Source organism: Bradyrhizobium sp. 141, from assembly GCF_023074055.1.
Taxonomy (GTDB): domain Bacteria; phylum Pseudomonadota; class Alphaproteobacteria; order Rhizobiales; family Xanthobacteraceae; genus Bradyrhizobium.
The window spans coordinates 1-54,288 of record NZ_JADPKR010000027.1; the positions used below are offsets into that span (position 1 = coordinate 1).

Annotated in this window: 58 protein-coding genes and 5 pseudogenes; 38 read left to right on the forward strand and 25 right to left on the reverse strand. The window is 62.2% G+C overall.

Annotated elements, in window-relative coordinates; genetic code table 11:
• The first annotated feature begins 111 nt into the window (after window positions 1-111).
• The gene (locus IVA81_RS40640) at window positions 112-567 is read left to right on the forward strand and encodes a hypothetical protein (protein ID WP_346659383.1); all 456 of its coding nucleotides are present in this window, start codon (window positions 112-114) and stop codon (window positions 565-567) included.
• Window positions 568-795: 228 nt separating this feature from the next.
• Here the strand turns inward: IVA81_RS40640 and IVA81_RS40645 are convergent, their stop codons facing one another.
• Window positions 796-1,062 carry a hypothetical protein gene (locus tag IVA81_RS40645; protein ID WP_346659384.1) on the reverse strand — a complete coding sequence of 89 codons (267 nt, stop codon included), beginning with the start codon at window positions 1,060-1,062 and terminating at the stop codon, window positions 796-798.
• 724 nt (window positions 1,063-1,786) lie between these two features.
• Here IVA81_RS40645 and IVA81_RS10180 point away from each other — a divergent pair.
• Complete coding sequence (locus IVA81_RS10180; RefSeq protein ID WP_247315497.1) at window positions 1,787-2,644, forward strand: SIR2 family protein; 858 nt, start codon at window positions 1,787-1,789, stop codon at window positions 2,642-2,644.
• On the opposite strand, the gene IVA81_RS10185 is transcribed toward IVA81_RS10180, so the two are convergent.
• The 8 genes and pseudogenes from IVA81_RS10185 to IVA81_RS10220 all read right to left on the reverse strand — a co-directional run bounded on the left by IVA81_RS10185 (window position 2,641) and on the right by IVA81_RS10220 (window position 6,448).
• Window positions 2,641-2,874, reverse strand: coding sequence for a hypothetical protein (locus IVA81_RS10185; protein ID WP_247315500.1), 234 nt, complete (start codon window positions 2,872-2,874; stop codon window positions 2,641-2,643). The genes IVA81_RS10180 and IVA81_RS10185 overlap by 4 nt on opposite strands.
• A 309-nt stretch (window positions 2,875-3,183) precedes the next feature.
• A complete protein-coding gene (locus IVA81_RS10190) occupies window positions 3,184-3,330 on the reverse strand; it encodes a hypothetical protein (protein ID WP_247315518.1) in 147 nt (48 codons plus the stop codon).
• 82 nt (window positions 3,331-3,412) lie between these two features.
• The gene (locus IVA81_RS10195) at window positions 3,413-3,919 is read right to left on the reverse strand and encodes a hypothetical protein (protein WP_247315520.1); all 507 of its coding nucleotides are present in this window, start codon (window positions 3,917-3,919) and stop codon (window positions 3,413-3,415) included.
• Window positions 3,916-4,112, reverse strand: a pseudogene (locus IVA81_RS10200) (hypothetical protein). Before IVA81_RS10200 ends, IVA81_RS10195 begins: the two are co-directional and overlap by 4 nt.
• Before the next feature lie 15 nt (window positions 4,113-4,127).
• On the reverse strand, window positions 4,128-4,307 hold the full coding sequence (locus tag IVA81_RS10205; protein WP_247315523.1) for a hypothetical protein: 180 nt from the start codon (window positions 4,305-4,307) through the stop codon (window positions 4,128-4,130).
• Between the two features lie 1,159 nt (window positions 4,308-5,466).
• Window positions 5,467-6,024 carry a hypothetical protein gene (locus tag IVA81_RS10210; RefSeq protein ID WP_247315525.1) on the reverse strand — a complete coding sequence of 186 codons (558 nt, stop codon included), beginning with the start codon at window positions 6,022-6,024 and terminating at the stop codon, window positions 5,467-5,469.
• The gene (locus IVA81_RS10215; RefSeq protein WP_247315528.1) at window positions 6,011-6,238 is read right to left on the reverse strand and encodes a hypothetical protein; all 228 of its coding nucleotides are present in this window, start codon (window positions 6,236-6,238) and stop codon (window positions 6,011-6,013) included. The genes IVA81_RS10210 and IVA81_RS10215 overlap by 14 nt, the downstream gene beginning before the upstream one ends.
• Before the next feature lie 3 nt (window positions 6,239-6,241).
• On the reverse strand, window positions 6,242-6,448 hold the full coding sequence (locus tag IVA81_RS10220; protein ID WP_247315544.1) for an FAD-dependent oxidoreductase: 207 nt from the start codon (window positions 6,446-6,448) through the stop codon (window positions 6,242-6,244).
• Between the two features lie 159 nt (window positions 6,449-6,607).
• Here IVA81_RS10220 and IVA81_RS10225 point away from each other — a divergent pair, with 159 nt between their 5' ends.
• Window positions 6,608-7,144: a DUF1003 domain-containing protein gene (locus IVA81_RS10225; protein WP_247315547.1), complete on the forward strand. Its 537-nt coding sequence runs from the start codon at window positions 6,608-6,610 to the stop codon at window positions 7,142-7,144.
• 31 nt (window positions 7,145-7,175) lie between these two features.
• On the opposite strand, the gene IVA81_RS10230 is transcribed toward IVA81_RS10225, so the two are convergent.
• Window positions 7,176-7,376, reverse strand: coding sequence for a hypothetical protein (locus tag IVA81_RS10230; protein ID WP_247315550.1), 201 nt, complete (start codon window positions 7,374-7,376; stop codon window positions 7,176-7,178).
• Between the two features lie 484 nt (window positions 7,377-7,860).
• On the opposite strand from IVA81_RS10230, the gene IVA81_RS10235 reads away from it, so the two are divergent.
• The 3 genes from IVA81_RS10235 (at window position 7,861) to IVA81_RS10245 (ending at window position 10,038) form a co-directional block, all read left to right on the forward strand.
• A complete protein-coding gene (locus IVA81_RS10235) occupies window positions 7,861-8,037 on the forward strand; it encodes a hypothetical protein (RefSeq protein WP_247315553.1) in 177 nt (58 codons plus the stop codon).
• Window positions 8,038-8,040: 3 nt separating this feature from the next.
• Window positions 8,041-8,544: a PAS domain-containing protein gene (locus tag IVA81_RS10240; protein ID WP_247315555.1), complete on the forward strand. Its 504-nt coding sequence runs from the start codon at window positions 8,041-8,043 to the stop codon at window positions 8,542-8,544.
• 1,182 nt (window positions 8,545-9,726) lie between these two features.
• Entirely contained in the window at window positions 9,727-10,038 is a 312-nt protein-coding gene (locus IVA81_RS10245; RefSeq protein ID WP_247315558.1) for a hypothetical protein, read from the forward strand.
• A 354-nt stretch (window positions 10,039-10,392) separates the two neighbouring features.
• Here IVA81_RS10245 and IVA81_RS10250 read toward each other — a convergent pair whose 3' ends face one another.
• Together IVA81_RS10250 and IVA81_RS10255 are read right to left on the reverse strand one after the other, a co-directional pair.
• Window positions 10,393-11,310 carry a hypothetical protein gene (locus IVA81_RS10250; protein ID WP_247315561.1) on the reverse strand — a complete coding sequence of 306 codons (918 nt, stop codon included), beginning with the start codon at window positions 11,308-11,310 and terminating at the stop codon, window positions 10,393-10,395.
• A gap of 25 nt (window positions 11,311-11,335) precedes the next feature.
• Complete coding sequence (locus tag IVA81_RS10255) at window positions 11,336-11,632, reverse strand: hypothetical protein (RefSeq protein ID WP_247315576.1); 297 nt, start codon at window positions 11,630-11,632, stop codon at window positions 11,336-11,338.
• Window positions 11,633-11,962: 330 nt separating this feature from the next.
• On the opposite strand from IVA81_RS10255, the gene IVA81_RS10260 reads away from it, so the two are divergent.
• From IVA81_RS10260 to IVA81_RS10330, 15 genes are all read left to right on the forward strand, one after another.
• Window positions 11,963-13,063, forward strand: coding sequence for an inositol-3-phosphate synthase (locus IVA81_RS10260; protein ID WP_247315579.1), 1,101 nt, complete (start codon window positions 11,963-11,965; stop codon window positions 13,061-13,063).
• The gene (locus IVA81_RS10265) at window positions 13,063-13,659 is read left to right on the forward strand and encodes a histidine phosphatase family protein (RefSeq protein ID WP_247315582.1); all 597 of its coding nucleotides are present in this window, start codon (window positions 13,063-13,065) and stop codon (window positions 13,657-13,659) included. Before IVA81_RS10260 ends, IVA81_RS10265 begins: the two co-directional genes overlap by 1 nt.
• The gene (locus tag IVA81_RS10270; RefSeq protein ID WP_247315585.1) at window positions 13,656-14,759 is read left to right on the forward strand and encodes a glycosyltransferase; all 1,104 of its coding nucleotides are present in this window, start codon (window positions 13,656-13,658) and stop codon (window positions 14,757-14,759) included. Before IVA81_RS10265 ends, IVA81_RS10270 begins: the two co-directional genes overlap by 4 nt.
• Window positions 14,760-14,762: 3 nt before the next feature.
• Window positions 14,763-15,572: a nucleotidyltransferase family protein gene (locus tag IVA81_RS10275; protein ID WP_247315587.1), complete on the forward strand. Its 810-nt coding sequence runs from the start codon at window positions 14,763-14,765 to the stop codon at window positions 15,570-15,572.
• Entirely contained in the window at window positions 15,569-16,333 is a 765-nt protein-coding gene (locus tag IVA81_RS10280) for a TIGR04290 family methyltransferase (RefSeq protein WP_247315590.1), read from the forward strand. Before IVA81_RS10275 ends, IVA81_RS10280 begins: the two co-directional genes overlap by 4 nt.
• A complete protein-coding gene (locus tag IVA81_RS10285) occupies window positions 16,333-17,283 on the forward strand; it encodes a beta-xylosidase (RefSeq protein WP_247315593.1) in 951 nt (316 codons plus the stop codon). Before IVA81_RS10280 ends, IVA81_RS10285 begins: the two co-directional genes overlap by 1 nt.
• Window positions 17,271-18,476, forward strand: coding sequence for a phosphopentomutase (locus IVA81_RS10290; protein WP_247315596.1), 1,206 nt, complete (start codon window positions 17,271-17,273; stop codon window positions 18,474-18,476). Before IVA81_RS10285 ends, IVA81_RS10290 begins: the two co-directional genes overlap by 13 nt.
• 202 nt (window positions 18,477-18,678) lie before the next feature.
• The gene (locus IVA81_RS10295) at window positions 18,679-19,791 is read left to right on the forward strand and encodes an NAD-dependent epimerase/dehydratase family protein (RefSeq protein ID WP_247315614.1); all 1,113 of its coding nucleotides are present in this window, start codon (window positions 18,679-18,681) and stop codon (window positions 19,789-19,791) included.
• Complete coding sequence (locus IVA81_RS10300) at window positions 19,791-20,849, forward strand: NAD-dependent epimerase/dehydratase family protein (RefSeq protein WP_247315616.1); 1,059 nt, start codon at window positions 19,791-19,793, stop codon at window positions 20,847-20,849. The genes IVA81_RS10295 and IVA81_RS10300 overlap by 1 nt, the downstream gene beginning before the upstream one ends.
• Window positions 20,846-22,132 carry a TIGR04295 family B12-binding domain-containing radical SAM protein gene (locus IVA81_RS10305; protein ID WP_247315619.1) on the forward strand — a complete coding sequence of 429 codons (1,287 nt, stop codon included), beginning with the start codon at window positions 20,846-20,848 and terminating at the stop codon, window positions 22,130-22,132. The genes IVA81_RS10300 and IVA81_RS10305 overlap by 4 nt, the downstream gene beginning before the upstream one ends.
• Window positions 22,129-23,241, forward strand: coding sequence for a glycosyltransferase family 4 protein (locus IVA81_RS10310; protein WP_247315622.1), 1,113 nt, complete (start codon window positions 22,129-22,131; stop codon window positions 23,239-23,241). The genes IVA81_RS10305 and IVA81_RS10310 overlap by 4 nt, the downstream gene beginning before the upstream one ends.
• Window positions 23,238-24,365, forward strand: coding sequence for a glycosyltransferase (locus IVA81_RS10315; protein ID WP_247315623.1), 1,128 nt, complete (start codon window positions 23,238-23,240; stop codon window positions 24,363-24,365). The genes IVA81_RS10310 and IVA81_RS10315 overlap by 4 nt, the downstream gene beginning before the upstream one ends.
• Window positions 24,362-25,450, forward strand: a complete 1,089-nt coding sequence (locus IVA81_RS10320) for a glycosyltransferase (protein WP_247315626.1) — start codon at window positions 24,362-24,364, stop codon at window positions 25,448-25,450. The genes IVA81_RS10315 and IVA81_RS10320 overlap by 4 nt, the downstream gene beginning before the upstream one ends.
• The gene (locus IVA81_RS10325) at window positions 25,447-26,571 is read left to right on the forward strand and encodes a glycosyltransferase (RefSeq protein WP_247315629.1); all 1,125 of its coding nucleotides are present in this window, start codon (window positions 25,447-25,449) and stop codon (window positions 26,569-26,571) included. Before IVA81_RS10320 ends, IVA81_RS10325 begins: the two co-directional genes overlap by 4 nt.
• A gap of 13 nt (window positions 26,572-26,584) precedes the next feature.
• Window positions 26,585-27,649, forward strand: a complete 1,065-nt coding sequence (locus tag IVA81_RS10330) for a UDP-glucuronic acid decarboxylase family protein (RefSeq protein ID WP_247315632.1) — start codon at window positions 26,585-26,587, stop codon at window positions 27,647-27,649.
• 200 nt (window positions 27,650-27,849) lie between these two features.
• On the opposite strand, the gene IVA81_RS10335 is transcribed toward IVA81_RS10330, so the two are convergent.
• Window positions 27,850-28,320 (reverse strand): metallophosphoesterase family protein, encoded by a 471-nt coding sequence (locus IVA81_RS10335; RefSeq protein ID WP_247315635.1) that lies wholly within the window; start codon window positions 28,318-28,320, stop codon window positions 27,850-27,852.
• A gap of 78 nt (window positions 28,321-28,398) precedes the next feature.
• Window positions 28,399-28,620, reverse strand: coding sequence for a hypothetical protein (locus IVA81_RS10340; RefSeq protein WP_247315637.1), 222 nt, complete (start codon window positions 28,618-28,620; stop codon window positions 28,399-28,401).
• On the opposite strand from IVA81_RS10340, the gene IVA81_RS10345 reads away from it, so the two are divergent.
• The 12 genes and pseudogenes from IVA81_RS10345 to IVA81_RS10400 all read left to right on the forward strand — a co-directional run bounded on the left by IVA81_RS10345 (window position 28,619) and on the right by IVA81_RS10400 (window position 40,755).
• On the forward strand, window positions 28,619-28,852 hold the full coding sequence (locus IVA81_RS10345) for a hypothetical protein (RefSeq protein ID WP_247315639.1): 234 nt from the start codon (window positions 28,619-28,621) through the stop codon (window positions 28,850-28,852). The two genes, IVA81_RS10340 and IVA81_RS10345, sit on opposite strands and share 2 nt — an antisense overlap.
• Window positions 28,853-28,919: 67 nt before the next feature.
• Window positions 28,920-29,930 (forward strand): cytochrome c oxidase subunit II, encoded by a 1,011-nt coding sequence (gene coxB, locus IVA81_RS10350; RefSeq protein ID WP_247315644.1) that lies wholly within the window; start codon window positions 28,920-28,922, stop codon window positions 29,928-29,930.
• 2 nt (window positions 29,931-29,932) lie between these two features.
• Window positions 29,933-31,840 carry a cytochrome c oxidase subunit I gene (ctaD, locus tag IVA81_RS10355; RefSeq protein WP_247315645.1) on the forward strand — a complete coding sequence of 636 codons (1,908 nt, stop codon included), beginning with the start codon at window positions 29,933-29,935 and terminating at the stop codon, window positions 31,838-31,840.
• Window positions 31,837-32,436 carry a cytochrome c oxidase subunit 3 gene (locus IVA81_RS10360; RefSeq protein WP_247315646.1) on the forward strand — a complete coding sequence of 200 codons (600 nt, stop codon included), beginning with the start codon at window positions 31,837-31,839 and terminating at the stop codon, window positions 32,434-32,436. Before ctaD ends, IVA81_RS10360 begins: the two co-directional genes overlap by 4 nt.
• Entirely contained in the window at window positions 32,433-32,786 is a 354-nt protein-coding gene (locus tag IVA81_RS10365; RefSeq protein ID WP_247315648.1) for a hypothetical protein, read from the forward strand. Before IVA81_RS10360 ends, IVA81_RS10365 begins: the two co-directional genes overlap by 4 nt.
• Window positions 32,774-33,697 (forward strand): cytochrome c oxidase assembly protein, encoded by a 924-nt coding sequence (locus tag IVA81_RS10370; RefSeq protein WP_247315660.1) that lies wholly within the window; start codon window positions 32,774-32,776, stop codon window positions 33,695-33,697. Before IVA81_RS10365 ends, IVA81_RS10370 begins: the two co-directional genes overlap by 13 nt.
• 131 nt (window positions 33,698-33,828) lie before the next feature.
• Window positions 33,829-34,566, forward strand: a complete 738-nt coding sequence (locus IVA81_RS10375; RefSeq protein WP_247315815.1) for a heme-binding protein — start codon at window positions 33,829-33,831, stop codon at window positions 34,564-34,566.
• A 103-nt stretch (window positions 34,567-34,669) separates the two neighbouring features.
• Window positions 34,670-36,517: a methanol/ethanol family PQQ-dependent dehydrogenase gene (locus tag IVA81_RS10380; protein WP_256469323.1), complete on the forward strand. Its 1,848-nt coding sequence runs from the start codon at window positions 34,670-34,672 to the stop codon at window positions 36,515-36,517.
• Entirely contained in the window at window positions 36,501-37,340 is an 840-nt protein-coding gene (locus IVA81_RS10385; protein WP_247315671.1) for a substrate-binding domain-containing protein, read from the forward strand. The genes IVA81_RS10380 and IVA81_RS10385 overlap by 17 nt, the downstream gene beginning before the upstream one ends.
• Window positions 37,340-37,966 carry a cytochrome c gene (locus IVA81_RS10390; protein ID WP_247315818.1) on the forward strand — a complete coding sequence of 209 codons (627 nt, stop codon included), beginning with the start codon at window positions 37,340-37,342 and terminating at the stop codon, window positions 37,964-37,966. The genes IVA81_RS10385 and IVA81_RS10390 overlap by 1 nt, the downstream gene beginning before the upstream one ends.
• A 16-nt stretch (window positions 37,967-37,982) precedes the next feature.
• Complete coding sequence (locus IVA81_RS10395; protein WP_247315672.1) at window positions 37,983-38,360, forward strand: c-type cytochrome; 378 nt, start codon at window positions 37,983-37,985, stop codon at window positions 38,358-38,360.
• Window positions 38,361-38,443: 83 nt separating this feature from the next.
• Window positions 38,444-40,755, forward strand: a pseudogene (locus tag IVA81_RS10400) (membrane-bound PQQ-dependent dehydrogenase, glucose/quinate/shikimate family).
• On the opposite strand, the gene IVA81_RS10405 reads toward IVA81_RS10400, so the two are convergent.
• Both IVA81_RS10405 and IVA81_RS10410 read right to left on the reverse strand, forming a co-directional pair.
• The gene (locus IVA81_RS10405) at window positions 40,756-42,525 is read right to left on the reverse strand and encodes an SDR family oxidoreductase (RefSeq protein WP_247315678.1); all 1,770 of its coding nucleotides are present in this window, start codon (window positions 42,523-42,525) and stop codon (window positions 40,756-40,758) included. It abuts the pseudogene before it with no gap.
• Window positions 42,526-42,643: 118 nt separating this feature from the next.
• Window positions 42,644-42,853 (reverse strand): hypothetical protein, encoded by a 210-nt coding sequence (locus IVA81_RS10410; RefSeq protein ID WP_247315679.1) that lies wholly within the window; start codon window positions 42,851-42,853, stop codon window positions 42,644-42,646.
• Between the two features lie 298 nt (window positions 42,854-43,151).
• On the opposite strand from IVA81_RS10410, the pseudogene IVA81_RS10415 reads away from it, so the two are divergent.
• Window positions 43,152-43,443, forward strand: a pseudogene (locus IVA81_RS10415) (transposase); the annotation flags it as partial.
• Between the two features lie 215 nt (window positions 43,444-43,658).
• Here IVA81_RS10415 and IVA81_RS10420 read toward each other — a convergent pair.
• The 3 genes from IVA81_RS10420 to IVA81_RS10430 form a co-directional block, all read right to left on the reverse strand.
• On the reverse strand, window positions 43,659-43,829 hold the full coding sequence (locus IVA81_RS10420; protein WP_247315680.1) for a hypothetical protein: 171 nt from the start codon (window positions 43,827-43,829) through the stop codon (window positions 43,659-43,661).
• Window positions 43,830-43,873: 44 nt separating this feature from the next.
• Entirely contained in the window at window positions 43,874-44,047 is a 174-nt protein-coding gene (locus IVA81_RS10425) for a site-specific integrase (RefSeq protein WP_247315681.1), read from the reverse strand.
• A 175-nt stretch (window positions 44,048-44,222) separates the two neighbouring features.
• Window positions 44,223-44,642: an HWE histidine kinase domain-containing protein gene (locus IVA81_RS10430; RefSeq protein WP_247315684.1), complete on the reverse strand. Its 420-nt coding sequence runs from the start codon at window positions 44,640-44,642 to the stop codon at window positions 44,223-44,225.
• A gap of 557 nt (window positions 44,643-45,199) precedes the next feature.
• Here IVA81_RS10430 and IVA81_RS10435 point away from each other — a divergent pair.
• Window positions 45,200-45,472: pseudogene (locus IVA81_RS10435) on the forward strand (transposase); the annotation flags it as partial.
• A 67-nt stretch (window positions 45,473-45,539) separates the two neighbouring features.
• Here IVA81_RS10435 and IVA81_RS10440 read toward each other — a convergent pair.
• The 6 genes and pseudogenes from IVA81_RS10440 to IVA81_RS10465 form a co-directional block, all read right to left on the reverse strand.
• Entirely contained in the window at window positions 45,540-46,097 is a 558-nt protein-coding gene (locus tag IVA81_RS10440; RefSeq protein ID WP_247315685.1) for a DUF305 domain-containing protein, read from the reverse strand.
• Window positions 46,098-46,356: 259 nt separating this feature from the next.
• The gene (locus IVA81_RS10445; protein ID WP_247315686.1) at window positions 46,357-47,763 is read right to left on the reverse strand and encodes a sodium:proton antiporter; all 1,407 of its coding nucleotides are present in this window, start codon (window positions 47,761-47,763) and stop codon (window positions 46,357-46,359) included.
• A gap of 125 nt (window positions 47,764-47,888) precedes the next feature.
• Window positions 47,889-48,170 carry a hypothetical protein gene (locus IVA81_RS10450; protein WP_247315693.1) on the reverse strand — a complete coding sequence of 94 codons (282 nt, stop codon included), beginning with the start codon at window positions 48,168-48,170 and terminating at the stop codon, window positions 47,889-47,891.
• Window positions 48,171-48,980: 810 nt separating this feature from the next.
• The gene (locus IVA81_RS10455; RefSeq protein WP_247315694.1) at window positions 48,981-49,268 is read right to left on the reverse strand and encodes a hypothetical protein; all 288 of its coding nucleotides are present in this window, start codon (window positions 49,266-49,268) and stop codon (window positions 48,981-48,983) included.
• Between the two features lie 5 nt (window positions 49,269-49,273).
• Window positions 49,274-49,546, reverse strand: coding sequence for a hypothetical protein (locus IVA81_RS10460; protein WP_247315695.1), 273 nt, complete (start codon window positions 49,544-49,546; stop codon window positions 49,274-49,276).
• 229 nt (window positions 49,547-49,775) lie between these two features.
• A pseudogene (locus IVA81_RS10465) lies at window positions 49,776-50,240 on the reverse strand (DNA ligase D); the annotation flags it as partial.
• A gap of 1,255 nt (window positions 50,241-51,495) precedes the next feature.
• Here IVA81_RS10465 and IVA81_RS10470 point away from each other — a divergent pair.
• The 3 genes from IVA81_RS10470 to IVA81_RS10480 all read left to right on the forward strand — a co-directional run bounded on the left by IVA81_RS10470 (window position 51,496) and on the right by IVA81_RS10480 (window position 54,258).
• Complete coding sequence (locus IVA81_RS10470; protein ID WP_247315698.1) at window positions 51,496-52,083, forward strand: hypothetical protein; 588 nt, start codon at window positions 51,496-51,498, stop codon at window positions 52,081-52,083.
• Window positions 52,084-52,360: 277 nt separating this feature from the next.
• Complete coding sequence (locus IVA81_RS10475; RefSeq protein WP_247315711.1) at window positions 52,361-53,287, forward strand: zincin-like metallopeptidase domain-containing protein; 927 nt, start codon at window positions 52,361-52,363, stop codon at window positions 53,285-53,287.
• Window positions 53,288-53,946: 659 nt separating this feature from the next.
• The gene (locus tag IVA81_RS10480; RefSeq protein WP_247315715.1) at window positions 53,947-54,258 is read left to right on the forward strand and encodes a DUF736 domain-containing protein; all 312 of its coding nucleotides are present in this window, start codon (window positions 53,947-53,949) and stop codon (window positions 54,256-54,258) included.
• The last annotated feature ends 30 nt before the right edge of the window (window positions 54,259-54,288 follow it).

Genomic DNA, 54,288 nt, shown 5'->3' on the forward strand with positions numbered 1-54,288 from the left:
CATCAACTGGATGTTCACAACAGAAAAGGCCCGCGCCAAAATGGGACGCGCCTACCCAAACTCCTCCAAAGAGTCATAATCACTGTGCAGAAGTACTAGGAGCCCGCCGTCATGGAGTCCGGCGGCTGCAGGTCCATGTCGGCGACCGCGGGCATTTTGGCGCCGCCCTGTTACATGCTACAGGAATCGACCGCTCACCTGGAAGGCCTTCGCGTACTCGCCCAGATGCAAGGCATGAGCCTCGAACTCGATGGCCTGCACAAGGCCGATATCGTCGTTGCCCGCAAGGAGGAAGACATCTATCGCGCTCTTGGTCTGCCCTTCATAGAACCGGAATTGCGCGAGGGGCGCGGCGAGATCGGACATGCCCTGGAAGGGAAGCTACCCAAGCTCGTCGCGGATCGCGATCTTCACGGCATCCTGCACTGCCACACCGACGCTTCGGACGAGACGGAGACCCTGGAGATGATGGCGAAGGCCACACGCGAGCGCGGCTTCGCGGCGCACTCGTCGGCAGACTTTCGATCGAGCAGATCGAGGAGCAGCACCGCGAAGCGGATCGCCTGAACAAGGAGTTCGGCAAGGACTTCCGGATCCTGAAGGGCATCGAGTCGGACATCCTGGCTGATGTACCGCGAAGAGGTGCTCGATCGGTTCGACTTCGTCATGGCCAGCACCCACGGCCGCTTCAAGCTTGACTGGATGGCGCACCGATCGCCTCCTCCGTGCAATCTCGAATCCGCACACAACTATCCTCGGCCACATGGCGGGACGGCAGCTTCAGCGTCGACCGGGCTACGACATCGACGTTGAGAAAGTGCTGCGCGCCTGCACCAGGCACGGCGTGGCGGTGGAGATAAAGGTCCACCCGTGGCGGCTCGACATGGACTGGCGCTGGCACCAGACCGCACTGGATTTCGGATGCATGATGAGCATCAATCCGGACGCCCATTCGATCCGCGAGCTCGACCACATGCACTGGGCGTCGAGATGGCCCGAAAGGAAGGCGTTCCGGCCGACCGTGTCCTGAACGCGATGTCGCTGCCGCAAATTCAGCAGCATCTCAGGCGCCGCCGCCCGGCGTTAGCGCGGGCCGACTGACATTCGCTCCGAAGAGAGGACGATGATTAGAACTGTTGCTCGAAGCTCAGTGGTTGCGGCGCTTCCAATTGCGGCTACCGCTCTAGTCAGTCCGGAGGCCGAAGGGGCGAACCAGGGCCTGCTTCCACAGGTGAGCAGCGCCTTGCTGCCGGCGCGCCCCCATAGTCAAATCCGAGGCCGTCAGTTCGTCCCTCTAGACGCCCAACGTGCCTGAAAGATTGCCTCAGAGGCTGCGTAGAGGCTGAAGCGCTCGGCCTTCCACCGGCAGGTGCTCGACGGCCTTAAATCATTCCGCCGGATCCACCAGCACGTCATGCGGCTGTCGGCGGGCTGACAAGAGCGCCGGTGGTCAATGTCGCACTGAAACGATGGAAGAGACTTGCTTGGGCCCGAGCCTCGGCTCGCGCGATCAGGAAATCGTAGCATCGGGTCTGATTAAGGCCTTCGGGCCTTCCGGCCTATCCCAAGTGGACCGTCCAGCTCACGGCAGCCTGACGACATAGACGGCAACGGCGAAATTCGACTGAACACCACAGCCCCGCTCATGTTTCCCGCGCCCCGGAGACCGGCCTTCTTGATAGGCCGGCCCTAAAGGCACGAAATTCAAGGCTGGGCCGACGATCCAGATCCATCGCGCAATGCCCTCGCCATAGGAACCGAGCAACCTGCAACCGATTGAAACTGGATGGACAGTTCGGTTGGAAAGAAACAAGTATCATCGTCCAAGAATATCTTGGCTGGTGCGATCAAGCGACGCCAGGCGATCCTGTTCGTTGGCGCAGGGGTTTCGATGGCTGTTGGGCTGCCGTCGTGGCAGACCCTGATAGACCATCTGTTAAAGGAGCTCGAACTCGATCCCGCGGTGATAGACGGAATGAGCGACGGCTATCAAATGCTCGCCGAATTCTATCGGCTGAAGCAGGGTGGAATGGGCCCGTTACGAAGCTGGCTTGATCGAAACTGGAAGGTCGCGACAGACAAAGTCTCGCACTCGGAGCTGCACAAACTCATTGTCGAACTCGACTTCCCAGCTATTTATACCACCAACTATGATCGAAACCTCGAGACAGCGTTCGAAGTCCACCATAAGCCTTATGCGAAGATTGCGAACGCCAAGCATATCGCAGACGCTGCCCAAGGCATTACGCATATAATTAAGTACCACGGTGATTTCGATGACGATGCATCACTGGTTCTTACCGAGACCGATTTTCTGGATCGACTATCCTTCCATTCACCGCTGGATATCAAATTCCGCGCGGATGCTCTCGGTCGCACCATTCTCTTCATTGGCTACAGCATGTCCGATCCCAATATCCGCCTGCTATTACACAGCATTTGGCAGACTTGGGAAAAATCAGGTCATAAGGACGATCGCCCGCCCTCGTTTGTGTTCATGCCAGCGTCTAACCCCGTGCAAGAGGCGATACTGGCACACTGGGGGATTACGCTTTTAACCCCCGAAAGCGGAAGCTGCCGGAGTGACTCATTGACGGATTTCCTTGCCGATATCCGCGCGAGAATTCGTTACACTGATGATTAAACGTGGGAGTCCGGGATCCCGCTGCGAGCCTTGCGCTCGGCCACCATGATGCGCCAAACCTCTTCCTTTAATTCGTCGAGATCGTAGTCGTCGCCGGTATCCAGGTTAAGGCGACCCCGCTCGCAAGCCAGGACGTCCTTCTCGCCCAGCCAGAACGTGGCGCCAGTCGGCGTATGGGTAAGCTTGTCGCCGTCAAGCACGAACTGCTCCTTCATCACTTTCATATGCATGATATTGTCCTCCTGACGAGCGTCCCGTACTAACATCGCCGGGATTAGCGACGACCTTTGTTGCTGCCACGACGAGGTTCCTTACCTGCCGGCTGACGGCTCGCCCGTCCCACTTTGTTGGCGCCTCGTTCGCGCCCACTGCGGTTCCCGCCGCGTTTGCTAATTCTTTGCCGGGCTCTGCGGCTGTCTTGTCTTGACCATGTTCAGCTCTTGGCACTCGAATTTTGGTTCTGTTTGCCGGACCGGGGGAGCAAAGCGAGCTGCCTGTGGTCCACTTATGGAAGGCGCGTCCTGCAGGCGTCTCACGCTCTAGCCGCGGTTCTTGTTGGCAGCGTGATCTTTCAATTGTTCGGTTTGGGTCCACTTACTGTCTTGTCCCCGATCTTTGGAGTGCTCGGTTTTATCACGGTTGGAAAGCACCATGTTATCGCTCAGGTCGTTCTGAACGTCAGTCATGGCACCAGTCCCGGCGACTTTACCCTTGGCTCACAGACCCCAAAATGCTTGCCATCTCCCTTTGATCCACGTGTCATGATATTTATCCCTGTGGCTTTTGAGGCCTATGGCCCGACTCCCCCGGATCATTGTGCTTATTGTGCTTGCTTTCCTGGTTGAGGCCGCCACGGCTCACCGGAAATTCCGATTGGCGTCCACTACGCTTGGCGGTCTTTGCGCCGCCATCGTGTTGTGTACGTGCGATCTCCTCCTCGATCTGCCTTGCCTCAGGAACATCAGGCTTTCTTTCAAGGATGCGCAGTTGCTGCTCGTGCGTCTTCTTACTCTGCAGTGCCGTCTTTCGCGGACCGCTGTTCCGATCGTTCAGCGGAGGGCCGCGACGCCGATCCCGGACCTCTGCTCTATCGATGCCACCCTGAGGGTTAGTGTCGTTCTCGATGTCGCCCTCAAAGGTATTGGCGCCTGCGAATTCCTCCAGCTCGTCCGGCGTGACGCCTGCCATCGTCGTTCCCTTCGAGCCGCCGATCAACGGGTTGCGTACAAGGTCGACGTTAGTCGGCCTGTTCAGTTTCACATGCTTAGTGCTCATGACCTGTCCTTCGAAGCTGGATGGGTGCCGCCACCTTTTCTTTCCGCATCATGAGTATGGTGACTATTGCTGTGCCGGCGTTGCGGATCGTGCCCGGCGGTTTCTCGACGTGGAGCGGCTCCTTGGCGTTTTCATGAGAAGCGCCCGGACCGCCCTGGCGGATGCTCGCCGGCGTCTTTGTTGAAGTCGACATTGGTCTCGCTCCTGACTAGCGATCCTGCTGATAGCCTTGGTGAGTGGTGTTCTGCGCGGTATTGCCAAGCTGTCCCTGCTCCCGGGGATTTTCGATATGGCTGCGGCCTTTCTGGACCTGATGGGCATTGCCGGTTTTGGGATCACCGGTGCCCTTGCGGCTTCGATTATCCGGCGGCACGGGGGGCTTGGTCATTGTTGGCTCCGTTGTTGCTTGCAACAGGACAACGCCCGGTGAACACGAGGGTTTCTTCTAGATTCGGGGACCGAGTCACATGTCGCATAGGGCGGCCAACGAAACCGGATATCGGCAAGCCACTCACGGCGATCGCTCGTGGCCATGCGAGCGCAATGGAGCCCATTTGGCGGTTGAGATATCCGTTAATTACACGCGTTGATGGCGGCCACGCAAATCGGAGCAAATTTCAAACTAGGCGACCTGCACTTCGCTGCGCTGCCCGTTGACTCGGTCAATCTAGCCAGCAAGCTCCGCCCCACTATGGAGCAATATTTTCTTACGTCTCGGCCATTGGCCGCACTTTCCACACGGTTCGAAACCGAGAATTCATATTCGAGTTCGGCAGAACGAAAGGTGAGGCTATGTTCCATCCAAGGAACGCTTCCGTTTGCGTGCAGTTTTGCTCCCAGTCCGCATATACGGAGGTGGGCCATGCAGAAACGAAAGCATTTCGAACGAGTCCAGTCCCTCGAAGAACTCTTGCTGAAGAGGCGAAGTGCTTGCGTGAGGAAGCCGAATTGCTTCCCCAGGGCAATCAGTGCGATGAGGTTGAAACGAAGGCCCGTCGGGCCGAGAGCGGCTTGCGCATTAGCGATTGGTTGCAGTCGCCCGGCTTGAGAGGCGTCGGCGGAGCGGCGCGCATGCCGCCAAACTCCACTACCCCCCCCGCGAGGCGACAAAACTTGAACTCGAATCGGCCGACACCACCACTATGTCTCGTCGAGAATGGAGGGACCGAACGGAGTTCAGGACATGACCGGGAGACCCAGACTCTGTCCGAAATGCAATCAGTCCATGAGTTTCGCGCCGCAGCCCGGCGGCAAGCTACCGAGGACCTGGCGCTGCCTGGAATGCGAGATGTCCGATCCGCTGCAGTCGCCCGAAATTCAAGCCCTCGTTGAGGGCCTTCTGAGGGAAGCTCCGCGGTAGCGACTTGCCCAGCCATCCGCGCTGGCCGCCGGCTTCTTCCCGTCGTCTAGCGCAAGGTCCATGCGGGAGATCGTGCGTTCACTGAATTGTTCGGTGATCAGCATCATGTCCTCTCTGCCTGACTCAGGCCACCAGATCGTGGACTGCGCCGGCCCAGCTGATCCAACAGCCGCATTCGTCCCGAAGCTTAGAGCGACCCGAAGCCTTGCTCATTCACAAAGGTTAACTCCCGCGGCGCGCTTACTCGAACCCACTCGTTCGATGTCCTCCGAGATCGCGGTCCGCACATGGAGCAGCCTAGCGGGGATGCGCAGGCAAGATCCTGTGAATGCGTGTGGCAGCGATCGCGGCATGGCCGGTGCCGACCGCGATCTGGTGAAGGCCCGAGACCACGTCGCCGGCCGCGAAAACGCCGGCCGGCGACGGTTGTGCATTGATGCTCGTCCACCTTGAGGCAATCGGTCTCACCGGTCGCGGCGCCCAGCTTTACGGCAAGGTCTGATCTGACCTCGCAGCCCAAGGCCGGATAAAGCACGTCGAAGCTCTTCTCACCTTCATTCGTGGTGACCCGGATGTTCTGGTCACTCATCTTGAGCTCGCCGATCCCTGTCGCAACGACAACGCCGGCTTCATCGATATCCTTCCGATCATCCGGTCCTGAACCATTCTGCCAGAGCAGCGTCACATCCTTCGAGTAGTTGCGCAGAAACTTCGCCTTGCCGATCGCGACATCACTCGCCCCCATGACCGATGCGTCGATCCGCAGCCTCGAAGGCGTCGCAAACGGGACAGTAGCGCACGAGACCGCTGCTGTCCGCCTCGTCGAGACCATCCATCTGCGGCACGATGTCCACGATGCCGGTCGCCAGCAATACGGTGCGCGCACTGACCTCGCTCTCACGACTGGTTGCATCGCGGGACTTGTCGAGGCTGGTGATCCAGGCACGCCCGATGGGCATCTCTTAGAACGCGACCTGCTGGGCCAACCGCCCGAGCAGCTCGGCGCCGGAGAATCCTGTCGGGAAAGCCGGATAGTTATGGCTTTTCGGGATCAGCGCGGCGCGGCTGTGGCCGGCGTCATGCACGGTGATCGATTTCCGATAGCGTGCGAGATCGATGGCGGCCGTAAGTCCGGCGGGGCCCCCACCGATAACGAGACAATCAAGCATGGGCTCTCCCTTGATCCCTCGCGAAGAGGCGCCACATCTCATTAAGGGTCCATGGCCGAGAAACCACCGATCCAGCGAAATCGCTGTGTCTCGGGTGCGACGGCATCTTGCTTGCCAGACTTCACAGGAACCTCGCCGCAGTGCCAACGTTGGCGCCGTATGCGGAACGATCTGACTTACAAAACGCCACCCCCCGAAGGAATGAGCCCTGTTCTCGAGCGGAATATTCAGGCGCTCGTCGAGCGCCGTCGTCGCGAGCAGGCGGATGCAACCGCTCAAGAGAAGCTGGCTGACTCCATCACCGCCTTCGCGGGCAGCATGAGGTTTGTCTACTTCCATCTCGCGGCATTCGGCTTCTGGATCGTCGCAAATTTGCAGTGGATCCCGGGGGTGACCGCGTGGGATCCGACTTTCGTCGTGCTTGGCATGATTGCGTCCGTCGAAGCCATTTTTCTTTCGACGTTCGTGCTGATCTCGCAGAACCGGATGGCCGCCGAGGCCGACAAGAGGGCGGATCTTGATCTGCAGATCAGTCTCCTGACCGAGCACGAGCTTACCAAGGTGGCCGACGTGCTCAATCAGGTCGCGCGCCGCCTGCAAATCGACTCCAGGTCTCAGGCAGATCTCGACGAAGCGTCCCGCAGTATCGCTCCCGAGCGCGTGCTGGACAAGATCGAGGAAACGAGCCGGCGGTAAGCCGACGAGCGGCCTCGTCGAGGCGCCGGCGTTACCTCCACATGGTCGGGGCGTCTACCAGCGCCCGTTGGGCGACCAGCTTCAGGCCTTCAGCGGAGATCTCGCCCTTGCTTGCGCTTTCGAGCAGCGTCGATGCCACGTGGACCCGCGCACCGGGTTCGTCACGAGAAACGGCAGCGCAGACTTCATCGAGAATTTTCCGCAGTAGCGCGGTCGTTTCGGCATCAAGCATGGCGCCCCACCACTCCCGCTTTGTGGGACCATGCACGAAAGCAGCGGGACGCGAATTCGCAAATGTTAAAGTTTAAGAAATGACGGCCCGCTCGACGTCCTCGGAAGAGCGCCACCAGCAGCGCCGGCAACTCCGCTCGAACATCGGGCTCGCGCCGCGGGTGTCAGCGGCGCCGGCCCGATAGCATTCGGCAGGTCAGGCGGCCCGGCGCTGGTGCTCCAGGAATTCCATGGTGACTTTCTCGACATTGGAGTCGATCCAGGCCGTCATGCGTTGCTTCTCCTTGCGAGGTCTCGAGGTCTGCTTTCGCTCCCTACCGCCGCTGACTCACAGAGCGTGAGAAGAGGCTTGTAGGCGGCGATCTCGAAATTCTCGAATGCGCTGTTGGCGAACGTATTCTTGAGGATTTCGTCGCCGGCGGTGGCGTGCGCCCCATTGCTTGCATATTGGCGAGGACAGATTGGGGTGGTGTCTTTGAGCGTCGATGTGCTCTCGAATCGAGCCGCTGGACGATCTTGCCAGCGGCGAGCCGCTATTCCTGGTGCTTTTCGCCGACCAGCGCCCCGTGCTCAGCCGGGCTCAGAACCGGGTCCAGATCGGTCATGGCGATGCGGCAGCGCATATCGAGCGCGAGCTGCGCGAGACCCGGGATCGCCTGTAATCCATGATCGAGGAGTACGAGACCGCGCTCGAGGAATTGAAGTCCTCCAATGAGGAGCTCGTCTCCGTCAACGAAGAGATGCAGTCCACCAACGAAGAGCTGGATGCTTCAAAGGAAGAGTTGCAGTCGGTCAACGAGGAACTTCATACGGTCAATGCCGAGCTTCACGGCAAGATCGACGCGCTGGATCGGGCCAATAGCGGCCTGCAAAACCTGTTCGAAAGCACGGACGTCGCAACCATTTTCCTGGACAGGAAGCTCGTCATTCGAAGTTTTACCCCCGCGGTCACGCAGGTGTTCAACATGCTTCCGACGGACAAGGGACGGCCGATCACGGATCTGTCGAGCCGACTGAACCTGACCGGCTTTTCGGACGGTATCGTCAAGGTGTTCGCGGGTGCGGATCCGATCGAGAGAAGGGTCGGCGGCGAGGGACAAAGGTCCGCACTATCGTGCCACTGGCGCCCTACCGCGACGGCGATCGGAAAATCCGGGGCGTCGTCGTGACCTTCACCGACGTGACGAGCCTCACTCGTTCGGAAGCAAGGCAGCGCGTTCTCATTGCCGAGCTGCAGCACCGGACCCGCAACCTGTTTTCGGTGATCCAGGCGCTTGCTCAACACGCTCGGAAACGGCGGGATCCCTGCAGGAATTCTCGACCCGGCTTGCAGCCCTCGGGCGCGTCCAGAGTCTCGTCACCAAGGCGAGCGACGACCAGCTCGATCTTGCGATATCATCCGCTCGGAACTGCAAGCGGTCGGTGCCGCCGAGGACAAGGTGTCGGTCTCCGGTCCCGCGGTTCCCTTGGGATTCGAACTCGTCCAAACGATCGGACTTGCCCTGCATGAACTGACCACGAACGCAGTCAAACACCGCGCTCTCAAGGAGAACCAGGGCCGCCTCGATATCTCCTAGCGTATTCAACCGAACGATCAGAGCACCACTCCCAATCTATTGCTGACCTGGAAGGAGAGCGGGGTTCTCAAGCTGCCCAAGCCTTCGTGGAACGGATTTGGACGCAACCTGATCGAGCGGCCGCTCGCACGCAGCTCGGGCCCAAAGTCCGAATTTCGGTCGGCGAAGATGGAATTTTGTGCCAGATCGAACTGCCGCTATCGGGGGAACTGATGTCGCCGCGAACCAGGAAGCGGGCGAATGACACCAGAAGCCGTAGCGCTTCTCGGAGCGGGGCTGTCCGTAAGCGGCGCGCTGTTATGTGACCATCATCCAAACGATCGCGGCGACCATCACCAGAAAGCCGCGACCGCAGTGCCGATGAAGATGCATTCCCACGCGGTCCATGCCGCTGCTCCCCCCGCTCCAGGCCGAGAGCTTTGACAGCTTGGGAAGAGTGAACGTTTAATATATGTGAATCGGCCGCTTCATTTTTGAATCCGCGGAGATGAGATACGCATCCTACGCCGTTCAGGGTTCCCTGACTGCAGCAACTGATTTGTCGAACCGATCCACAAATGTTGGATCGCCGATTACTTGCGACAGAGAGCGCCGCAGCCGGCAGACTTTATCAAACGTTAATGCAAGTTTCGTCGGCGTCCGCCAAATGGAAAGGGACAACGTGTAATGGACGCGTAATGCAAGCAGGGCTCCCTTTCTCCAAGCTCGCAGACCGATTGGCGACTCTAACCGATCTGACCCTCCAAGATCTCGAGCAGCTGGCGGATATGCCGAGTGCCATTGCGCACGTTGGAGCTCATCAAGCGGTTCTCCGGCGCCATGACGAAAGTGCTTCAAGGCTACCTCGCGTGGTACCTTGCCGAAGGCCAGCAAGACAAATTACGTCCATACATGTTCCCCGGTGACATTCCCGATCTGCAGACGCTTTATCAACCGCATGCCGAAGGCAACCTTGTCGCGCTCGGATCTGCCATCGTTGCCTTGGTTCCCTATAGCTTCTTTCATGAGCTGTCCGCGAGATCCGCCGCAATGTCTCGCGCGCTGCTTCTCATGCGGCTCACTGATCTCGCGATCCAGCGAGACTAGACGTTGAACCTCGGCAGCCGCGATGCTCTCGCGCGTGTCGCCCATCTGATCTGCGAAATCACCGAGCGTCTCCAGGCCGTCCGACTTGCGAGGGACCTCAGTCTCGCATCGCCGTTCACGCAGTCCGACCTCGCTGCAGCATGCGGCATATCTCCGGTGAAAATCGCACCGTTCAGGAACTGCGGCGCCGCAACTTGCTGCGATGGCATGGAAAAATCATGACGATAGTAGACTGGCCGGGCCTGGTCCGTCTCGCGGGCTTAGATCCGGCCTATTTGCGGACCCGATCTCTCGCCGACAGAGCGCCTTCGCAATGCGAGCCGGTATCGACAGCCGTCGCGGTCGCATGACTGATCATCCAGCCCGCCGCGTCAGCTCCGCGCGGGCGAGCAGCATCTGCCGCACCTCCTCGATAACGTCGTCCCAATTGCCTTGGGTCCTCTGGTGGAAAAGGCGCAAGCTCGGGTACCAGAACGTGCGAGAGCCGGAGATCGGCCAGCGCCAATCGCAGTCGGCATGCAGCAGCACCCATGCTTCACATCCCAGCGCCCCCGCGAGATGCGCGACCATGGTGTCAACGCAAATGACGAGGTCGAGCTGCCGGATCAGATGACCAAGAGCCACGATGCCGGGCGTGCTGATATCCCGCGCGACCGTCTCGGGGAGCGGCTCAGCCCCTCCTCCTCGCTGAAGTGAATATAAACTTCTGCCCTCACCGGCAAGGCGTCTCAACAGCGCCGGCGGAACGGCACGCCGCTTGTCCCAGGCACCGACCTCCCAGACCAGACCGACTGCCAGGCCTTGGCAATGTTGAAGTGGCCCTGCGGATGGGTCGGCGGGAGGCAGGGTCAAATAGGGCGCGGGCATTTCAACCGTTCCGCGTCCGGCCCTGATTGCGTGCGGAACCTCCATGATCTCGATATCGGCATCGAACTCGGTGCAAGGCGCACCGTCGTGAAGCGGAATGGCGAGACGGACCCCTTCGGTTCGCTCGACCAGCGGCAATAGCTCGGCTTGGCACCAGACCGTCACGCTGCGAGCTATCATCCTGAGCGCAGGCATGAAGCGCAGGAACTGGATGGTGTCCCCGAGCCCGTGATAGCAGCGGACCAGCACGCGTTTGTTTGCCAGTTCCTCCCCGCGCCATATCCGCTGCAGATGGCGCGGACCAGTGTGCTTGGGAGCAACGGCAAGCGCTGGCAGATCGCGATCGGTCATGGCCCAGGCGCAAGCGAAATCCCCCGCTCGCATCGCCTCCCTCCAGTTGTTCATGCTTGCCCCGTCGGGCGCATCCCTCCTAGGCTTTCACGAATTTATGGAAGCGACTGAGCTCGCCGTCCTTGGTCCGGTCCTGATGAAGGAACGCGATGCCGGCATCGTCGAATTTCTCGAAGAACTCGTCCCAGCTGATCCGGTCGAGACCTTCGTCCGGAGGGTCGAAGTCGATCCGCAGGATGCCGGCATGCCCGCCCTCCTCGGTCGCCTTCACGGTCGCCGGCTTGCCACCACGTTCTTCCGCCCATTTTCGAATAACCTCGTAGTTGGTGGTGTGCTGCGCTTCGCTGCTGTGCGTCTTCGAATGAGTTGAGTTCATTTGACACCTTCCTCGTTGCCGCTGGAACTCGACATGACGACGAGTTCGTCCGCTTTCGCTGAACGTCGGCCGACAGGATTTGTTCTTGTTACAATTGGCCGGCGCGCGACTGCATCATCAGCTTCATCTTCTTCTTGTTCTTCAACCGGGAGAAGATCGTTCCTTGAAAGCGCCCGCAGATTCTAATCCAGGTTAAGACTATCGCTTTTTGTCGGGGTTTGACGCGATCATCCTGTTGCACAGCATGATCGACACAGGAACGAACATACCTTCCGCACGTTCGCCGATCTACTTACGTTGACCGCGCTGGTTTCCGGAGGGCATCAATTCATGCATTCACGTCTTCAAGACGGGCAACGCGTACGCGTCGGCATCGTCGGCGTCGGCAACTGTGCCAGCTCCCTGGTCCAGGGACTCACCTACTACCGGAACGCGGATTCGAACGAGCCGGTGCCCGGATTGATGAATGCAGATGTCGGCGGCTACTACATCAGCGACATTCAGATCGCTTCGGCATTCGACGTCAACGCCGACAAGGTCGGGCGCGATGTTGCCGAAGCGATCTGGGCCAGGCCGAACAACACGCAACGCTTTTCCGACGTCGCCGCGACCGGCGTGATCGTGCAGCGCGGGCCGGTCATGGATGGCGTCGGCCGCTACCTCCAGGACGACATTCCGATTTCCAAGGCGCCCGAAGCGGACGTTGCGGAGGTTCTGGCGATGTCGCGCACCGACGTCCTGGTGTCCTATCTTCCGGTCGGTTCGCAGCAGGCAAGCGAATGGTATGCCGCCCGCGCGATCGAGGCCGGTTGCGGCTATGTCAATTGCATCCCGGTCTTCATCGCCTCCAATCCGGATTGGCGAGCACGATTCGAGCAAGCCGGCCTGCCGATCATCGGCGACGACATCAAGAGCCAGGTCGGCGCTACCATCCTCCACCGTGTGCTCGCCAACCTGTTCCGCGACCGCGGCGTCCGCCTCGACCGCACCTATCAACTCAACGTCGGCGGCAACACCGATTTCAAGAACATGCTCGAACGCGAGCGCCTGACATCCAAGAAGATCTCGAAGACCCAGGCCGTCACCAGCCAGTTCGACGTCCCCATGGACGCCGACAACATCCATGTCGGGCCGAGCGATCACGTCCCCTGGCTGACCGACCGGAAGGTCGCCTATATCCGGCTGGAGGGCACGACCTTTGGCGGCGTTCCCTTGAGCGCCGAGGTGAAGCTCGAGGTCTGGGATTCTCCGAACTCGGCGGGTGTAGTCATCGACGCGGTGCGTTGCGCCAAGCTCGCCATGGACCGCGGCATGGCCGGCGCACTGACCGGGCCTTCGAGCTACTTCATGAAGTCGCCGCCGCAACAGTTCACCGATGAGGAAGCCGGGCGCCGAACCCGCGCCTTCATCGACGACAAGGCCTACGCGTGATGGCGAGAATCATTCATCTCGTGCGTCATGGTCGTCACCCCCTGCTCGGCCGCACGCTGTGCGGCCGGATGAAAGGTGTCGCGCTCGACGAACTCGGCTGTGAGGAGATCGCGTGCTGCGCCGATGCGATCAGCCCCCAGCCGACCCTGGTTCAATCGAGTCCACAGCGGCGCTGCCTGCAGTCAGCCTGCATCCTGGCCGCGCATTACGGTCTCGCGGTCGAGATCGTGCCAGCTCTCGATGAACTGGAATACGGCGATTGGACCGGGCGATCGTTTGACGACCTTGCCCGGGATCCGCGATGGTCGGTCTGGAACACGCAGCGCGGCACGAGCCAGCCACCCGGCGGCGAGAGCATGCGAGCTCTTCAGCAACGCGTCGTCGACCATCTCGAGCATCTGCGGAGCGACCCCGGCAGCGACACCGTCGTCGTCGTCAGTCATGCAGAGCCGATCCGTACCGCGCTCCTGCACTATCAGGGCATTGAGCTCGACGACTTTCTCTCCGTCGAGATCGAACCGGGCAGCGTCAGCACGCTCACTGTCGATCACAACAAGGTCAAGATCACCGGAATCAATCAGCGGGTAAGAGCGTGAGGATCGTCATATTCGGACTGACTATCTCCTCCTCCTGGGGCAACGGTCACGCAACCTTGTGGCGGGGCCTCTGCAAGCACCTGGTGCGACTGGGGCACACCATCGTGTTTTTCGAGCGCGACACGCCTTATTATTCCGGCGCTCGGGATCTCTACGAGCTGCCGGGTGGTCAGTTGAAGTTGTTTTCGGATTGGGAGTCCGTCCGCCCGGTTGCAAAGCAATATCTCCGCGATGCGGACGTCGCGATCGTCACGTCCTATTGTCCGGATGCAATCGCGGCGACTGACTTGATCCTCGCGGAGGGACGCGCGATTCCGGTATTCTACGACCTCGACACTCCGGTGACGCTGTCGAGGATCGTGGCGGGAGAGGCAGTGCCGTATATTGGTCCGCGCGGCCTCAGGGATTTCGATCTGGTCCTGAGCTTCACCGGCGGTCCGGGCATCTCGCATGAATTCCGCTCAAGGCTCGGCGCGCGCCACATCGAGCCGCTCTATGGTCATGTCGATACCGACATTCATCGGCCGGTCGCACCGCAGCCGCATTACCGTGCGGATCTGTCCTATCTCGGCACCTACTCCGATGATCGTCAGCGGACGCTCGAGGCGCTGTTCGTCGCGCCCGCGCGTAACAGGCACGATCTGCGCTTTCTGATCGGCGGCGCCCAGTATCCGGACGATTTTCCATGGTCCCCGAACATTTATTTCGTCCGGCATCTGCCGCCGTTCGAACATGCCGCGTTCTTCGCGTCGTCCCGCCTGACGCTCAATGTCACGCGCCGGGCGATGGCGGAGATGGGGTGGTGCCCCTCCGGCCGTCTGTTCGAGGCCGCAGCCTGCGGAGTTCCTCTGCTCAGCGACAGTTGGGCGGGCCTTGATACGTTCTTCGTCCCCGGCGACGAAATCCTGCTTGCGAAGAACCAAGACGATACGCTCGCCGCCTTGGCGATGTCTGATGCCGAGCTGCAACGCATCGCGCAACGGGGACGCGAGCGGACCATGGACCAGCACACATCGGACAAGCGAGCCAATGAACTTGTTGCGCTACTCGAACGCGCAGCGTCCGGTCGCAGGTGCCAGCGGCAAACCGAGGAGGCCTAGACCATGTGGGGAATCGTCCCGGCTGCCGGTCGCGGCAGCCGCATCCAGCCGCTCGCTTTTTCAAAGGAACTGCTTCCCGTCGGCAGCCGCGGCGATGACGGCACCGCGCGTCCTTGCGCGGTCTCCGAGTATCTCCTCGAACGCTTGATCATGGGCGGAGCTGACAAGATCTGCTTCGTCATTTCGCCGGGCAAGTCCGACATTCTCGAATATTTCGGCGACCATTACGGCAGCGCCCAGCTCGCCTATGTGGTGCAGCCGGAGCCTCTCGGCCTGTGCGATGCCGTGTTCAGAGCGAGTACGGTTGTCGGCAGAGACGAGGACGTGACAGTGGGGCTGCCCGACACGGTCTGGTTTCCCGCCGCTGCCCTGCGCGCGCTGCCGGGCGCCGATCTGTCGTTCCTGCTATTTCCGGTAGAACATCCGGAATTCTTCGATGCCGTGGTGCTCGATGGCGATCGTGTGACCGAAATCCAGGTCAAACAAGGCAGCGCATCCTCAAAATGGATCTGGGGCGCCTTCCGAATGTCCGCACGCGGGTTTCGCGAGCTGCAGGCTTTGTGGAATGAGCGCGACCGCTGCGACGAATATTTTGGAACGTTGGTCAATGCTTACCTCGCCGCCGGCGGCCGCGGCACCGGGGTCAAAGCCGGCGAGTCCTATGTCGATGTCGGCACGATCGATGGCTATCGCACCGCGATGGCGCTGCTTGCCGAGACCAGCGCCGGCAATGGTCGTGCGCGCCTGCGGGCCGGCGCATCGGCGGAAGCAACCCCGGCAGCACCCATGACGAACAACGGAGTGATCGCATGACCCGATCGGCCCTTTCCCGTGACGAAATCCGCCGGCGCATCGATGCGCTCGGTCCATGGTTTCACAATCTCGATCTCGATGGCGTCCCGACCGCGCCGGCACATTTTCTTGGCGATTATCCGAACGTCAAGTGGCGACGTTTCTCGGGAATCATCCCGGACCGGCTCGAAGGCAAGACCGTGCTGGACATCGGCTGCAACGCCGGCTTCTACGCGATGGAAATGAAGCGGCGTGGTGCCGAGCGCGTGCTCGGCCTCGACACCGACGAAGAGTATCTGGCGCAGGCCCGCTTCGCCGCGGAAGTCAACGGGCTGCGTATCGAATTCCGCAAGATGTCCGCCTACGACGTCGGGCAGCTCCGCGAAAAATTCGACCTCGTGATCTTCATGGGTGTGCTCTATCACCTGCGGCATCCCCTGCTCGCGCTCGACCTGATCCACGAGCATGTCGCCGGCGATCTCCTGCTGTTCCAGTCGATGCTTCGCGGCGACAGCCAGGTCGAGCCGATCGAAAAGAACTATGACTTCTGGACCACGGATCAATTCGACGCTCCAGGCTATCCCAAGCTTCACTTCGTCGAGCACAAATATGCGGACGATCCCACCAACTGGTGGGTTCCCAATCGTGCCTGCGTGGAAGCCATGCTTCGCAGCTCCGGCTTTGCCATCACGGCGCATCCTGAAGGCGAGGTCTATCTCTGCAGACGAACGGAGCGGCCGCAGGCCGATGGCCCCATTTACCCGTCGCGGAAGGTGGGCTGATGATCGAAGCTGCCAAGATCTGGAACGAGCCGAATAACAAATCGCATTGGGACCTCCTGATCGACCCGGACTGGGCGATGTTTGCCGACACCGCGATCGCCGCGGGCAAGGCCATCCGTACGGCACATCCGACCTTGCCGCGCGTGCTGGGCGGCATATCGCCGATCGATCCATCCTTCATCCGCAACATGCAGGCGCGCGGCGTTCTCGATCATGTCGATGCGGTGGCGGTGCATGGCTTTCCACTTGACTGGAATCTCTGGCAGATCGGGGAATGGCCGAACAAGCTCGACGATATCAAGGCGGCGACTTCGCTCCCCGTCTGGGTTACCGAAGTCGGCGTTTCATCGTTCGGTGCTGAAGAGGTCCAGGCCTGGGGCCTGTCGCGCACCGCCGAGCTCCTGATCGGCCGCGCGCCGCGAATCCACTGGTACAGCCTTTACGACCTGCCCGCCGCCTGGGAGGCAACGACCCGGCACAAGGAAGCCGAAGGGTCCTCCTATTACCGGCATTTCCATATGGGGCTGCTGCGGGAAGATGGCACGCCAAAGGCCGCGCTAGACAAGTTCGGCCAATACGCGCGTGACCTCGGACTTTGCCAGTGGTTTCACTTTGAGGATCATCGCCTGCATCAGGCAGCCGAATGGATGCGCCGTCTTGGCGTGGTCCATCTCCGGACGGGGCTCTCCTGGGCCGACAGTTTCCGTCCCAATGCCCTTGATTGGTTCGACCGTCAGATGGACGCCCTGGCCGAATTCCAGGTCACCGTGACATTCTGCTTCACGCCGGAACATCGCGGGCTCGCGCCCCACCACACCAGCCCGCCCAAGGACGCGAACGAGTTCGCCGATTTTTGCGCCCAGATGGTCGAACGCTATTGCCCGAGGACCGGGTTGGCATCCGCGGTCTCGCCGCAACCGGCCGCGACGGAGCCGACATGCGCGCCCTGATCCTGGTGATGGATTCCGTCGGCATCGGCGCGGCGCCCGACGCTGCACGCTATGGCGATGAGGGCGCAGATACGGTCGGCCACATCGCCGAAGCCTGCCTCGCCGGCAAAGCCGACAATGCGAGCCGGGAGGGGCCGCTCCGGGTTCCCAACCTGCTCGCGCGCGGCCTTGGCCAAGCCTGCCAACTGGCCACCGGGCGCACACCGCCGGGCCTCGATGTTCGCGCCACGACATCGCAATTTGGATGTGCGACCGAGCTATCGAAAGGCAAGGACACCCCTTCGGGGCATTGGGAAATCGCCGGCGTACCCGTCCCCTTCGAGTGGGGGTATTTTCCGAGAACCGTGCCCTGCTTTCCCGGCGACCTGATGCGGCGCCTGTGCGCGGAGGCCGGTTTGCCCGGGATTCTCGGAAACTGTCATGCATCGGGGACGCAAATCATCGCCGAATTTGGCGAGCGCCACATGCGAAGTGGCGAACCGATCTGCTACACCTCCGCCGACAGCGTGTTCCAGATCGCAGCGCATGAAGCCACCTTTGGGCTCGAGCGCCTTTACGACGTATGCCTGACCGCGCGTAGACTGGTTGATCCCCTCAATATCGGGCGCGTCATTGCGCGGCCGTTCGTCGGCGGTCCCAGCACCGGCTTCAGGCGAACCGGGCACCGCCGGGATTTCTCCGTTCCTCCCCCGGAACGCACGCTCCTGGACATCGCCGAAAGTGAGGGTCGTGACATCGTAACCATCGGCAAGATCGACGACATCTTTGCGCATCGCGGGACCGGACGGAACATGCGAGGTGATGGTAACGACGCTCTGTTTGATGCCACCCTTGATGGGCTAGATGGCTTGGCAGAGGGCGGACTGTTGTTTGCCAACTTCGTCGATTTCGATACGACCTACGGGCACCGCAGGGACGTCGCTGGATATGCCGCGGCCCTCGAAGCATTCGACGCAAGGCTGCCGCAACTGCTCGATCGACTACGAAGCGATGATCTCCTGATCATCACGGCGGATCACGGCTGCGATCCCACTTGGGCTGGCACAGATCACACGCGCGAACAGGTCCCTGTTCTCGTGGCGAATGCCAAGCGCTCTTGTTATATCGGTCAACGCACGGGCTTTGCAGATATCGCGGCCACCATCGCGAGACATCTCGAACTACCCGCCCCGCTCCACGGTATCGGTTTTTAAACCTCGGTCGGCGATTCACTCAGGTTATTGATCCAGGTTAGAGAAATTTTCGTTTGTACATTTTGCAGGAACCAACATTCCTTGCACCGCTTCTAACTTCGAACGTGACTGGCGCGCGGGTCGCCCGACCGAAAGCAGAGCGCGCTTCCACACTCATCCAGGTCGATCCCGCGGGATCGGTCTCATGCGCACGGAGCGGTGAATGACGCGAGCATTGATCACGGGTGGCGCGGGATTCATCGGATCGCATGCGGCCGACAGCCTTTTGGCCGCTGGCTACGAGGTCAGACTACTCGACAATCTTTCGCCACAGGTCCACGGCGACAACCGTCAGCGCCCCTCCTATCTCGCCGCCGACGCGGAGCTCATCATCGGAGACGTGACCGATGCCGACGCTGTCGAACGCGCTCTGCGAGGGGCCGACATGGTCCTGCACCTCGCCTCCGTAGTCGGCGTCGGCCAGAGCATGTACGACATCGAGCCCTATGTCAGGACCAACGAGGTGGGCACCGCCGTGCTGCTGCAGGCGCTTTCAAAGGGTCCCGTCGAACGGCTGGTGGTGGCCTCCTCGATGAGTATCTATGGCGAAGGCCTCTATCGCAGTGCCGATCAAAGCGTGATCGCTTGTGAAGAACGGCCGATCGAACAACTCCGCAACGGCGACTGGGAATTGCGCGACAAGGCCGGCAGTCCCCTTGAGCCTGTTCCCACTCCCGAGACGAAGCAGCCTTCGCTGAGCTCGATCTATGCGTTGAACAAATATGCGCAGGAGCGGATGTGCCTGATCACGGGCAAGGCGTACGGCATTCCGACCTTGGCGCTGCGCTTCTTCAACGTGTTCGGTCCTCGCCAGGCCCTCTCCAATCCCTACACCGGGGTGCTCGCGATCTTCGCCGCCCGGCTGCTCAATGGACGACGACCTCTCGTGTTCGAAGATGGCCTTCAGCGCCGCGATTTCGTTCATGTGCATGACGTGGCTCGCGCGTGCCGCATGGCACTCGAGGCTGATCACGCCCAGGACGTCTTCAACGTCGGTTCGGGCCAGAGCCGTAACATCCTGTCGGTCGCCCAGGACCTCGCGGACGTCATGGGGCGGCCCGACATCGAACCCGAGATCACCCGAAAATATCGTGCAGGCGACATTCGACACTGCTTTGCCGATATCGGCAAATCTCGCGACGTGCTCGGCTTCATTCCGCACATCCACTTCAAGGACGGCCTTGAAGAGCTGGCAGAATACCTTGGCGACCAGATCGCGGACGATCAGGCCGAGCGAGCAACCCACGAGTTGCTGCAACGAGGATTGGTTGCGTGATGACTGACAACAGACCTGTCCTGATCACCGGAGGCTGCGGCTTCATCGGCTGCAATCTTGCCGACCGGCTCGCCGAGCGAGGCGATAACGTGCTGGTACTCGACAACCTTGCCCGCGCTGGCGTGCGTGAGAATGCTCAGTGGCTGAAGTCGAGGCACGGAGACCGGGTGGCGGTGACCATCGCCGACATCCGAGAGCCGATTCCCGTCATCGATGCCGTGCGCGAAGCCCGTGCGGTTCTGCACTTGGCCGCGCAGGTCGCCGTCACCGACAGCGTGAGCGATCCCGCTTCCGATTTCGAGATCAATGCCCGCGGTACGCTGAATGTGCTTGAAGCCGTTCGCCTGCACAATCGGCCGGCGCCTGTCATCTTCGCCTCGACCAACAAGGTGTACGGTCGTCTGATCGACGACAGCGCGATCACGCTGTCCGGCCGGCGCTATGTGCCGACGAGCGATGGTCTGGCTGGCGGTGTTTCCGAAGAGACGCCGCTCGATTTCTATAGCCCCTACGGTTGCTCCAAGGGCACTGCGGACCAGTACGTTCACGATTACGCCCGCGTGTTCGGGCTTCGTACGGTCGTGATGCGCATGAGCTGCATCTACGGCCCGCGTCAGTTCGGCACCGAGGACCAAGGCTGGATTGCACACTTTTTGCTGAGCGCGATTCGAGGAAATCCACTCACGATCTATGGCGACGGCAAGCAGGTTCGCGACGCGCTCCACGTTTCGGATGCCGTCAGCGCCTGGCTTGCGGCGCTTGACCGTATCGAGCTCGTCAGCGGACGCGTGTTCAATCTCGGTGGCGGTCCGCGCAATGCAATCAGTCTGCTGGAATTGATCGACCGGATCCGCGACCTGACCGGTCGAGGCGTCGCCTACAGTTTCGCTGACTGGCGTCCCGGCGATCAGCCCTGGTACGTCACCGATACAGGCGCCTTGTCCACTTCGCTTGCTTGGGCGCCGCAGGTTGAGGTCGCCGAAGGGCTCCGTTCGCTCTACACGTGGGTGCACAGCCGCTTCGGAGCATCAGGCAACAGCCGCGAGGCCATGGCATGACGCGGGTCGCCCTTATCAATCCCAACTGGGAGTTCGGCGGCAGCATCTATTTCGGCTGCCGGTCGCCTCACCTGCCGCTGGAGTTCGGCATCTCCGAGCACCATCTGAAGGCGGCTGGACACGAGACGCTGCTGATCGACGCCCACATGTTCGACCTGTCGCTTACCGACATCGAAGCCGAGCTGCGCGCGTTCGGTCCAGATCTGGTCGCCATTAGTACAGCCCCAACTTATCTGTTCTGGCGTTGCGCTCCTCCTGAGGTCCGCGTGCCGCAGCAGCTCGCGCTCGCGGTACGGGACCTCGCACCGGTCCTGGTCGCGGTCGGCCCTCACGGCTCGACCACACCAAAGGCGGCGCTGAAGAAGCTTGGTGCCGACATCGTCATCATGGGCGAATGCGAGATCTCGTTGCTCCGCCTGGCCAACGGCGAACGCGACTTTGCTGGCCTGTGCTTTAGGGACGGAGCTTCCATCCAGGTCAATGGTGGCCCGCAGGCTGCCCGCTTTACGGATCAGCCGCCGCTGCATTGGCCCGACGAGATGATCCGCCGGCATCACCATCACCATCATCGCTTTGAAGCCGAGCCGCTTGCACCTGGTGCCGAGGTCGAGGCCTCGCGAGGCTGTCCTTACAGCTGCACGTTCTGCGCCAAGGAAAACTTCCGCAACGCCTATCGCAGGCGTCCGCCCGCCGTCATTCTCGATGAGATCGACGGCCTCCGTGGTCAGGGCGTCGAATATGTCTACTTCATCGATGAGATCTTTCTCCCGAACGCCGAGCTGCTGCAGGAGCTGACGACGCGGGATCTGAAGTTCGGCGTGCAGACCCGGATCGACCTTTGGAAGCCCGACATGCTGGCCCTGCTCGGCCGCGCCGGCTGTGTTTCGATCGAGGCCGGGATCGAGAGCCTGACAGTTGAGGGGCGCGCCGCGCTTGCCAAGAACTGCAGAATGAGCACTGATCAGCTGACAGAGCGGCTGTCCGAAGCGCGTCGTCACGTTCCCTTCGTGCAGGCCAATTTGATTGAAATGCCCGAGGACGACGATCCGGTCGTGCAGCGCTGGCGTCGCCAGATGCAGGACGCCGGGGTCTGGGCCAATGACCCCGTCCCTCTCTATCCCTATCCGGGATCACCGGATTATCGCAAATTATGGGGCGAGCCCGACGACTTCGCCTGGGAGCGCGCCCATCAGCATTATCTCGCGATGTTCGACCGGTTCAGCGACGTCCAGAACGATCGCCCCGTCCCGCTCGATGCGCTCGAACTCCAGGTGGCGCCATGAGCCGCAGTTCGCACATTAGGCTCCTGATGACCACCGACACCGTGGGAGGCGTGTGGACCTATTCCTGCGGTCTCGCCGCCGATCTCGCAAACGCCGCTGTCGACGTCGTCCTGGTCACGATAGGTCCTCACGCGCGGACAGACGATCGGGCGCGCCTGCAGCGGTCCCGCGTGCGTCTGATCGAGACGGATCTCGCGCTCGAGTGGCAGGATCCTGAAGGCGCCAATGTGGCCGACGCGAGCCGCGTGCTCGCCAGCCTCGAAGCCAAGCTCAGGCCGGATGTCGTTCACCTCAATAGCTTCCGCGAAGCGTGTTTCGGCTGGCATGCGCCGACGGTGCTGGTGGCGCATTCCTGCGTCAATTCCTGGGCGCAAGCGTGCCGGGACACGACGTGGCTTGAGGAGCCGCGGTGGCGCCGCTACACCGAAGGCGTTGCCGCGGCTCTCGACCAGGCGCAGGCCTGGGTGTGCCCGAGCCAATCCTTTCACGACATGATTAGTGATATCTATGGTCCTCGTTCCAGAGGCACGGTGATCTGGAACGGGATTGCACCGGGCGATTTCGTCGGGCGAAAACAGGAGCTGATCTTCGCGGCCGGACGGCTTTGGGATCGTGCCAAGAACATCCAAGCTCTTGCGGCGGCCGCGCGTGGATTGGCCTGGCCTGTCGAAGTCGCGGGTGCCGCCGATGCGAGCCCCTCCGCCTCGGTGACCTGGCTCGGGCACCTGCCGCCGGAAGCCCTGCACGCCCGCCTACGGCATGCTGCAATTTTCGTAAGTCCGGCGCTCTATGAGCCGTTCGGCCTCTCGGTGCTAGAGGCCGCGGCAGCCGGCTGCGCGCTCGTCCTGTCCGATATCCCGACGTTCAGGGAGCTTTGGAACGGAGCTGCCATCTTCGTCGATCCGGCCGACACCGCCGCGCTGCATCATGTGCTCGCCGGCCTCTGCGTCGACGCGCGCGAGCGCTCGCGGCTCCAGCGTGCCGCCTACGAGCATTCGCTGACCTATTCGCAGGCGCGAATGACCAGCGCTTATTTGAGACTCTACGAAAGCTTGCTCTCATCGCAGCCTGTTGCGACCGGAGAAGACCGGATCGAGGTGCGGGCATGAAATGCGTTCTGTTCTACCATGCGTTCACCTCGTGCTGGAACAATGGCAACGCACACTTTCTCCGCGGCTACGCGCGCGAGTTGCATGCGCTGGGTCATGAGGTCGTCGTCGTCGAGCCGATCGATGGCTGGAGCCGATTGAATGCGATACGAGAAGGCGGTCCGCATGCACTCGACGACATCCCGACGCTGCTGCCGGGGATCGATATCCGCCGCTACGATGCCTTCCCCGACCTCGACAACGCCGCCGACGGTGCAGATCTTGTGATCGTCCACGAGTGGAATTCCCCCGATCTGATCGCGCAGCTCGGACGCAGGCGCGCGCAAGGGGCCCCCTCCACGCTGCTGTTTCACGATACTCACCACCGCGCCGTCAGCGCGCCCCACGAACTGGCGCAGTTCGATCTCGATGGGTTCGACGGCGTGCTTGCTTTCGGCGAGGTGCTTCGGCAGACCTACCTGAAGCTCGGATGGGCGGATCGCGCCTTCACTTGGCACGAGGCGGCGGATACCGCCTTGTACCATCCGCTGCCGGACATCGCGCGCACCGACGACCTCATCTGGATCGGCAATTGGGGCGACGGCGAGCGCGGGGCCGAGCTCAACGAGTTCCTCGTCGAGCCGGTTGCCGACTTGAAACTCCGGGCCAGCATCTATGGCGTCCGGTACTCGGACGCGGCTCTCGAGACGATTCGAACGGCCGGTATCCGATACCGCGGCTGGCTGCCGGCACATTGGGCTCCCGCAGCCTTTGCCAGCGCACGTGCGACGGTGCATGTGCCACGGGCGCCCTATGTCCGTTCTCTTCCGGGCATACCCACCATCCGCATCTTCGAAGCGATGGCGTGCGGCATTCCCCTGATCTCCGCCCCCTGGTCGGATGCGGAGGGCCTGTTCCCCGCGGGCGCCTATCTCAGCGTTGCCGATGGCGCACAGATGAAACAGGCATTGCGCACCCTCCTGGATGACCACGAGATGTCGTCAGCGATGGTGCAAACAGGGCTCCGTGTGATCAGCGAAAAGCACACCTGCCGCCATCGCGCGCACCAGCTCCTTGATATCGTCGAGAGCATCCGGGCCACGGGCCAGTCGCAGCGCAAGTCAACCGTCGGAGCGGTCGCATGAGGATCTGTTTCTTCGGATCGAGCCTCGTATCGTCCTACTGGAACGGCGCCGCGACCTACTATCGCGGCATGCTGAAAGAGATTGCGGCGCTCGGACACGAGGTCACCTTCTTCGAGCCGAACGCGTTCGAACGGCAGGCGCATCGCGACATCGACGACCCCGACTGGGCGCGCGTGGTCGTCTTTCCGGCAACATCGGACGGCTGGCGCGGCAGCCTGGAAGCCGCCGCCAAATCCGCGGACATGCTGGTCAAGGCCAGCGGCGTCGGGGTCTTCGATGAGGAGCTTGAGATCGCGGCCGCGACCATCCCCTCCAGAGCCATGCGCGTCTACTGGGATGTCGACGCGCCGGCCACGCTCGAAGCGATGGACCAGAACCCGCGGCATCATTTGCGCCGCGTCATCGCGTCCTACGACATGGTGCTGACCTATGGCGGCGGCGAGCCGGTCGTCTCCGCATACCGCGCCAGGGGTGCTCGCGATTGCATACCGATCTACAATGCGCTCGATCCGGCAACCCACTTCCCCGCACCGCGGATCGAGCGCTACGCCTGCGATCTCAGTCTACTGGCGAACCGGCTTCCCGATCGAGAGCAGCGCGTCGAGCGGTTCTTCATCGAGGTCGCCCGTCACTTGCCGGAAAAGAGCTTCGTGCTTGGCGGCTCCGGCTGGGAGACCAAGGACACGCCGGCCAATCTGCGCAAGGTCGGACACGTCGGCACCGCCGATCACAACGGCTTCTTCGGCTCGGCTCTCGCCACGCTCAACGTCAATCGCGACAGCATGGCGCGCTACGGCTTCTCGCCGCCGACACGCGTGTTCGAGGCCATCGGCGCCGGCGCCTGCCTGATTACCGATCAATGGGACGGGATTGATTATTTTCTGGAGCCCGACCGCGAGGTTCTGGTCGCGGCGACGGCGGCGGAGGTGGCCGGCCACATCAACACTTTGACCCCCGATCGCGCTCGGGTAATCGCCGGCCGCGCCCGCGCGCGCATCCTCGATCACCACACCTACCGGCATCGCGCGCGCCAGTTCAACGAACTCTTTGTCGGAAGCAGCTCACGCATCGAGGCAGCAGAATGAACCTCAACATCGTCGTCATCGGTCTTTCGGTCACATCCTCATGGGGCAACGGTCACGCCACGACCTACCGCGCCCTGATCGAAGCCCTGGCACAGCGAGGCCACCGCGTCAGCTTCCTCGAGCGCGACGTCGCCTGGTATCGCAATCATCGCGATCTGGTCAGTCCCTCCGCGTGGAACGTCCACCTCTATCAATCGCTCAGCGACATCCCATCACGCTTCGGATCGCTCATCCGCGCGGCCGATCTGGTGATGGTCGGTTCGTACGTGCCTGACGGCATCGCGATCTCTGACTGGGTGACGAGCCAGGCTCAGGGAATTACCGCCTTCTACGACATCGACACGCCGGTCACGCTGTCTCGCCTCGAGCAAGGCCTCGATTACATTTCTGCGGCAATGATTCCGCGTTTTGATTTGTATCTGTCCTTTACCGGCGGTCCGGTCCCGCAGATGATCGAGGAGAACTGCGGCAGCCCGCTGGCGCGCGCGCTCTACTGCAGCGCTGATACGAAGCTATACGCACCCAGGCGAGCGGAGCCAAAATGGTCGCTGGGTTACCTCGGAACGTACAGCGACGACAGGCAGCCTATTCTCGAGGAGTTGCTTCTGGCACCTGCCCGCGCCCTGCCGGCCGAGCAATTTGTGGTCGCAGGGGCACAATACCCCGAGCACATCAGTTGGCCCGCCAATGTGACCCGGATCGAGCATCTCACGCCGCAGCAACATCCGACGTTCTATTCCGAACAGCGCTTCACCCTGAATGCGACGCGGAGCGATATGCGCGCGCTTGGCTTCTCACCCAGCGTTCGCCTGTTCGAGGCCGCGGCCTGCGGAAGACCGATCATCTCGGACCGATGGCCGGGCATTGAAACAATATTCGAGCCTTCGTCCGAAATCCTCATCGTCTCCGAGCCAAATGAGGTAATCGAGATCCTGCGGGACATGCCTGAAGAACGCCGGCGAAAGATTGCGGAGAACGCGAGACGGCGGGTTCTTGCTGATCACACGTCAGAGCATCGGGCGCAGCAACTGGAGACCTACTATCTGGAGGCTCGCGCGCGGCTGCGTCGGAAATCCAAGAGAATGCCTGAAATCCGGACTGTGCAGGTCGCCGAGCTCTGAAGGGAGAATAACCGTGACGTTTCAAACTCGCATTCGTGCTCCGCGCCTGACCTCGACCGCCTTGATCGCCGGCGGTGCCGGCTTTATCGGCTCGCACCTATGTGATGCGCTGCTGCAGCGCGGCCACAGGGTGATTTGTCTCGACAACCTCTTCACCGGCACGATCGCAAACATCCGGCCCCTGCTCAACCACCCGAAGTTTCGCTTCGTCGAGCACGACGTTCGTGAGCCGCTGGACATCGACGAGCCGGTCGATCGGATCTACAGCCTGGCCTGCCCGGCCTCGCCGCGTCATTATCAGAAGGATCCGATCGGCACGATGAATACGTGCGTGATCGGCACCATGAACATGCTCGAGCTTGCGCGCCGCAAATCGGCTCGCGTGCTTCAGGCATCCACCAGCGAGGTGTATGGCGACCCCGAGATTCACCCTCAGCCGGAATCCTACTTCGGCAACGTCAATCCGATCGGTCCGCGCGCCTGTTACGACGAAGGCAAGCGCGCCGCAGAGACGTTGATGTTCGACTACCACCGGCAGCACGGAATCGAGATCAAGGTCGCGCGCATTTTCAATACTTACGGGCCCCGCATGCTGGAGAACGACGGACGGGTCGTCTCGAACTTCATCGTGCAGGCCCTGCGGGGCGAACCGATCACGATCTACGGCCGCGGGACTCAGACCAGAAGCTTCTGCTTCGTCGACGATCTCGTGCGCGGATTGCAGCTTCTGATGGAGAGCCCGGCCGAGGTCACCGGGCCATGCAATCTGGGAAACCCGCATGAGGTCACGATCGAAGCCATCGCCCGCGAAGTTCTGTCGTACACCCGTTCGGCGTCCCCGCTTCGGTTCGAGGCGATGCCCAAGGACGATCCCAAACGTCGCAAGCCCGTCATCGACATCGCCGAACGGTCGTTGGGATGGCGTCCGCGCGTGCCGCTGAAAGACGGGCTGCAGGCGACCATCGCCTATTTCGCGCTTCGCATTGCGACCGATGCCCCGGCGTTGACGCCGGCAATCTCCGCGGGCAGGACGGGCCGTACGGCCCGCGGACGACTGACCCTTGCGGAGCGCACGTGATGACGTTCTAAAACGCTAAAACAACCCCATGCACAGTAGCCGGGCCAAGCAAAATCAAAGACTTGACTGCGCGTCGCCGGACGTTGCGGATTTTGCGAACTCCTGATTGCGACGTCGGGCAAATCAGGTGCATGATGTCATCCTCGCTCGCTGCCGTTTGGAAGACGGCCGATGCTTCATCCTCGGCCGTCCTGGCCCCATCAAACGTGGTCGAGGTCGTGGATGACGGGACGGAGGGGGCCGTCCTTGTCCAATTCGAGCGTTGCCAGTGTGATCGGCAGCTTGAATCGCCGCCGCCCGGCGCTTCCCGGATTGAGGTAAAGCACGCCCTCCTTGGTGCTGATCTGCACACGATGGGAATGGCCCGACACCACGATGTCGATACCGAGATCAGCCGGTATAACGGTCAGATCGTTGAGGTCATGCAAAATGTAGAAGCAGTGACCGCCCAGGCGCAACGTTTGCGTGTCAGGATAGGATTTTGTCCACGCGCCTCGGTCGACGTTCCCCCTGATCGCGGTGACCGGCGCTATTCGGCGAAGCGCCTCCACGACTTCGGGAGCGCCGATGTCGCCGGCATGGATGATATGGGACACGCCGGCGAAGCAGCGTTCCACCTCCGGCCTCAGAAGCCCGTGCGTGTCAGAGATCACTCCGATCGTGAATGACATGCCAGATCAAGCCTTGTCGAGGCGCCTTGCCGGATCAAACCTCACTGCAGGACGTCCAGACGCACACGGCCGATCTCCTCACCATCCTGATTCGTCACAGGATCGAGAAGTGACGCCCCGAAGGTCGGGACGCTCTTTCAAAAGACGCCGTGCAATCTCTTCAGCAACATCCAGCGCCTGCATGTCGTCCGCCAGCTCAGCGCCCCCTTCGTCGGTCACTGTCTCGGAATCCACCAAATCGAAATGATAGGGCGGCACGTTCGACTCGTCGAGTTTCCCGTCGGGAACGCCCGCTGTCATGGCTTCGTTCCGCACGACACGGGGCACCGATGGCCAGACCGCCGCAGAACAGGAACCGCCCGGTCAGCACAATATTGCTGAACAGGACATCGGCGTCAGGAGTCAACACATGCCGGAAGAATTGCGCGTGCTTGCCCAACCCGGCGCGATGATCGCCACGCTCGCCGTGCTGCTGCTGATGGCCGCCGGCGATGCAGCCATCTTCGGGGCCGTCAAAGGCTGGCCGTTCTAGGGGTCCCGATTAGGAACCTTTGTAGGATTGGTCGGTTCCGCCCTGAAGCGGAGTACGGCGAGCGTCGATGCCAGCCTGGGTGCAAAAGGTTCTGGTGCTATGCACGACCTGGCTGCTGGCCGCATGCGCGGGCCGGCAGTCCGCACTCGACCCGCAGGGGCTGCAATCCGGCCAGATCAGATCCACGTTTTTCATTTTCCTCGCCGTCTCGGCGATGGTCTGGATCGCGGTTGTCCTCGTCCTCGCCGTTGGAATGCTGCGCCGGAAGCGTGCCACCCATACACCGCTCGACCTCCACGAGGGCTTCGAGCAACGTGCAGGCCGCCTCGTCCTGGGGCTCGGCGTGGCAACAACCGTGATCGTGCTCGGGCTCTCCTTTGTCAGCTATGCCGGCCAGCGCAACGTCTTCGCCAAGGACGAGCACGCCCTCACACTCAAGATCATCGGCCACCAATGGTGGTGGGAGGTTCACTATGAAGCCGACAGTCCGCACCAGAGCTTCGTGACTGCGAACGAGATCCGGATCCCCACCGGTCAACCGATCAAAGTCGAGCTGGAATCGGCCGATGTGATCCACAGCTTCTGGGTGCCCAGCCTGACCGGCAAGATGGACCTCATCACCGGCCAAAAAAACGAGCTGCAGTTCACGGCGAAGAATGCCGGGGTCTATCGCGGACAATGCGCCGAGTTCTGCGGCCTCCAGCATGCCCACATGGCTTTTGATGTCATCGCCTTGCCGCCGGACGAATTCGGCCGCTGGCGCGATCACCAGAACCAGAGCGCGCAAAGCCCTGCAGATCAGCTCGGCAGGCAGGGCGAGGCGTTGTTCCGCGCGCGGGGCTGCGCGCTGTGCCACAACATTAGCGGCACGCTGGCCGGCGGGCAGCTTGGTCCCGATCTCACGCATGTCGGCAGCCGCACGACCATCGCGGCGGGAACGCTGCCGAACAATCCAGCGACGCTCGGTGCGTGGATCTCCGACCCTCAGCATATCAAGCCGGGCAATCTCATGCCGAAGATGCCGCTGCAATCGAACGAGCTCATTGCGATCCTTCACTATCTGGAGCAGCTCAAGTGAGCATGGCCGCTGAAAAAAACCAGCTGCGCGACGACGTCCTGAACGGCTTCCAGCTCTCCCAGCAGCTCGAGCGGATCTGGCGCACACCATCGGGGCTGCTCGGCGCGCTCATGTCGGTGGATCACAAGGTCGTGGGGCGCCGCTACATCGTGACCGCGTTCGTCTTCCTGCTTCTCGGCGGCATTCTTGCGGTCCTGATGCGCATTCAACTCGCCGGCCCCGAGAACACTTTCCTGTCGGCGGACAAATACAACCAGATCTTCACGATGCACGGCTCGACCATGATGTTCCTGTTCGCCGTGCCGGTCATGGAGGCGTTCGCCGTCTACCTCGTGCCGCTGATGGTCGGCACGCGCAACATCGCCTTCCCACGCCTGAATGCCTTCAGCTACTGGATGTTCCTGTTCGGAGGCTGCTTCCTCTGGATCTCCTTCGCGCTCAATGTCGGTCCGGACGTGGGTTGGTTTGCCTACGTTCCGCTGTCCTCGTTGCAGTACACGCCGACGAAGCGTCCAGACGTCTGGGCGCAGATGATCACCTTCACCGAGGTCGCCGCGCTCGCCGTTGCCGTGGAGATCATCGTGACCGTGTTCAAGCAGCGCGCACCCGGCATGACGCTCGACCGCATCCCCCTCTTCGTCTGGGCGATGCTGGTCACGGCCTTCCTGGTGATGTTCGCAATGCCCTCGATCATGGTGGCATCGACGTCGCTGATCCTCGACCGCCTCGTCAATACGCGCTTCTACGACTCTTCCTCGGGGGGCCATCCCCTGCTCTGGCAGCATCTGTTCTGGTTCTTCGGCCATCCCGAGGTTTACATCATCTTAATTCCGGGCACCGGCATGGTCTCGGCAATCCTCGCGACGTTCGCCCGCCGGCCGGTGGTCGGCTATCCCGTCGTCATTCTCTCGCTGATCGCGACCGGCTTCCTGTCGTTCGGTCTGTGGGTCCACCACATGTTCGTGACGGGCCTGCCTCAACTTGGCGCCGGCCTGTTCACGGCGTCCAGCATGCTGATCGCAGTGCCGAGCGGCCTGCAGATCTTCTGCTGGCTGGCGACGCTCTGGGACGGACGGCCGGTCTACCGGACGCCGCTGCTGTTCGTGCTCGGCTTCATCGTGATCTTTGTGCTCGGCGGGCTGTCCGGCGTGATGGTCGCCTCGGTGCCGATCGACACCCAGGTGCACGACACCTATTTCGTTGTCGCCCACTTCCATTACGTGCTGATCGGCGGCGCCGTCTTCCCGCTGATCGGCGCGGTCTATTACTGGTTTCCCAAGATCACCGGGCGCATGCTGAGCGAAAGGCTCGGGCGCTGGAATTTCTGGCTGGCCTTCATCGGCTTCAACATCGCGTTTTTTCCGATGCATATTCTCGGACTGATCGGAATGCCGCGCCGGGTCTACACCTACACCGCCGACATGGACTGGGCGCATCTGAACCTGCTGTCCAGCGGCGGCGCGCTCATCTTCGCGCTCAGCTTCGCGCTGCTGCTCATCAACGTCGTTTACAGCGCGCGAAAGGGCACGCTCGCCGGCGACAATCCCTGGAACGCCTCGACGCTGGAATGGGCGACCGCCTCGCCGCCGCCGCCGCAGAACTTCGACCGCATTCCCGTCGTCAAGCACCGCGACCCGTTGTGGGCCGATGGCGAAAGCCTGCCCGTGGTCGCGGGCCTCAGTGCAGAGCGGCGGGAGGTGCTGCTGACGTCGCTTGCGGAAGCCGAGCCGCAGGTCCGCGAGGCTTCGCCCGAGCCGAGCATCTGGCCGCTGCTCGCGGCGATCGCGATGACGATCTTCTTCATCGGATCGATCTTCACGCCCTGGGCCGTGCTGTGGGGCACGCCGCCGATGGCCATCGCCCTGATCGGCTGGTTCTGGCCGACCGGCAGCAAGGAGGACGAGGCGTGAGGCAGACCATCGTACGCGACGTCTCTGACCTGCCGACCTTCGGCTTCGGCCCGCGCAGCGGACCCTGGTGGGGCGCCATGGGCTTCATGGCCCTGGAGGGCATGGGCTTCGCGATCGCCGTCGGCGCCTACCTCTACCTCTATGCCATCAATTCGAGCTGGCCGATCGGTGCGTCACCGCCCGATCTATGGCCCGGCACGCTCGAGGTCGTGCTTTATCTGCTCAGCATCATTCCCAACGAGTACACCAGCCGCGCGGCCCATCGGTTTGATCTGCGCAAGGTCCGTGTCGGCCTGATCGTGATGTCGCTGATCGGCATCGTGCTTCTGGTGCTCCGCGGCTTCGAGTTCGCGCATCTCAACACCCGCTGGGACAATTCGGCCTACGGGTCGATCGTCTGGCTCATCCTTGGATTGCACACCACGCATCTCGCAACGGACCTGGGCGACACCGTCGTGCTGGCAGTGCTGATGTTCACGCGGCACGCCAAGCCGCGTCGCTTCAGCGACGTGACCGACAACGTGTTCTACTGGAATTTCGTCGTGCTTGCCTGGTTGCCGCTCTATGTCCTGCTCGATTGGGTGCCGCGCCTATGACCGACACTGACGGACGCAGCAGACTGCTGTATTGGGCCGGCGTCGCCCTTGGGCCGCTGGCATGGGGAGTCAATCTGCAAGGCATCTACGCGCTCGCGCATTTCTCTTGCGAGACCACCAGAACCTCCGGCGCGATCATGAGCGCTGCTCTGGCTATTATCGCCCTTTTGGGCACGGCCATTTCGGCCCGCGCGGTTCGGCGCAGAGCCGGGGCTGAATGGGCCGATGCACAAGGCGGCGGGCCGAGCACCTTCATGGCCTGGCTCGGCGTCGGCAGTGGCGTGCTGTTCGCGCTGGTCATTGCCAACCAGCTCGCCGCCTCCCTGATGATCAGCCCATGCCTGCGCTGAGGATTACGATATTGTTGTTGGCGCTGCTTGCGCAGCCGGCCCTTGCCCACGGCCTTTCGGATGTCGATACCGGATCGCTCTGGAGCTACGATCCCTGGCTGCTCGCTCCGCTCTACGCGGTCGGCATCGCCTTCTATATCGGGACGCAGCGTCTGTGGCGACAAGCGGGCGGAGGCCGGGGCGTCAGCTTCCGCCAGGTCGGCGCATTCTGGACCGGCTGGCTGATCACGGCGCTTGCCACGACTTCGCCGCTGCACTGGCTCGGCGAACGCCTCTTTACCGCCCACATGGTCGAGCACGAATTGCTCATGGTCGTCGCCGCTCCGCTGATGGCCTATGCACGGATCAACGGCCCTCTGCTGTGGAGCCTGCCGTCATCACTTCGACCGGCAGCCGGCCGGTTTCTCAATCTGCCGATATTGGCCGTGCCGTGGCATTTCATCAGCCATCCTGTCAGCGCAACAGCGCTTCATGGCGCAGCGCTGTGGGCCTGGCACGTCCCGCCTCTGTATGCCTGGGCCTTGGAAAATCCCGGGGTGCATCGTTTCCAGCACATCAGCTTCTTTGCGACGGCGCTGTTGTTCTGGTGGGTGCTGCTCTACGGCCGTGGACAGGATCGCAGCAGCCGCGTGCGCGACGGCATCGCGATCGGCTGCCTCTTCATCACGATCCTGCATTCCGGCGTGCTCGGCGCCCTGCTGACGGTGTCGCCGCGGCTCTGGATTCCGGCTCAGGGCGCATTGGCCGGTGAATTCGGCCTGTCGCCGCTTGAAGATCAGCAGCTCGCGGGCATCCTGATGTGGGTGCCGATGGGCATCCTGTACACGGGCGCGGCGTTGTTCTTTGCTCATCGGTGGCTGACGGCGAACGATGCGCATACGCGCCTGTCGCTCGCGCGGAATGCCGGCTGAGAGAGGCTCTCTTTTCATAGGAACCGCAGGTTCGAGTCCGACGTTCGCCTGCCAAACATCAGATCCCCGGAGGCGATATGGGTAAACTCTCCGTCATGGCGGCAGCTGTAGTGGCAGCCGCCGCATCTTCGATGTCGGTAAGCTCCCTCGCACAGGACCAGCCCCATCCGGCACTGTCCTGCCCAGTCGACCATGATCAGCTCGCCGACACGCTCAAGAAGAACGTGAAGCCGGGTGGCGGGCCGAGCAATGGCGGATTGGACAACAACGAATGGGCTGCCGTCGTCAATCGGCAGGGCATTGTCTGCGCGGTCGCCTATAGCGGCAGCAAGGTCGACGACCAGTGGCTGGGCAGCCGGGCCATCGCGGCCGAGAAGGCCAACACGGCCAATGCATTCAGCCTCAAGGACAAGGCGATCGCGACGGCCAACCTCTATGCCGGCGCGCAGCCTGGCGGGTTCCTGTTCGGTGCGGCCCTCGGCAACCCGCCGTCCCCGGAGGTCCTGTACGCGGGAACACCGGAGCAATTCGGCACGTCCCACGATCCGATGGTGGGCAAGCCGATCGGCGGGACGATCGTGTTTGGCGGCGGCTTGGCCCTCTATGACGGCAACGGCATTGCCGGCGCGCTGGGCGTCAGTGGCGACAGCTCCTGCGCGGATCACAACGTGGCCTGGCGCGTGCGTCATCAGCTCGGGCTCGACCGCGTGCCGGCCGGCGTCAGCCCCAACATGAAAGACGCGATCATCTATGACATCGGGCCCGACGGCAAAAGCCCCTCGGGATTCGGGCATCCCAAGTGTAACGGCAAGGAAGATCAGATCGCAGTCGATCTCGGCGCCGGCGTATCCGGCAATGTGGTGAGATAGCCCGCCTCTGCTCTTGGAACCAAGCGGAGGCGCAACGTTTGTACGTTCGCAAACCGGCCTGCAACGCGGCACGGCCTCATCACTGCCGTGGAGATCTTTACATATGTTAGTGCGTGGTCTCACGCGTTTGCTGAAGCGGATTCCAGTTGTCCTCTGCGCTTGCTGTGCCGTGCTGTCGTCGGCGTCCGCCCAGAGCGATCTCGCCGGCCGCATGAAAGATCCGGGCCAATGGCCGATGGCGGCGCGCGACTACGCCAATACGCGCTACAGCGAGCTCGACCAGATCAACGCGTCCAACGCATCGCGCCTTCAGCTTGCCTGGACCTTCTCGGTCGGAGCCGACCGCGGCCAGGAGGCGGCGCCGCTGGTGGTCGACGGCACCATGTATGTGGTCGGCCCCTATGCAGGCCCCTACCCCAACCGCGTCTTCGCGCTCGATGCCACGACAGGCGAGTTGAAATGGTCCTATGCGCCGAAGCCCGAGCCTGCGGCCGCAGGGGTTGCCTGTTGCGACGTGGTCAGTCGCGGGCTCGCGTTCGACAACGGCAAGATCTTCCTGAATACGCTCGACAACCACACCGTCGCGCTCGACGCCAAGACCGGCAAGGAGCTGTGGCACACCAAGCTCGGGGAGATCAACAAGGGAGAGACCATCACGATGGCGCCCGTGGTGGTCAGGGGCAAGGTGCTCGTCGGCAACAGCGGCGGCGAGATGGGTGTGCGCGGCTGGGTCACCGCGCTCGATGAAGACACCGGCGCGATCACGTGGCGCGCCTACGCCACAGGGCCGGACAAGGACGTCCTGATCGGCGACGACTTCAAGCCCTTCTATGACAATCTCAGGGGCAAGGATCTCGGCGTGAAGACGTGGCCCGCCGACCGCTGGCAGGTTGGCGGCGGCACCATGTGGGGATGGATCTCCTACGATGCCGAGCTCAATCTGATTTACTACGGCACCGCCAATCCGAGCCCGTGGAATGCCAACCAGCGCAGTGGCGACAATCTCTGGAGCACCACGATCTTTGCCCGTGATCCGGACACCGGCCGCGCCAAATGGGCCTACCAGATCAACCCGCACGATTTGTTCGACCACGACGAGATCAACGAGAACGTGCTGGTCGATCTCGAGCTCAACGGGCAGACGCGCAAGGTTCTCATCCACCCGGGCCGCAACGGCTATATGTACGTGATCGATCGCGCCACCGGTGAAGTGATCTCGGCGGACGCCTTTGAATTCATCAACGCCTATAAGGGCGTCGATCTCAAGACCGGCAAGATCATTCCGAACGAGGAGAAGACGCCGCTCGCCGGCAAGACCGTCGAGAACATCTGCCCGGCCGCGCCGGGCGCCAAGGACTGGCAACCGACCGCATGGTCGCCCCGCACCAAGCTGCTCTATGTGCCGCACCAGCATCTCTGCATGAATTTCAAGGCATCGCAGGTCGGCTACATCGCCGGCACGCCCTATGTCGGCGCCGATGTCGACATGTACGCAGGTCCCGGCGGCCATCGCGGCGAGTTCATGGCGTGGGACCCCGTCGCACGCAAGAAGGTCTGGGAGATCCGCGAGAAGCTGCCGGTCTGGAGCGGCGCGCTGGTGACTGCCGGCGACGTCGCCTTCTACGGCACCATGGATCGCCTGTTCAAGGCAGTGGATGCCAAGGATGGGCATGTGCTCTGGCAATTCCGCGCCGGCTCCGGATTCATCGGCCAGCCGATTTCCTATCGCGGATCCGACGGACAGCAATACATCGCGATCCTGTCCGGCGTCGGCGGCTGGCCGGGCGTCGTCGCCAATGCGGAGGTGGATCAACGCGTGCGCAACGGCGCGCTGGGCTTCACCGGCGCCATGCAGGACCTGCCGTTTTACACCGCAGGTGGCAGTGAGCTGCTGGTGTTCAAGCTTGGCGGCGCGAATGGTGAGGAGAGCAGCCATGCGCCTGCGAAATAATCGTGCCGCCATCATCGCCGGCGTTGTCCTGTCGCTCGCGACGAGTGTGGCGGCAGCCACGGACGGCGCGGTTCGGGTTTGCGCCGATCCGAACAATTTGCCGTTCTCGAACAGCGCCGAGGCGGGATTCGAGAACAAGCTTGCCGCCATGGTGGCCGCGGCTTTCGGCGAGCAGGTCTCCTACACCTGGTGGGCGCAGCGACGCGGCTTCATCCGCAACACGCTGAAAGCGGGAAAGTGCGATGTGGTGATGGGCATGCCCGCCGGCTACGATCTCGTGGAGACGACCAGGCCCTATTATCGCTCGGCTTATGTCTTCGTCACGCGCCAGGATCGCCAGCTCGATCTCTCCTCGCTGCTTGACCCGCGCCTGCACGATCTTACGATCGGCGTGCATCTGATCGGCGATGACGGCAACAATCCGCCGCCTGCCCAGGCGCTCGGCAACCACGGCATCGTCGACAATTTGCGCGGCTACTCGATCTACGGCGATTATCGCGAGGCCAATCCGCCGGCGCGCTTGATCGAGGCCGTGGAGAGCGGCGAGATCGATGTCGCCGCCGCCTGGGGACCATTGGGGGGGTATTTCGCGCAGCGCTCCCCAGTGCCGCTGACGGTCACGCCGATCCGGGACACCGAGCGCTTTGCGCCTCAGCAATTCCAGTTCGCCATCGCGATGGGCGTGCGCAAAGGCGACCAAGCCCTGCGCGATCGGCTCAATGCCTTCATTGACGAGCACCGGTCCGAGATCAACGCCTTGCTGCGAACCTACGGCGTGCCTCTGGTGAATCTGCCCGTCACGGCCTCGGGAGGACATCAATGATGTCGTTGCGCGCAAGCATGCTGTCGTTGCTGCTGTTGTTCGCGCCCAGCGGCGCAACATTCGCCCAGCAGACCCTGCCGCAATCCCAGGAGGCGCAGCAGCCAGTGCTGGGGCCGCGCCCCAATTTCGGCGGCAGCGTCGGCAACGGCAGGCCCGGCGTCTTCATGCAGGTTCCGGTCAGCCATCTGTTTCCCGGCGCGCAGCCGGACCCGCCGCAGATCAAGAACCCCGTGCAAGGCGATCCGAACGCCGAGCAGCGCGGCATGACCTATTACGTCAACTTCAACTGCGTCGGCTGCCACGCGGCCAATGGCGGCGGCGGCATGGGTCCGGCGCTGAGCAACAGTACCTTCACCTATGGTGCGCAGCCCGCGAATATCTATCTCTCAATCTACCAGGGACGGCCGAACGGCATGCCGGCCTGGGGTGGCGTGCTGCCCGACAGCGTGATCTGGGATCTCGTCACCTATATCGGCAAGCTCAGCAACGAGCCGAGCCGGCAATGGGGCCGCACCTTCTCGGCCAACCCGCTGTCGCCCGAGGTCGAGCAAGTCCCGACCGAGCAGGTCTCGACGACCGATCCCTGGTCCGCCACCAAGGCCTTCAGTTTCGGCCAGAAGCCGTGATTGAACGGAGATGTCGATGATGAGCCCCGTCGCACGATTGCTCGTTGCCGCGCTACTCGCGCTCGCGACCGCTTCTTGCGAGCAAGGCAAGGCTGCGGGCCCGGACAATTTCATGGGCGACGCGCGTCGTGGCGCCGACCTCGTCAAGCAGTACCGGTGCGGCGGCTGTCACGATATCCCGGGCATCGCCGGCGCCGAAGGCAATGTCGGTCCACCGCTGCATCGCATTGGGGCGCGGACTTACATTGCCGGCTACATCCAGAACTCGCCGGACAACATGGCCGACTGGATCGAGGATCCGCAGCGGGCGTTGCCCGGCAACGCGATGCCGAGAATGGGTATCCCGCAGAAGGACGCACGCGACATCGCGGCATTCCTCTATACGCTGAAGTAGCCATCATGACTCCGACATCTCGTTCAACACACTGGTTCCGGGACGCGTCATGGCTGGCCATTACCATCGTGGTTGTTGCCATCATGGGCCTTGCGCTTGCCGGCGGCGGAGCCTGGCTCGCCGCGCTCGGCGGCTCGGTCTAGTATCTGGTCGCTGGCGCCGTGCTCCTGCTCACGAACTGGCTACTCGCGATCCGCCGCGCCGAGGGTTCTGGGTCTATGCCGCGCTGCTGCTCGGCACGATGGTGTGGGCGATCTGGGAAGTCGGCCTCGATTTCTGGACGCTGACGCCGCGCGGCGATGTGCTGGCGCCGCTGGGCGTATGGCTGATGCTGCCGTTCATCGCGACCCATCTTGGGCCGCGCTGGCGTATCGCGCGATGGGCCCTCGGTGTCGTTCTGATCGCCGCTGCCGTCGTCCTGGCCGTCTCCCTCACCAGCGATCGCCACGACCTCGCGGGCACATTGGCGGAGGACCAGACAACCGGCGCCATTGCCGCGTCCGAGCCGGCCGTCAGCTCGGCCGCCGAGAACTGGACCGCCTATGGCCGCAGCGGCTTCGGCACGCGCTATTCGTCGCTGAGCGAGATCACCGCGGACAACGTCAAGAACCTGAAGCTCGCCTGGGAATTCCGCACCGGCGACCACAAGGGTCCGGGCGATCCCGACGAGATCACCAACCAAGCGACGCCGCTAAAGGTGGGCGATCTGCTCTACACCTGCTCGCCGCATCAGATCGTGTTCGCGCTCGAAGCCGCCAGCGGGAAATTGCGCTGGAAGTTCGATCCGCAGGTCCGGCACAACAGGGCCTCCCAGCACATGACCTGCCGCGGCGTAGCCTATCACTCTACCAGGCCCGGCGCAGTGACGGCCGACGGCACGCCGGCGCCAGCCGAATGCGCCAAGCGCATTTTCCTCCCGACCAACGATGGACGGATGTTCGCGCTGGATGCGCAGAGCGGCAAGCCTTGCGAAAGTTTCGGCAATCATGGCCAGATCGATCTCAAGGAGGGGAGCGAGATCCAGATGCCCGGCTTCTACGAGGGCACCTTGCCGCCCGTCGTGATCGACAAGGTGCTGATCGTCGGAGGCGCGGTGATCGACTTTATTCCGACCGCGTGCCGTCAGGCGTGATCCGCGGCTTCGACATCTATTCCGGCCGGCTGATCTGGGCCTTCGATGCCGGCAATCCTGATCCGAACGAAATGTCCTCGGCCTCGTATCATTTCACCGCCGGCTAGCCCAATTCCTGGAGCATCGCCGCAAGCGACGAAAACGTCGGTCTCGTCTACGTCCCGCTCGGCTCGAGTTCGCCGGATATCTGGGGCGGCGGCCGCTCGCCCGAGAAGGAACGTTACGATTCGGCGATGGTGGCGCTCGAGATCACGACCGGAAAGCTGCGCTGGTCGTTCCAGAACGTACACCACGATCTCTGGGACATGGACATGCCCTCGCAGCCGAGCCTGGTCGATCTGCGGTCCAGCAACGGCGTGATGCTGGCGATCTACATCCCGGCCAAGACCGGCGACATCTTCGTGCTCGACCGCCGCGACGGGCATCAACTGGTGCCTGCGCCCGAGAAGCCGGTCCCCCATGGCGCTGCGCCCGGCGACCGCCTCTCCGCGACCCAGCCCTTCTCCGATCTGAGTTTCCGTCCCCGCGCCATGCTGACGGATGCGCAGATGTGAGGCAGCACGATGTTCGACCAGCTTGTCTGCCGCATCAAGTTCAAGCGCCTGCGCTACGAGGGGCCGTTCACGCCCCCATCGGAACAGGGCACGCTGGTCTTCCCCGGCGATTTCGGCATGTTCGAATGGGGCGGCATTGCCGTCGACCCCGAGCGTCAGATTGCCATCGCCAATCCGCAATCCATTCCCTTCATCTCGCGCCTGGTGCCGCGCGGAAAAGACAATCCGGCCGCGCCGAACGCGGCGCATCTGCCGGGCACCGAACTCGGGGTGCAGCCGATGTACGGCGTTCCCTACGGCGTCGATCTCGGCATTTTCCTCTCGCCGCTCGGCATCCCCTGCCTCGCGCCACCCTGGGGCAACATCGCGGCGATCGATCTCAGGACGCACAAGGTGGTCTGGCAGCACCGCATCGGCACGATCCGCGACCAGGCCCCGCTGCCGTCGCCGTTCAAGTTCGGCGTCCCCATGTTGGGTGGGCCGATCGTGACGGCCGGCGGCGTCATCTTCATCACGGGAACGATGGACGGGCGTTCAACGTTCGCGATGGCAGGCAGCTATGGGAGGATCGCCTGCCGGCCGGCGGCCAGTCGATGCCGATGACATACAAGCCGGCGGCAAACAATACGTCGTGACGGTGGACGGCGGCCATGGCTCGTTCGGCACGAAGCTCGGCGATTATGTCCGCGCCTACGCGCTGCCGAAATGATCACGCCCGGCGTCGCCTCGCCCGCGCCGGCCCGCGCGGCGTGCGAAGAACCTGCGAGGCGGCGACGGCGACGCAAGCCGCAATCCCGAGCGCGGCAAGGCCCGTGCTGATCACGCCGGCCGGTGGAAGTTGCTTCCGCGCCAGCCAACCGCCATCGACCGATCTGCCCTGCGGACCCGCTTCGACCATGGTGCCCTCGCTGCTCCTTGCGGGGCGCGCACGCGACAGCAGGAATTGGAAAGCTGCCCCCAGCACATTCTCGGTCGCCTGCGGAGCCATCGCATATGCGAATTGACCTACACGCGCGGGCCAGCCGACTGCGACCTCGTCACGCGGCGCGCGGACAAGGCGAACGAATGTTTCGGCAACGTCATCCGACTGGTAGAGCAGCGGACCCGGATCGAGCGTCCGCCCCGACATGTTGGCGCCGTGGACGAAGCCCGGCGTATCGACCATGGCGGGAAAGACGCCGCAGACGTGGATGTCGCGATGCGCCCGGAGCTCCTGGCGCAGGCTTGCGGTGAAACCGCGCAGGCCGAACTTGCTCGCAATATACGCTGCAGCGAATGGTGTCGGCGCCCAGCCGCCCAGCGAGATGTTGGTGATCAGGACGCCGCGCTTCTGGCGCAGGAAGATCGGCAGCACCGCGTGGGCACCATGCATGGTGCCGAGGAGATTGACCTCGATCGTCCGGCGGTGAAGCGCGATATCCGCATCCTGGTAAGCCCCGAAAACACCTGTGCCGGCGTTGTTGATCCAGACGTCGATGCCGCCGAAGGCATCTTCGGCCTGCTTCGCCAATCGCTGCACCGCCTCGGCGTCGGTGACATCGGTCGGGACGGCCAGCGCGCGGCCGCCCAAAGCCTCACATTCTGCCGCGAGGCTCGTCAGGATCACACCACGGCGCGCCGCCAGGATCACGCTTGCACCTTTGCGGGCAAACGCCAGCGCCGTGGCACGGCCGATGCCGCTGGAAGCGCCGGTGATGACGACGCGCGTGCCGGTGATCTGTCCCTGCTCACGTCCCGCAGCATCCGCGGGAACAAGCCAGCGCAACGATTGCCGCAGACGCTCGGTCCCGTCCGTTTGGAACCAGTCGCCATGGCCGAAGATCACACGTTCGGGCGCCAGGCTCAAAAGCCGCTCAGCCGCAGCCCGGACCGAGCGGCCCCCGAGACGCAGCAGAAGGCGAAGGTAGACCGGCGCCTTGCCGTCCGGCCTGGAGATGCCGAGCAGGTTTGCCGCAGGCTGGTTCGCAGTGCTGAGATGGCCGGGATCGAGGTTCTGCACGAGATCTGTCAGGACCAGCGTTCGGCTGCGCCTGTCGAACAGCTCGATCTCGCAGAACATCGGGGCATTCACCGCCACGGTCTGGAAATCGCCGCTCCATTCCTCGGGCGTGACGTCGCCCAGCTCGCGGTCGATGCGGATGCCCGCCGCGCGAACCTGCCTGCGCTGGGAGAGACCGCGGGCGGCGAATATCCTCGCTTGCGGCAGTGCCCGCTGCCAGTCGGCGAGGAACATCCAGTGGGCGATGTTCGGCGCCAACAGATATTTTATCGCGCCCAACCGCTCCAGCTCGTGACGCAGAGCCGGGGAATATCGCACTGGCGAATGCAGCACGAGATCACCGTTCGACAGCCGGAGGACGACCATGCGGATGGGCAATTCCAGACCGGCGGCACTGATCGGCTGGTCATCGACAATCCAGACGTCGTCTGTCACCCGGAACAGTGTGGCGAGCGACGAAACGGCATCGAGGTTTTGCATGAACGGCTTCCAAAGCGAGACCTTGCTCAAACCGCCGGAGCGAAGCTCGTTCCTAGGAGGCCCGCCTCAAGGAAGCGACCGGATTCGCGGACCTGCTGACGGATGCCGCAGCGCTGCGCTAGTCCGGCGAGCGCAGGCCGGGCGAGCGTACCCATTCATCGAGGGCTGCCGTGGTTTCAGCCAGGCGGGCCTTGCGGATCAGACTTTCGCGTTCCCCGCACGGCGCCATTTGCCGCGCCAGCGTCCGTGCCTGCTCCGCTGATTCCAGCAGCCCTTCCTTCAGGGTCAGGATCCGCTTACGTCGATTGCGCCTTCTGATTTCTGTCATTGTACGCCTCCTGGTCGCGCTGGGCGCCCTTTCGTTGTCGGCGACCGTCGCATCAGGTGGGAGCTCGCGCATTCGCATAAGTGAACCAGCCGTCCAGAATTGCGAAAAAACCCGCCGTCACACGGGCTGGCGAAGTGCACATCGTGTCCCCGATGGTGGTGTAGCTCGGTAGAGCAAAGCCGCCCGAACGCGTCGCCCATAAATAGCGCCGTAGCGGGCGGGCGGCATTGCGGTGGTCATCGGCGGTTCTCCGGTAGGATCTGCCTTGCGACACGCCAACGCAACCGAGGAACCACCGATGACCGACAACATGATGAACCTGCGCACGCTCGTAGAGAAGACCCCTGATGCCGATCTGCTGCGCGAGATGATCGGCTTTGCTGCCCAAAGGCTGATGGAGATGAAAGCCAAAAGCCAGACCGGGGCGGCCTATGGCGAGAAGAACCCGAGCGTCTGGCCCAGCGCAACGGTTACCGGGAGCGGATCTGGGAGACCCGCGCCGGCGCGGTCGAACTGCGATTCCAAAGCTGCGCAAAGGCTCTTACTTCCCGGGCTTCCTGGAGCCCCGCCGCATGGCCGAAAAGGCGCTCAGGTGGCGAAGCCACTGTCGGAGCGTCGCGGCCGTTGCCTTCCAGAGTGGGACGCTTCGGCGTTTTCTCCCCTTGCCATGGAGGTGAGCGACTGGCGAGACGTCCAGCCCCACGTCGCCGACCCGCAGGTTGACCACTTCGGACACCCTGGCCCGGTGTTGAAGGACTAAGTGCCTGATCACGCCGCCCGGCGCAGGTCGCGCAGTCCGGCGCGGTCATGATCGCTCCATTTCGGGCCTGGTCAGGAAGCCGAGCACGGCGCTGTCACGACGCTTCTGCGGAATGGCGAGGCTGCGTTCAATGACCGCGAGCGCGGTCAGATCGACGTGGGCAGCATACTTCTGGAATGAGCGGATAGCTGATAGGCGTGCATTGCGGCTCCGCACGGTGTTCTTCCCCTCGCACTCGAGATGGTCGAGGAAAGCGAGTATCAGCGTTGATCCAGGTCGGCCAGGGCAAGGTCGGTTGGAATCTTACGTATTTCCTTCTCGGCGAAGGCAAGCAGCAGCTTGAACGTGTCTCCGTAGGCCGCGACTGTGCTGGAGCTGACTGCGCGTTGCTGACGAAGATAATCAACAAAGAAGCGCTGGAGGAGCATCGCCACTCGCACTCCACCGCGTTTTGCGACAATTTGTTCGGTCCAAGCCGCCAAGTGAGGGACACAGCCCCATCAGGCACCGAGAGTGCGCCGTATTTCGCAGCGTTCGTCAGAAGTTCGTTCAGCACCATGGTGATGCTCAGCGCGGTTCGGACGTCCAAATCGACGTGGGGCCCCTTTGTCACCAACCGTCCGCCTGAAATCGGAGCGACGATATCGTGGACCAGCTGTTCGAAAGGTGCCTCCTGCAAGTTTCGCACCTGGTGAGCAGGTCATGCGCCGGCAAGCGCAAGCAGCCGCCCAGTGAACGTTGCAGGAATTCCTGCAGGTCAGCGGCGTGGCGCGCGGTCTGGTTCGCCAAGGACTGTACTGTGGCGAGCATGTTTTTCACACGATGGTTCAGCTCGTCGATGAGGATCTTTTGGGCGTTCTTGGCGCTCTTGCGTTCGCTGATGTCGACTGGCATGTTGATGGCGCCCACCAAATCGCCGTCCGCATCGCGCAACGGCGTCGGATAGGGAATGAACGACACACGTCTTCCGTTGCGTCCGGTGATGTCCTGGAAGCGCGTGGGCGTTCCCAGACGACCTGCCGCGGCCATGGGACGGTCGGCGTGGGCAAGCGGAGTCCATCGAGCAGGTAGAGCTGATACGAACCGTAGAAGCGCTCCTTCTTGTCAGGGTCAGGTGTTCGCCACGATTCCACGGCCTCGGTGTTGTAGGCGACGAGCAGTCCCTCCGCGTCACAAAGATATACTGCGCCGGGAATGGCATCGAGCGCGGCGTGGCCGGCCGCGACCAGCGCTTCGAACTCGGTGGTCCTTTGGCGGGCGGACAGCGGGAATTCTTCGACGTTTGACATGAAGCGCTCGGCTCCCGGGGGCGAGAGGAGCGACGGCCCGATGCGAGTGCAACCCAGATCACAGTGAAGCATTCCAAGTTCGCGAGGACACGCACCAGGCCACTACCGGGCGCATACGAACAGCTCGGCAGCCAGAACGGATCACGAACCGCGGCCGCGCGAACCTCATGTCCTCTTCGGATTAAAAGTGTCGGTCTAGCGCTCGTCTGCAAACTTCGGTCTACCCCTCTTGACCTGCTCCCCTGAAACGCCCACGGTTTTGAGTTAGGGTTCTGTTCTCCACCGAGAAAACAGACGATGCGTAAGAGCAGGTTCACGGAAGAGCAGATCATCAAGGTCTTGAGGAACACGCTGCCGGGATCTCGGCGAGCGATCTGTGCCGGAAGCACGTCATCAGCGATTCGACGCTCTACAAGTGGCGTTCGCGCTATGGCGGGATGGAGATCTCCGACGCCCGCAAGCTGAAGGCCCTGGAGGAAGAGAACCGCAAGCTAAAGAAGCTGCTGGCGGAGTCGATGCTGGACGCGTCGACGCTGAAGGAGATGCTCGGAAAAACTTCTGACGCCCAGCTTGCGGAGACGTATGTAGCGGCACCGCCTCAACGGTAGCGATGAGTCATTTGCCGACAAATGAACTATCAGCGTGGGATTTTGGTGGTGTCGATGCCGGTGCTCTCGTCAGTCTGCGCAGGAGGAGGTTTGGCGCCGCGTTTACGGTACGATGGTAAATCGCTGGCGTTTGCTGCCGGTGGGTTGCCTTCCAGTCGGGAGATGTTGCGTTCCATTTCGGCGATTTCGCGAACCTGGGCATCGATAATCCCATCGGCAAGCCTCCGCACCTCTGGATCTTTGATGTGCGCCCGCTCGCTTGTCATAATGGCTATCGAGTGATGCGGTATCATGGCTCTCATATAAGCCACGTCACCAATCGTTTGCTGACTGCGCACGAGCCACAGCGAAGCCCCGAATACAATCACAGCGACGGCAAGAATTGCGGCATTCAGTCGATAGCTCTTGTACATGCTGAACATGAAGCTGAGCATGACTATCGCCATCGCCGCCCCCATAAGCAGGGCCATATCGACCCGCGTCTCGCTGAAGCGCACGTGTTCCAAGGCATACGTGTTAAGGTACATCAACACGAACATCACGATGGTCGAGACCGCAATCATCGCGAAGAAGCGCGGGTACGACATGAGCCACCTCCGCAGAGGAGACGTATTGAACCTTGCGCGGTTCCTCAGCAAGCTCGCAGTTGTCGGCTTCGAGTCAAAAGCGTCGGTCTAGCGCTTCACTGCAAACTTCCGATCTATCCCTCTGAACCAACATGTAGCGGCACCGCCTCAACGGTAGCGATGGGCTAAAAGCGGGAATGCCAAATGAGCAGCCCCCTTGCTCAAGCCTCACTACGCAACGAGGGGTGAAGTTCACTTCCTTCAGGGGTGCATCAAGCTCTCATCTAAAGAAGACGAGCGTGATCACCACGAATAGTGGAAGCAATATTCCGCCAGACCAACGCATGTAGCCGAAGAAGCTTGGCATCCGGATGCCCCGTTCTTCGCAGATAGACTTGATCATAAAGTTGGGCGCATTTCCAATGTAGGTGTTGGCTCCCATGAATACAGAGCCTGAAGATATCGCGAGCAAAGTATTGAACAACGGACCCATGAGCTGTGGCGCATCACCCCCTGCAAGATTAAAGAAAACCAGATAAGTAGGTGCGTTGTCGAGGAAGCTTGACAATGCGCCCACCAGCCAGAAATACGCCGCTTCGTTGGGCCGGCCATCGGTTGTGGTGACGAGCGTTAGCAGCGGGGCCAATGGCCCGTCTTTGCCTGCGCGGAGGATTGCCAGCACGGGAATGATGGTGATGAAAATCCCCGCGAAGAGAAACGCCACTTCTTGAATTGGAGTCCATGCGAATGCGTTTTCGACGCGGATTGATCGCGAGGTTGTGTGCCACGAGAGATAGCCAAGTGCCAGAAGAACCAGGTCACGGACCAAACCTTCTAGTGGCAAGGCGACGCCGAGGCCGAGTGGGACCTCTACGTTCGACTTCCACACTCCACTCAGCAGCACTGCACCCATAATGCCCGCCAGGTACGCAATGTTGTGCAAACCCTCGATCCTCAATTGACGAGGTACGTGACTGGTTGGCCACTTCGCCTCTGCCTTCCGCCAATAATGGCGGTCGATACAATAAAAGAGCGCCAGAAGCATGGTACTCGCGACCACCATTGGCGGAAACATCGCGGTCACGGTCCATAGAAAGTCGACACCCTTCAAAAATCCGAGGAAGAGAGGCGGATCGCCAAGGGGCGTCAGCGAGCCCCCGATATTGGCGACGAGAAAGATGAAGAATATGAACACGTGCTGGTTGTGAGGCCGGTCCTCATTTGCGCGAATGAGCGGACGAATCAGCAACATCGCTGCGCCAGTGGTCCCAACAAGACTTGCCGCCACTGTCCCGACACCCAGCAGGGTCGTATTCGTGGCGGGGTTACCAATGAGATTCCCAACGAGCCGGATGCCGCCTGCCACGACGAAGAGTGAAAAGAGAAGGATAATGAACGGGAAGTATTCTAGCGCGGCAGCGTGAAGGACTTCAGTTGCGGTGACCCATAATCCGAAGGAAGTGGCGCACGCCAACAACAGTGTCGCGGCCCAAAATGCGGTGATTTTGCCAAAGTGGTGCTCCCAGAAATGCGGCGCGACCAAAGGGAAGAGCGCGATCGACAAGAGAGTGCCGGCGAACGGCAATCCCCATACCAAGCTTAGCTGAGAGCCGACAAGATGGGCTCCTTCGCTTGCAGTGGCGGTTGCCGGAAAAACCATCGTCAGCATGGTGCCGATGGCAGCCACGCGGTGCATTCCGTTAACCAACGAATGTCCCTTCTCTAATGTTCTACACGCCCACAAAACGGCAACGAATGATCGATAGAGCTAGTCAAGACCATAGTCCCGCGAAGCCAATTTGTAGATATCGGTCAAGCCACCACGCTCGTGCCGAAGCTGGGTTCCAAACGAGCCAGCCACTTCTCGCAGGCCCATGAGCTCTCAGGCTTAAGCTCGAAGACGACAAAGGCGTCCCCAGTTTCGGAGGCTGCCAGCAATTCCTCTCGAAGCTGGGAGACGGAGAGGTCGCTCTTAAAGACCCATGCCGATTCAAGCACCCTCGTGGCTGCCCAGCTTTGAAGTTTGTACAGCATGGCATGACGGTTCCGGAGGCGCACCCGGTGTAGATCATAGCTTGCGAGGTAGTGAGCCATTGTCGCCTCCTGCTTAGTGCGTGGCCTATCTTATTTGCACCTCCCTGACCAAATGGTGTGGCGGGCTGTCGCAGGGCGCCGCTCCTACTTTATCGTCCAGGCCGGAACAGTCCGACAGACGATCAATCACCGCAATTGCAGCGTCGTCACCGACAATGCTGATCTCGCTCCCTCACGTGAGGACTCGCTACTTCTGGTCTGTAGCGGAGCCAGAGACGATCAGGAGCACCCGTTCCTGCAATGCTCGCTCGCATCCCGCGAGAAGAGCCCGGCGTTCCTTCACTAGCTGACGACTTCGAGCAAGCCCGGCCGGCTGAATCGAGCAGACTTGGTGCCAGGACGGCCACGTTTATGAGCACAGACCCTTAGCCGGCGCTATCCCAGAAGCTGTCGTACTCGCTTCGCGTCCAAGTGCACCTGATCGACACATCTTTGCACCGGTCCCGGATCGTCTCGCTCAATCCAGGGCTCATCGGCTAAGCTAACCTGCCCTGATCTTCGACAACCGAAGGCAGATCCACCTGGCTCGTGCCGAACGCTTCGTGCTCGAACTTACCTCTAGAAGGAGGGCCAATGCGCGCTCCCCCCCCGGCGGCGTGTCCCAGGATGTAGGGGCAGACCGTGTGCCGCTCGCCGTCTTGGCCCACGTGAACGCACCGGCGAAGAAGAGCTTGTCCGAGCGCAATGAAAACTTCGCTGTGGCCTTCGGTAAGGATCTGGAAGGGTCGCTTGCGACCGCGGCGGGCCCGGCCCGGTAGGCCGCGAAATCTTCGTTGAACGTGGCCGCCCGCGTTATCCCGATGCGGTCTATCACGGCGAAGCTTGTCCCCAGTGAAAAGCCTGCGTCCGGAAAACGGCTCTCGATCTGCGCGGCCGCTTCCAGATCGGCGTGAATGACGGGTTCGATCCGAACTCGGCTGTCAAGCAGCCGCGCCCAGAACGTATCCGCAGTTGGCCTTGAGAAGATGCCATGTCCAGCACCAGGTCGGTGGTGAGGTATTGGTCGATGCTCTGAAGGATCGACTTGGCGCGCTCATTCTGAGCATCCCGCTTGGCGGCCGCAGCGAACCAGACGGAGCTGTCAACGAACGCACTCATGCGCGTCACTCCTGAACCGGGTACCGCCAAATGTCGCGCTTTGGCTCGTTGCCCTCAAGCCATTTTTGCGCGCGCTCTTTCGAGGCAAAGAGCTTGATGCAATCGGGCTCACCGATGGCTCTGGAGGCCGGATCGGGCAAGCTGAGCCAAACCGATCCTTCGGCTGGACCGCCTTCCACTTCGTATTCCCAGGCGACGCCTTCGGGGTCGTTGTCCTGCAGCCAGGCGTCGGCGGCACCCTCCGATGCAAATACCTTCACCCATTCGGGATCGCCCATCGTGCGCGAATCGCCGTTCTCGTAGTCATCAAGGCAGAGCATACGGTTCTGCCCTCGTGGCGAGCCGTGTCATGGCGGCAAACCACCTCGTTCACCCTCTGCCGGTCCGAGCGATCGGCTTCAGGCAGCGACGTCACCGCGGCATAGAGTTCGGCGGGAATGCTGCGCCTGTCGCCCAGAGGCTTGTAGCGCCACTCCACCCATTGATCGAATGCATCCGACTTAGGGCTCACCTCCTTGGTTTGGCGCGGAACGGACTGTCGATGGTGAAGGCGTCCGGCGCGATACCACTCTCGATGCGCTTCCAGGTCACGGGTGCTGCGATCGCAAATCCCTCTCGGGCTCGCGGCGAGTAGGTGCCGATTGCGGTGGTGCCGCGGCCATTGCGCAGATAATCGAGGAAGATGCGATCGCGACGCTTTGCCTGAGCAGACAGGAGGTAGCGGTCTGGATGGCGCGCTGCGAGGGCGGAGACCAACTGATGGGCGACCCGATGCGCCTTGTCGTGCAGCACCGGCCGATCCAGTGGCGCCATCAGATGAATTCCTTTGCCGCCGGTGAGCTTGGGCCAGGTCTCAAAACCCTCTACTTTCATCAGCGCGCGCAGATCGAGCGCGGTCTCCACGACCGCGTTCCAATCGACACCCTCTCCGGGATCGAGATCGATCACGATGCGGTCGGCATGTTCGAAGTCCCGGCCGCTTCGCTCGGCAGCGCTTTCCGAAGCGCGCCCTAGCACCATCGCGATATTGTCGACCGTACAGTCCCTGCGTATGTGTTCGACCATTCCACGCAACAGCGGGTTCTTTCCCAAATCGACCGAGATCGGCATCTAACCCTCGCTCATTTCGTAACCGAGGGCCAAAGAATTCGTTGTCCAACGTCCTCCTACACATGTTCTTGGAAAATTACGTGGAAGACCGAAGCTTCCGCGGTTTTCTAGCTGAAACGCCACGATACGGGTGGAAATGTCCTAACAAGTACGCGAAGCATCCGGACAGCTTTCGCGTCCCCGCACGTCATCAAGCGAAAGTCAAAATTGGGATACGAATATTGTCATGCGAGATGCAGTTGCGAGCAGACCATCGCTTTTCATGACGCGACGAAGGACGATCCGCTGATGCCGGCGGTATGCTCCCATACACGTGCTTAGGCAGGTCGGGCTGGCACCATGCCAGTTCAGCGCTCTTTCTCATTCGTCCTTAGCCGCTCTTCATGAGGCGAAGCGCCTTTGTCAGATAGCGGCCGGTGGCGCGCCTGAACAGAGTTTAGGACATAAGCCGCGCAAGCCGAGACGCAGCGCCATCTCGGCGTCATCGAACGTCAGATCGCGGCGCGCGCCGAACGGCTGACGATCACCGAGCGGGCGAAGCGCCGGCAGCACGGCCGGACCGCATCGAGCTGGACGAATGCGGATGAGCGGTTCTTTTAGCAGCATGTCGCGGAGTTCGCCTTGGCCCTCGCGGCGAGATCGACGCTCTCACGCGCAAGCTCGATCGCCAGGAGCCGGCGATCGCCGAGTCTCGGACGCGTCATCGCTTTTCCGCTGCGTGGCGGTGAGAGGCGAAGGACCCACCAATTGGAGCGCGAGCGGCGCGCCCGAACACTTCATGTCGAGGCGGAGAGTTTCAGCGGGTTTGGTCCAACCTCTCACGGTTTCGGCGGCTCGCTAACCCTTGGCCGTCACTCCCTCGGTTTGTGCTGCGGTCTGAACCGGCCGCGATCCGCTTCAAGGGCAAGTCGCGAGGCGATCGGCGGCCGCCGTCTCGCGATGGGGGCCGCGTTCTTTGCAGGCCTGAAGGCCCGCACTGCAACCCACCCATGCTCGCCTTGGCAGCCACCGCCCCCTGAAGCGGCTCGCTGAAGCCGGTTCTGGTCGACCGCACCCAAGGGGGCGACGGACAAGGGCCCGATCGCTTCCCAAGGCGAAACCGAGAAAGGATCTCATGATGACCAAGACCGCCCGTTCCCCCCGCTCCTCCGCCCGTGTCATCCCGCTCCGCCGCGGCACGACGATCGAAATGGTCCGCCTTGTCTGCCCCGACTCCGCACAGACATTGCGAATTTCCGAGAGCTTCGGCCTTGCGGTCCTCGACAGCGACGGCATCCGCGACTTGCACGAGCGGCTCGTCGTCGAGACTGCCGACGCACTCAAGGACGGCCTGAGTGAACGCGCCATGCAGATCCACCTGCAACGGATCGTCGGTGCATATGTCGGGTCGGCCCACGGCGCCGGCCAGTTCTACACCCGAGCTGTCACTGAAGCGCGAGATGCGACCGCCAAGCTCGCCAACGACAGCCGCGATGAGGACCTCGATGGTCCGGTCGGCTTCGATAGCCAGGCACAGCGCAAGCGTGAATTCGCCGCCGACATGGGCGCGCAGGCTCACGCGCTTCGCATGGCCGCTGAGGGTGCCGTCGCTGCCTACGAACAGGTCGTGGGCGAGACCTGGAAGCCTTTCGAGCGTCCCGTCGACAACACGACCGACACCGTCGGCCCGAAAGCGGCCAAGGCGCAGATGTCGGCGTTCGACTGACCGCCGGCGCGGGGCCTCGGCCCCGCGCCTCTTCCATTGCCGCCACCTGACGGGCCGGTCCGCGAGACCGGCCCTTCTTCGTGTCGCGGCTGCACCCAAGCCAGTCGCCCGAACCGCGCCATCGCCGGCCCCTCCCGGGCCGGGGTCCTGCGCCGGACCCGATGTCCGCGCAACGGCTTCGCCGTCCTTCGCGCTGCTTCGGCCCTTCGGGTGCGCGCGGTGGCGGACCCCGTGAGGGGCCGCGATGGGCGCGCCCTCCCGAACGGAGGCTATTATAATGAGCAGGAACGGAGAAAAGTCGCGAGGCGACCTGTACACCCGCATCACGGACCGCATTATCGCCGAGCTCGAACGCGGCGTGCGCCCCTGGGTTCAACCTTGGACCGCCGCGAATAGAGCGGACCGCATCACCCGACCGCTGCGACACAACGGCCAGCCCTATACGGGCATCAACGTCTTGCTGCTATGGTCAGAAGCCATCGCGCGCGGCTTCTGCTCGCCGATCTGGATGACGTTCAAGCAGGCCAGCGAACTTGGCGCGTATGTCCGTAAGGGTGAGACCGGCAGCACTGTGGTGTATGCAAGCCGCTTCACCAAAACGGAGACCGACGCTCACGGCGACGAAATCGAGCGGGATATCCCCTTCCTCAAAGCCTATACCGTCTTCTGCGTCGATCAACTCGATGGCTTGCCCGCGCATTACTACGGTCGGCCGCCCGTCGTCGCATCAACGATCGAGCGTAACGCGCACGCCGACGCTTTCTTTGCCAACACCGGCGCGATTGTTCGGCATGGCGGCTCGATGGCGTTTTACGCACCCTCGTCCGATCACATTCAGATGCCGCCGATCGAAAGTTTCCGCGACGTGGCATCCTATGTTGCCGTCAGAGCCCATGAGACCGTGCACTGGACCGCTCCTGCTCACCGCGTCAATCGCGATCTCAGCCGTTACGGCAAGGATCGGAGCGAACGCGCGCGCGAAGAATTGATTGCCGAACTCGGGAGCTGCTTCCTCTGCGCGGATCTCGGGATCTCTCCCGAACTCGACCCGCGGCCGGATCATGCGAGCTACCTCGCGTCGTGGTTGGAGGTCTTGTCATGTGAGAAACGCTTTATCTTCTCGGCTGCCGCGCATGCGCAACGCGCCGTCGCTTATCTGCACGACCTGCAGCCCAAAGCAGCTGACGTCGAGGAGGCAGCATGATGAGTGCACAGCGTGATTGGCGCCGGCGCTTACCGACCCTCACTTATCCGGCGATCAGCGCAGGGACCGCGGCCCCTTTGCTTGGCCGCCACGTCGAGGCCCCTTTATTCCTCGTGCTGCGCGACCTGACAGGGATCTCCCTTCGAGGGCGGCCGCCGTTCTGGCTTTGCACAGGTCGTCGGCTTTGCCGAGCAAATCTGGTTCGCGGCCTGCGGGTTCACTTTGCGGGTCGCGTGATTCTTGACGGCTGAGCAGCGTGCTTACCTTCCGGGTTCGGGCCTCGACCAGCAAGCTTGAGGAATTGCCAGATGTGTGCGGTGGGCGGTAATGGGTTCTTTCCTCGGTCAAGGTTTCGATGATCGCAGTTCGTGTTCTGGGCCGTTTCTTCCGGCACACCCACATCGTCCTCGATTGGCATGTCTGACCGAAGGGCGGCGTCGCTTAAGCGCCGCCTCGCTCTTATCCCCGCAACAGCCGGTTACGACTTTCTTCCCCTGGACCGCTGCGCGTCCATTCCTCGCGCAAGACAAGAAAGTCGTGCCCTGGCTGCCCTCTACTGCGTGCCGGCCCCTGCGGGGTGCGGGTCGACCGCCTCCGGTCTGTCGCCAGCCATCGAGGCCGCGATGGGCGTGGCCCGGAAACTGAAAAAGGACACGACAATGGCGACCATCGGCACCTTCACCTCGACCGGCAACGGCTTCACCGGCACGGTTCGCACCCTCGCCCTCAATGCCAAAGCCAAGCTAGTGCGGGTCGAGAACCCCTCCGACAAGGGACCACACTTCCGCATCTTCGCCGGTAATGTCGAGCTGGGAGCGGCTTGGCAGAAGACCGCCAGGGACACCGAGCGTGACTATCTCTCGATCAAGCTGGACGACCCGAGCTTCCCCGCCCCGATCTACGCCACCCTGATCGAGGTGGAGAGCCAGGAAGGTCTTCAGCTCATCTGGTCCCGCCCCAGCCGGGACTGAGGGCCCGCGAGAGCGGCCTCGCCAAAAGGC

What these genes read in the sequence shown, in the direction of transcription:
- IVA81_RS40640 (WP_346659383.1), top strand. Translation starts at nt 112, where the DNA reads ATGGAGTCCGGCGGCTGCAGGTCCATGTCGGCGACCGCGGGCATTTTG.
- IVA81_RS40645 (WP_346659384.1), bottom strand. Translation starts at nt 1,062, where the DNA reads ATGCTGCTGAATTTGCGGCAGCGACATCGCGTTCAGGACACGGTCGGC.
- IVA81_RS10180 (WP_247315497.1), top strand. Translation starts at nt 1,787, where the DNA reads ATGGACAGTTCGGTTGGAAAGAAACAAGTATCATCGTCCAAGAATATC.
- IVA81_RS10185 (WP_247315500.1), bottom strand. Translation starts at nt 2,874, where the DNA reads ATGCATATGAAAGTGATGAAGGAGCAGTTCGTGCTTGACGGCGACAAG.
- IVA81_RS10190 (WP_247315518.1), bottom strand. Translation starts at nt 3,330, where the DNA reads ATGACTGACGTTCAGAACGACCTGAGCGATAACATGGTGCTTTCCAAC.
- IVA81_RS10195 (WP_247315520.1), bottom strand. Translation starts at nt 3,919, where the DNA reads ATGAGCACTAAGCATGTGAAACTGAACAGGCCGACTAACGTCGACCTT.
- IVA81_RS10205 (WP_247315523.1), bottom strand. Translation starts at nt 4,307, where the DNA reads ATGACCAAGCCCCCCGTGCCGCCGGATAATCGAAGCCGCAAGGGCACC.
- IVA81_RS10210 (WP_247315525.1), bottom strand. Translation starts at nt 6,024, where the DNA reads ATGGGGGCGAGTGATGTCGCGATCGGCAAGGCGAAGTTTCTGCGCAAC.
- IVA81_RS10215 (WP_247315528.1), bottom strand. Translation starts at nt 6,238, where the DNA reads ATGCCCATCGGGCGTGCCTGGATCACCAGCCTCGACAAGTCCCGCGAT.
- IVA81_RS10220 (WP_247315544.1), bottom strand. Translation starts at nt 6,448, where the DNA reads ATGCTTGATTGTCTCGTTATCGGTGGGGGCCCCGCCGGACTTACGGCC.
- IVA81_RS10225 (WP_247315547.1), top strand. Translation starts at nt 6,608, where the DNA reads ATGCGGAACGATCTGACTTACAAAACGCCACCCCCCGAAGGAATGAGC.
- IVA81_RS10230 (WP_247315550.1), bottom strand. Translation starts at nt 7,376, where the DNA reads ATGCTTGATGCCGAAACGACCGCGCTACTGCGGAAAATTCTCGATGAA.
- IVA81_RS10235 (WP_247315553.1), top strand. Translation starts at nt 7,861, where the DNA reads ATGTGCTCTCGAATCGAGCCGCTGGACGATCTTGCCAGCGGCGAGCCG.
- IVA81_RS10240 (WP_247315555.1), top strand. Translation starts at nt 8,041, where the DNA reads ATGATCGAGGAGTACGAGACCGCGCTCGAGGAATTGAAGTCCTCCAAT.
- IVA81_RS10250 (WP_247315561.1), bottom strand. Translation starts at nt 11,310, where the DNA reads ATGAACAACTGGAGGGAGGCGATGCGAGCGGGGGATTTCGCTTGCGCC.
- IVA81_RS10255 (WP_247315576.1), bottom strand. Translation starts at nt 11,632, where the DNA reads ATGAACTCAACTCATTCGAAGACGCACAGCAGCGAAGCGCAGCACACC.
- IVA81_RS10260 (WP_247315579.1), top strand. Translation starts at nt 11,963, where the DNA reads ATGCATTCACGTCTTCAAGACGGGCAACGCGTACGCGTCGGCATCGTC.
- IVA81_RS10265 (WP_247315582.1), top strand. Translation starts at nt 13,063, where the DNA reads ATGGCGAGAATCATTCATCTCGTGCGTCATGGTCGTCACCCCCTGCTC.
- IVA81_RS10275 (WP_247315587.1), top strand. Translation starts at nt 14,763, where the DNA reads ATGTGGGGAATCGTCCCGGCTGCCGGTCGCGGCAGCCGCATCCAGCCG.
- IVA81_RS10280 (WP_247315590.1), top strand. Translation starts at nt 15,569, where the DNA reads ATGACCCGATCGGCCCTTTCCCGTGACGAAATCCGCCGGCGCATCGAT.
- IVA81_RS10285 (WP_247315593.1), top strand. Translation starts at nt 16,333, where the DNA reads ATGATCGAAGCTGCCAAGATCTGGAACGAGCCGAATAACAAATCGCAT.
- IVA81_RS10290 (WP_247315596.1), top strand. Translation starts at nt 17,271, where the DNA reads ATGCGCGCCCTGATCCTGGTGATGGATTCCGTCGGCATCGGCGCGGCG.
- IVA81_RS10295 (WP_247315614.1), top strand. Translation starts at nt 18,679, where the DNA reads ATGACGCGAGCATTGATCACGGGTGGCGCGGGATTCATCGGATCGCAT.
- IVA81_RS10300 (WP_247315616.1), top strand. Translation starts at nt 19,791, where the DNA reads ATGACTGACAACAGACCTGTCCTGATCACCGGAGGCTGCGGCTTCATC.
- IVA81_RS10305 (WP_247315619.1), top strand. Translation starts at nt 20,846, where the DNA reads ATGACGCGGGTCGCCCTTATCAATCCCAACTGGGAGTTCGGCGGCAGC.
- IVA81_RS10310 (WP_247315622.1), top strand. Translation starts at nt 22,129, where the DNA reads ATGAGCCGCAGTTCGCACATTAGGCTCCTGATGACCACCGACACCGTG.
- IVA81_RS10315 (WP_247315623.1), top strand. Translation starts at nt 23,238, where the DNA reads ATGAAATGCGTTCTGTTCTACCATGCGTTCACCTCGTGCTGGAACAAT.
- IVA81_RS10320 (WP_247315626.1), top strand. Translation starts at nt 24,362, where the DNA reads ATGAGGATCTGTTTCTTCGGATCGAGCCTCGTATCGTCCTACTGGAAC.
- IVA81_RS10325 (WP_247315629.1), top strand. Translation starts at nt 25,447, where the DNA reads ATGAACCTCAACATCGTCGTCATCGGTCTTTCGGTCACATCCTCATGG.
- IVA81_RS10335 (WP_247315635.1), bottom strand. Translation starts at nt 28,320, where the DNA reads ATGTCATTCACGATCGGAGTGATCTCTGACACGCACGGGCTTCTGAGG.
- IVA81_RS10345 (WP_247315639.1), top strand. Translation starts at nt 28,619, where the DNA reads ATGGCTTCGTTCCGCACGACACGGGGCACCGATGGCCAGACCGCCGCA.
- IVA81_RS10340 (WP_247315637.1), bottom strand. Translation starts at nt 28,620, where the DNA reads ATGACAGCGGGCGTTCCCGACGGGAAACTCGACGAGTCGAACGTGCCG.
- coxB (WP_247315644.1), top strand. Translation starts at nt 28,920, where the DNA reads ATGCCAGCCTGGGTGCAAAAGGTTCTGGTGCTATGCACGACCTGGCTG.
- ctaD (WP_247315645.1), top strand. Translation starts at nt 29,933, where the DNA reads ATGGCCGCTGAAAAAAACCAGCTGCGCGACGACGTCCTGAACGGCTTC.
- IVA81_RS10365 (WP_247315648.1), top strand. Translation starts at nt 32,433, where the DNA reads ATGACCGACACTGACGGACGCAGCAGACTGCTGTATTGGGCCGGCGTC.
- IVA81_RS10370 (WP_247315660.1), top strand. Translation starts at nt 32,774, where the DNA reads ATGCCTGCGCTGAGGATTACGATATTGTTGTTGGCGCTGCTTGCGCAG.
- IVA81_RS10375 (WP_247315815.1), top strand. Translation starts at nt 33,829, where the DNA reads ATGTCGGTAAGCTCCCTCGCACAGGACCAGCCCCATCCGGCACTGTCC.
- IVA81_RS10380 (WP_256469323.1), top strand. Translation starts at nt 34,670, where the DNA reads ATGTTAGTGCGTGGTCTCACGCGTTTGCTGAAGCGGATTCCAGTTGTC.
- IVA81_RS10385 (WP_247315671.1), top strand. Translation starts at nt 36,501, where the DNA reads ATGCGCCTGCGAAATAATCGTGCCGCCATCATCGCCGGCGTTGTCCTG.
- IVA81_RS10390 (WP_247315818.1), top strand. Translation starts at nt 37,340, where the DNA reads ATGTCGTTGCGCGCAAGCATGCTGTCGTTGCTGCTGTTGTTCGCGCCC.
- IVA81_RS10395 (WP_247315672.1), top strand. Translation starts at nt 37,983, where the DNA reads ATGATGAGCCCCGTCGCACGATTGCTCGTTGCCGCGCTACTCGCGCTC.
- IVA81_RS10405 (WP_247315678.1), bottom strand. Translation starts at nt 42,525, where the DNA reads ATGCAAAACCTCGATGCCGTTTCGTCGCTCGCCACACTGTTCCGGGTG.
- IVA81_RS10410 (WP_247315679.1), bottom strand. Translation starts at nt 42,853, where the DNA reads ATGACAGAAATCAGAAGGCGCAATCGACGTAAGCGGATCCTGACCCTG.
- IVA81_RS10430 (WP_247315684.1), bottom strand. Translation starts at nt 44,642, where the DNA reads ATGGCCGCGGCAGGTCGTCTGGGAACGCCCACGCGCTTCCAGGACATC.
- IVA81_RS10440 (WP_247315685.1), bottom strand. Translation starts at nt 46,097, where the DNA reads ATGTCGTACCCGCGCTTCTTCGCGATGATTGCGGTCTCGACCATCGTG.
- IVA81_RS10450 (WP_247315693.1), bottom strand. Translation starts at nt 48,170, where the DNA reads ATGGCTCACTACCTCGCAAGCTATGATCTACACCGGGTGCGCCTCCGG.
- IVA81_RS10455 (WP_247315694.1), bottom strand. Translation starts at nt 49,268, where the DNA reads ATGAGTGCGTTCGTTGACAGCTCCGTCTGGTTCGCTGCGGCCGCCAAG.
- IVA81_RS10460 (WP_247315695.1), bottom strand. Translation starts at nt 49,546, where the DNA reads ATGGGCGATCCCGAATGGGTGAAGGTATTTGCATCGGAGGGTGCCGCC.
- IVA81_RS10470 (WP_247315698.1), top strand. Translation starts at nt 51,496, where the DNA reads ATGACCAAGACCGCCCGTTCCCCCCGCTCCTCCGCCCGTGTCATCCCG.
- IVA81_RS10475 (WP_247315711.1), top strand. Translation starts at nt 52,361, where the DNA reads ATGAGCAGGAACGGAGAAAAGTCGCGAGGCGACCTGTACACCCGCATC.
- IVA81_RS10480 (WP_247315715.1), top strand. Translation starts at nt 53,947, where the DNA reads ATGGCGACCATCGGCACCTTCACCTCGACCGGCAACGGCTTCACCGGC.